Raw genomic sequence first — 55,228 nt, 5'->3', positions numbered from 1 at the left:
TCGGCGTCGGCCTGCTCGCACTGTGCTTCTCGATGGTCATGGAGTACGGCTTCGACGAGGACCGGTACACCGCGCTCGTCGGGCCGGTCCACGGCTTCCTCTACATCGTGTACCTGGTGGCCACGGTGGACCTCGCGATCAAGGCCAGGTGGTCGATGAAGGGCACCGTGCTGGTGATGCTCTCCGGCGTGGTCCCGTTCGTCTCGTTCGTCGCCGAGCGGTCGGTCTCGCGCAAGGTCCGCGAGGGCGTCCGGCTGTAGGGCACGTCCGCACAGCCCTCGGTCGCGGTCTTCGCGCCCAGCTCGCCGTTTCCGCCGCGGCGTCATCGGCCGAGCCCGGTCAGCGACCGGACCTCCATCTCGGCCTGCTTCACCGGGTCGGCCGGCTCCCCGCTCAGCACCGTTCCCAGGTACCCGGCGAGGAACGAGACCGGGATCGAGACCAGCCCGGGGTTGGTCAGCGGGAAGAGCTGGAAGTCCAGCCCCGGGAACAGCGACGTGGGAGCTCCGGACACCACCGGCGACACCAACACCAACAGCAGGCAGGACCCGAGCCCGCCGTACATGGCCCACAGCGTGCCCACCGTGTTGAACCGCGGCCAGAACAACGAGTAGAGAAGTGTCGACAGGTTCGCCGAGGCCGCGAACGCGAACGCGAGTGCCACCAGGAACGCCACGTTCTGCCCGTTGGCGAGGATGCCCCCGATGATCGCCAGCACCCCGACCACCACGGCCGTCAGCCGCGCGACCCGGACCTCGGCCTCGGGCTCCACGTCACCCCGGCGGAAGATGGTGGCGTAGACGTCGTGGGCGAACGACGCCGAGGCGGTGAGCGTCAGCCCGGCGACCACGGCGAGGATCGTCGCGAACGCCACCGCCGAGACGATCCCGAGGAGCACGGTGCCGCCGATCTCGAACGCGAGCAGCGGCGCGGCCGAGTTCTCCCGGCCGGTGGAGCCGAGGATCCGCTCCGAGCCCACCAGTGCCGAGGCGCCGTACCCGATCACCAGCGTGGCCAGGTAGAACACCGCCATCGTGCAGACCGCCCAGACCACCGACCGGCGCGCCTGGCGGGCGTCGGGCACCGTGTAGAACCGCATGAGCACGTGCGGCAGGCCGGCGGCGCCGAGGACCAGGGCCAGCGACAGCGAGATGAAGTTCAGCTGGCTCGTCGTCGTCCCGTACTGCGTGCCGGGCTCCAGCACCCGCTCGCCCTGGCTGTTGTTCGCCGCCGCCTCCTCGAGCAGCGCGGACATACTGAAGCCGAACTTGCCGAGCAGGAACACGGTCATCAGCACCACGCACAGCACGAGCATCGTGGCCTTGATGATCTGCACCCAGGTCGTGCCCTTCATGCCGCCGACCAGGACGTAGCAGATCATCACCAGCCCGACGACGCAGATCACCAGCGCCTGCCCGCCCCTGCCCGGCACGTCCAGCAGCAGCGCCACGAGTCCGCCGGCGCCGGCCATCTGCGCCAGCATGTAGAAGAACGAGATGACCAGTGTCGAGGTGGCCGCGGCGGCGCGGACCGGGCGCTGGCGCATCCGGTAGGCCAACACGTCGCCCATCGTGAACCGGCCGGTGTTGCGCACGAGCTCGGCCACCAGCAGCAGGGCCACCAGCCAGGCGACGAGGAAACCGATCGAGTAGAGGAACCCGTCGTAGCCGTGCACCGCGATCGCGCCAGCGATCCCGAGGAACGACGCGGCGGACAGGTAGTCGCCGGTGATCGCGATCCCGTTCTGCGCACCGGAGAAGGCGCTGCCCGCGGCGTAGTAGTCCGATGTGGACTTGTTGTGGTGGCTCACCCGGTACACCACGTACAGGGTGATCGCGACGAAACCGGCGAACACGAGCATGTTGAGGACCGGGCTCCCGGTCGACCCGGCGCCCTCGTTCACCGCCCGGCCTCCACGCCGTCGCGGATCGCCTCGGCCTGGGGGTCGAGCCGCCGTCGTGCGTAGAGCACGTAGCAGGCGGTGATCGCGATCGTGGAGGCGAACTGCAGCAGCCCCAGCACGAGGCCCACGGTGACCGAGCCGACCAGCCGGTGGCTCATCAGCCCGTGGGCGAAGGCGGCGAGCAGGACATAGGTCAGATACCACAGGAAGAACAAAGCGGCCAGTGGAAAAACGCACCACCGGAATGAGCGCCTGAGGGCGACGAACTCGGGGCTTTCCCGGATGGCCACGTAGTCCGGCTCCCTTTGTGCCGCCGGTATCCCGGTCGAGATCCGGTCGGTCTCCCCGATGATTCCACCGAAGTCGCCGCCGGGTGCGCGTGACCGGGACGTGATCCGGTGGTGAACCACCTGAGTCATATGTTCCTCCGGAGAACACAGGGTTTAGCCGCCGAGTTTGGGCCCCTGGTGGAAACCTTCACGGACTATACGTCGAGAAGGGGAACAGCCGTCAAACCTGGGCGGTGACGACATCCTACGGCGAAGCCGTCTCGTCGCGGTCGGAATCACACGATGGGGCGATGAAGGAGTGACGGCCCGTCGCGGCACCCGGGTTGGGCGGCCTTCGTTCCGCAACTCGCCGTCGGCCGGTTCGGCTCCGCCGGTCGTCGTGCACCCCGCCCAGGTGGCTTCGGGCGCGCACGGGGGTCGCACCGGTTCGGCGGCATGGTTCCGCAGTGACCGGTTCATCCTGACGCGCCCCCCTTCGTCCACTCGGTCGAGTCATTCGAGGGAAAGACATCGACGCACAGTAGAACTCGGGTGATCAACTCACTCCCGTCCTTCCCGGACCGACTCTCCTTCGCTCGTTTCCGGTGTCGTTCCGCAGGTCAACGGCCATTTCTCGGACGACTTCCCAGGTCTGGTGATTGATGTACGATCGTTGCTCAGTTCTCGTCTTCGCGGTGCGTCGAGAACCGGGTTCGGCATTGCCGTGCCTTCGAGGAGGGAGCGAGTACTGCCATCGAATAAAGACGGCCCACGCAGTATGTCCCGAGTAGTGGTGCCGTAATTTCCGCTGCGTTCGATTCGGTTTCACTGTTCCTCATTCCAGAAATGGGGCTGGCGTCTTGACTGACAAGCTGACGCGAACCGGGGAGCCGGTGTCCCGGCTTGCGGCGCTGGGAAGGGTGCTGGCCGGCTGGCGCGACTGGGACATCCCGGTCAAGCTCGCCGCCGTCACCCTGGTTCCGGTGGTCTTCGCGATCGTGCTGGGCGCGATGCAGATCGCCGACCAGGTCGACCGCGCGAGCTCCTACCGCCGGGTCGACCGGCTGGTGGTGGTGAACGAGGAACTGCGCTCCCTGGTCGCTGCGGTGCAGCGGGAGCGCACGGCCACCGTCTCGCTGCTGGCCGCGGCCGTCCCCGATGCGGGCACGGCCCTGCGGGACGAGCGGGCCGCTGTCGACACCGCGCGGGACGCCTTCACCCGGGCGACCCGGCGGGTGACCCTCGACGGCGAGGTCGCCGCCGCCCGCTACGGGGAGGTCCTGGCCACGCTGCGCGAGCTGCGCGGCGTCCGTCAGCAGATCGACGACAGCCGCCTGGACACGCCGACCGCGGTCGTGCGTCTCACCGCCGTCACCGACGCGCTGCTCCGGTTCGACCGGGCGCTGTCGGCCGAGGCGATCGACCCCCGTCTCGTGGCCGCCTCGGCGAGTCTGCACGACCTCGGCGTGATCGCCGAGCAGCTGCGGTACCAGCACGCGTTGGTCGCCGCCGGGATCGAGCGCGGCGGGCTCGGCGGCACCGAGCTCGCGGAGCTGCGGGCCTCCCTGGCCCGGCTCGAGGACACGACCGCGGACTTCCACGCGATCGCCGCGGCACCCGTCGTCCAGGCCTTCGACCGGGTCGCCGGCGAGCAGGTCGCGGCCGGGCGGGCCAGCCTGGTGGCCACGGTCGTGGCCAGCCCGGCCCGGACGCCCGTCCCGGCCACGGTGGCGGAGTGGAACAGCGCCTCGGAGGCCACCGCCCGCGGTGTCGCCGGCGTAGCCGAGCTGCTGGGCCGCCAGCTGCGGGAGCGCTCGGCCGCGCTCCAGGACGAGGCGAGCGACGGGGCCGGGCTGGCCGCGGTGATCCTGCTGGTCGCGCTGGTCGTGGCGCTCGGGGTGATGGCGGTGGTCGGCCGGCACCTGCTGAGCTCGCTGAGCGCCCTGCACACGAGCGTGCTCGAGGTGGCGAAGCACCGGCTGCCGGCGGCCGTCGCCCGGATCCGGGAGGGTGGCGAGGACGCCGACTCGATCGCGCTCGAGCCGGTCCCGGTGACCTCGCGGGACGAGGTCGGTCAGGTGGCCCGCGCGTTCGAGGCCGTGCAGTGCCAGGCGCTGCGGCTGGCGTCCGAGCAGGCGGGCCTGCGGGCGCAGTACTCGAGCGTGTTCGTCAACCTGTCGCGCCGCAGCCAGGGACTCGTCCAGCGCCAGCTGCACCTGCTCGAGCGGCTCGAGCGGGACGAGGAGGACGCGGACCAGCTGGCGACGCTGTTCCAGCTGGACCACCTCGCGACCCGGATGCGGCGCAACAACGAGAACCTGATGGTGCTGTCCGGCAGCGACGTCGGCCGGCGCAACCAGCCCCCGACGACCCTGGCCGACCTGTTGCGGGCCGCGGTGTCGGAGATCGAGCAGTACCAGCGGGTGGTCATGCTCCCGCCGCCGTCGGTCCTCGTGGTCGGCTACGCGGTCGGCGACCTGGTGCGCCTGGTGGCCGAGCTGCTGGACAACGCGACGGCGTTCTCTCCGCCGGAGACCAGCGTGACGATCACCTGCCATTCGTACGAGGACGGTGCGGTGGACGTCGAGGTGCTCGACGAGGGCATCGGGATGACCCAGGACGAGCTGGACCAGGCGAACGCGAAGCTCGCCGACATCGGGTCGATCGACGTGACGACCAGCCGGCGGATGGGCCTGTTCGTGATCGGCCGGCTCGCGTCCCGGCACGACATCGAGGTCGAGCTCGACCACGCCCACGAGGCGCGGGGCGTGCGGGCCGTCGTCACCGTCCCGCCCGAGCTGATCGCTGACCCGGCGGTCGTCGTCGAGCCGTCGACCGGAGAGAGCCCGGCGAGCGGACTGGTCCCGTTCACCCCGCCGGCCAACGGACATCCCAGGACGCCCGCGGCACCCGGGCTGGTCGGCGCGACCGGCCTCACGCCGTCCCCGCTGCCGCGCCGCCTCTGGCTCGACGAACCGGACCTTCCACAGGAGCCCGCCGGCGACTCGCCGGCCGAGACCACCGCTGTCGACCTCTGGCGGTCGACGGGCCCCGAAGAGGTGACGGTGCCCGGGCTGGAGCCGGTGGGCGAGGCGGGGTCCGATGTGGCTGGCGACGGGGACGAGCCGAGGAGCTGGTCGGGCGTTCTGTTCGGAGGCACCGAAGGCCCGGCGCCGACGTGGGCGGACGGCGAGCCCGTGACCGCCGCCGAGGCGGCTCGCGGCTTCGCCCCCCAGCTGGGGGACGAGCGTGACCGCGGCTCGGCGGTGGGTTCGGCACAGACGGCCGGCGAGGTGGAGTCCGTTGCGGAGGGAACGGTCGAGGCCGGGCCCGACGATGACGCCTCCGCCGGCTCGGGTGACGATCGCCGGGAGACCCCGAGGTCTGGCGACGACCAGGTGGGAGCGGTCGCGGCTGGAGCTGAGGCCGAGAACGTGGCCGCCGCCACCCCACCCCCGGCGGTGGATCCGGCCGAGGGGGAGCGGGCGTCCTCGCAGCGGTCGGCGGCCGACGCCCCGCCGCCGGTGGACCGGCCCGGGGCGGTCACGGGCGGCCAGGCCAGCGAGGACCTCGCTCCCACCTGGCCCTTGCCAGGCGACGACCTCGCTGACCGCACATCCGGGACGGGGACCGGTGCAGGGGCCGGTCCCACGTCCCACCCCCCCGAGCAGCTCCACCCCCGCATGCCGCTGCCCCGGCGCGCGCCCAGCGGCAGGCCCGGCCGGATGCTGCCCGACATCGCCCACCCACGGCCTCCGCTCGCCCCGCCGGCCGGGCTGCCCGCCGCGCCGCCGCCCGGTCAGCCGCCCCGTTCGCATCCTGCAGGCCACCGGCACGGACCCGGCGGCTGGTGGACGCCGCGCGGCCCGGGCACCCCGGTCGACCCGGCGGCGCTGGCCGAGACCACGCCGATCTTCGACGAGATGGTCACCGCCTGGTTCCGGGCGGTCACCGACCAGTCGGAACCAGGCCGGTCGCCCGAGGGGGAGCCATGGCGGTTCACCGCCGACGCCGGTTTCCAGGCGGCGCGGACGGTGTCGCGGGCCGAGCCGGCCGAGTTCACCGACACCGGCCTCCCCCGGCGCAACCCGAGCCAGTACCTCGTCCCCGGCAGCGTCGCCAACGACACCCCGGCCGGCCCGCCGCGGCACGGCAAGGCGGCGGAGAGCGTCCGGGACCGGCTCAGCGACTACCGCCACGGGGTCCGCCGGGCCCGGGACCACCAGGGCGGCAACCGGCACTGCCAGCGGGACGCCCCGCTCGAGCACGCCGAGGACTGGCATTTCGCCGAGCCGGTGGCTGGGTCGCCGCCGCCGGACTTCACCTCGGGCGGGCTGCCTCGGCGCGTCCCGCTCGGCAACCTCGTTCCCGGCAGCATCACCGCGTCCGGAGAGGGGCCGCCGCCCCGCCGGGAGCAGGCGGCGGAGCTGCGCGGGCGGCTCGACAGCTTCCAAAGAGGACTGTCGCGGGGCAGACGCAGCCTGGCCGAGCGCGCCGCGACCAACGCCAACCCGCGATCCGTACCCACAGGAGAGTGAATGACGTCGCCACAGTCCCAACCGAGCCAGTTCGGGTGGTTGGTCAACGACTTCGCCGAACGCGTCCCCGGTGTCGCGCACGCCGTCGTGGTGTCCGCGGACGGGCTCCTGCTCACGTCCTCGGCCCGGCTCCCGGCCGACCGAGCCGACCAGCTCGCGGCCGTCGCCTCCGGTCTGGTCAGCCTCACCCAGGGCGCCGCGCGCTGCTTCGAGGCGGGCGGGGTCAAGGAGACGATCGTCGAGATGCAGGGCGGGATCATGCTGCTGATGGCCATCAGCGACGGGTCCTGCCTCGCCGTGCTCGCCTCGCCGACCTGCGACATCGGCCAGGTGGCGTACGAGATGACGATGCTGGTCGACCGCGTCGGCCAGCTCCTGACTCCCGAGCTTCGCGCTCAGCTCAAGGGCGCAAGCGGGAGGATGGTTGGGCTGCCGGTGTGAGTTCCGACGACCCGGACCCCGGCAGGTTCGCCGACGTGCTGAACGGCCTGACCTTCGGCCGCGGCCGGCGACGCGGCAGGCAGCAGCGGCCGTCCGCTTCGGACTCGCCGGCGAACGACCCCCCGTCCAGCCAGGAAATCATGAAACGCATCGACTGGCCTCCGCCGTCAGCGGCCGACTACGCCTTCGAGGGTGATGCGGCGATCGTCCGGCCGTACACCTGGACCAGGGGGCGGACCCGGTCCGCTGTGGACATGCGGATCGAGGCGATGGTGTCCACCAGCGAGCTGGGGGAGGACATCGAGGGCATGCCGCAGGTCGAGCACCGCTCGATCGCCCGGCTGTGCACCGAGCCGCGGTCGGTCGCCGAGGTGGCGACGACGCTCGGGGTGCCGCTCGGCGTGGCCAAGGTACTGCTCGGGGACATGGCCGGGCTGGGCCTGGTCGTCGTGCACAAGACCGCTACCGGTGGCGCCAACAAGGCGCACCTCGTGTTGATGGAAAGGGTGTTGAGTGGACTCCGTCGCCTTTGAGGCTTCCGGCGAGAGCTCCTCGATGACATCGGTCAAGATCGTTGTCGGAGGAGGGTTCGGTGCGGGGAAGACGACGTTCGTGGGGTCGGTCTCCGAGATCATGCCGCTGACCACCGAGGCGGTGATGACCGAGGCGAGTACGGGGATCGACGACCTGCACGCCACCCCGACCAAGACGACGACCACCGTGGCGATGGACTTCGGCCGCGTCTCGCTCGACGAGGACCTCGTGCTGTACCTGTTCGGCACGCCCGGCCAGGAGCGGTTCTGGTTCATGTGGGACGACCTCGTCCGCGGCGCGATCGGTGCCGTCGTGCTGACCGACACCAGACGGCTCGCCGACTCGTTCTCCCCGATCGACTTCTTCGAGGACCGCGGCCTGCCCTACGTCGTCGGGCTCAACTGCTTCGACGGCCGGCAGGACCACGCCGTCGACGAGGTGCGCGACGCGCTGGCCATCGGGGAGGAGGTGCCGATCGTGCGGTGCGACGCCCGGGACCGGGAGTCGGTCAAGCAGACGTTGATCACCCTGGTCGAGTACGCGATGGAGCGCTGGGTCGCCGCACACGGAGCGGGTGTCGGCTAAGCGCTCGCTTAGGTATCGTCGCCAGCATGGATCTGGCCCTCACCGAAGAGCAGGCAGCGCTGCGCGAGCTCGCGCGCGAGTTCGTCGACCGGGAGGTCGTGCCGCACGTGCGCGACTGGGACCTGGCCGAACAGGTCGACCGGTCGATCGTCGGGAAGCTGGGCGAGGTCGGCTTCCTCGGGCTCACCGTGCCCGAGGAGTACGGCGGCTCGGGCGGGGACCACCTGGCCTACTGCCTGATGATGGAGGAGATCGGCCGCGGCGACTCGGCCATCCGCGGGATCGTGTCGGTCTCGCTCGGCCTGGTCGGCAAGACGATCCTCTCCTTCGGCAGCGAGGACCAGAAGCGGGAGTGGCTGCCGAGGCTGTGCTCGGGCGAGTCGCTGTCCTGCTTCGGGCTGACCGAGCCGGACACCGGGTCGGACGCGGGCAACCTGTCGACCAAGGCCCTGCGCGACGGTGAGGACTGGGTGCTGTCGGGCACCAAGATGTTCATCACCAACGGCACCTGGGCCGACCTGGCGCTGGTGTTCGCCCGTACCGGCGAGCCCGGCCCGCGCGGGGTGACCGCGTTCCTGGTGCCCACCGCGAGTCCCGGCTTCGAGCACCGGGAGATCAAGGGCAAGCTGGGCCTGCGCGGGCAGTCCACCGGGGAGCTGATCCTCGACGGCGTGCGCGTGCCGGACAGCGCCCGGCTCGGGGACGAGGGCCAGGGCTTCAAGATCGCCATGGCGGCGCTGGACAAGGGCCGGATGTCGGTCGGCGCCGGCTGTGTTGGGCTCGCCAGGGCGGCGCTGGAGGCGTCGACCCGCTACGCCGGCGAGCGCCAGCAGTTCGGCCGCCCCATCGCCGGCTTCCAGCTCGTGCAGCAGATGCTGGCCGACATGGCGGTCGGCACCGACGCCGCGCGCCTGCTCGTGTGGCGGGTCGCCGACCTCGTCGACCGGGGCCTGCCGTTCCGCACCGAGGCCTCGATGGCGAAGCTGTACGCGAGCGAGAACGCCGTGCAGGCCGCCAACCTGGCGATCCAGGTCTACGGCGGCTACGGCTACCTCGACGAGTACCCGGTCGCCAAGATCCTCCGCGACGCCCGGGTGATGACCCTGTACGAGGGCACGAGTCAGGTGCAGAAGCTGCTCATCGGCCGCTCGCTGACCGGGCTCAACGCGTTCGTGTGACCGGCCGGTAGGTGCCGAACGACCAGAGGTTGCCCTCGGGGTCGCGGGCCGAGTACTCGTGGGACCCGTAGTCGGTGTGCTCGGGCTCACGCACGACCCGCGCCCCCGCCGCCCTGGCGCGCTCGCAGTGCGCCGCGGGGTCGTCCACGACGGCGTAGAGGCTGATCGGCGAGGCCAGCGGCTCGGCACCGGTGCTGCCGAGCCAGCCGGGCTCGCGCGGGCCGGCGATCAGCACCAGGCTCTCCCCGAGCCGCAGCTCGCCGTGCTGGAAGCCGCCGTCCTCGGCCCGGCTGACCGAGTGCTCGTCGAACCCGAACGCCGCGCACAGAAAGCGCACGGCCTCGTCCGGGTCCTGGTAGTTCAGTGCCGCGTAGATCGTCATGCCGGGGAGGCTAGGTCGCAGGCACCCAGGTGTATTGGACGGATGTGACCTCGGCCGCCGGTGCGGGCAGCCGGGCGAGGAACGCGCCCGGCGTGGTGGCGGCGAACTCACGGAAGTCCCGGTCCATGTGGGACTGGTCGTAGTACCCGCACTCGACGGCGGTCCGCGCCGGCTCGCCGCCCGCGGCCAGCCGCCGCAGCAGCGCCTCGAAGCGGATGATCCGCGCGGCGGTCTTCGGCGGCAGGCCGACCTGCTGGTGGAACCGCGCCGTCAGGTGCCGCCGGCTCCAGCCGACCTCCTCGGCCAGCTCCCCGACGCGCACGGTGCCGCCGCCCGCCACGAGCCGCCGCCAGGCCAGTGCCACCTCGGGCGCCGGGTGGGGCCCACGGGACAGGCGGGCCAGCAGGAACTCGTCGAGCAGCGCGAACCGGGCCGGCCAGGTCGGGGCCTCGGCGAGCCGGTCAGTGAGCTCGCCGGCCACCCGGCCGAGTACCGCGGTGAGGTCCACGGTCTGCCCGGTCAGCTCCGTCATCGGCACCCCGAGCAGCCGGTAGGCCCCCAGCGGGGTCAGCTTGAGGTCCACGCACTCGATCTCGCCGTGCTGCTCGACCAGGTCCGGCCGGTCGGCCAGCCCGGCGACGAACGCCCTGGGCAGCCCGCCGAAGGGAGCGCCGGTGTTGATGATCACCGTGACCACCGGGACCGGCGTCGCGAGCCAGCTCGTGCCGCTGCTCGCCGGCTGCGTGAAGCCCAGGTAGCTCCTGGTGAGCAGGGTGGAGACCGGGTCGGCCGGCCGGCCCTCGACGAAGGTCGTCACGCGCGCGATGTTAGGCCGTTCGCCGCGCGTTCGTTGTTGCAAGACTCTGGTGGTTGCGCCCGGCTGGTAACTAGGGTGGGAGGGTGTCCGCCTCAGTAGCAATGCACATGAGCGACGGGTTGATCAACGCACCCGTCTCGGCGGTGTTCGGCGCCGTGGCCGTGGCCGGCATGGCCGCCGCGATGGCCGGGGCGCGTCGGGACCTGGACGACCGGACCGCGCCGATGGCCGGTCTGGTCGCCGCGTTCGTGTTCGCCACCCAGATGTTGAACTTCCCGATCCTGCCCGGGGTCAGCGGTCACCTGCTCGGTGGGGCGCTGGCCGCGATCCTGGTCGGCCCGTGGGTCGGCGCCCTGTGTGTGGGCATCGTGCTCGTGGTGCAGGCGCTGGTGTTCGCCGACGGCGGGCTGACCGCCCTCGGCGCCAACATCACCAACATGGCCCTGATCGGTGTCTGCGCCGGCTACGGCGTCGCCGTGCTGCTGCGTCGGCTGGCGCGGCGGAACAGGCCAGGCCTGCTGGCGGTGTGCTTCGTCGCGGCGTTCGTCAACACGGTCGTCGCCTCCGGCGGGTTCATCCTGCAGTTCGCGCTCGGCGGCGACCCCGCGTTCTCCCTCGGTGCCGTCGCCGGCTCGGTGCTCGGGCTGCACTGCCTGATCGGGATCGGGGAGGGCCTCATCACGGCGCTGACCGTCGGGGCCGTGGCGAGCGTGCGGCCCGACCTCGTCCACCTGCTGCGCGGGACCGCGCGGCCCCTGGAGCTGCGCACCGTGCCGGCCGCACCCAAGGAGGCCTGACATGAGCACCGAGGTCCGCCGCAACCGGCGGCTTGGGCTGTTCTTCACCGGGTTCGCGCTGGTCGCCCTGGTGATCGCGGGAGCGCTGTCGTACTTCGCCGACTCCGATCCCGACGGCCTGGACACCGCGACCCTCGAGGGGTGTGAGGTGGTCGAGACCGACGGCGGCGAGGAGCTGGTCGGCGACTGCATCGCCAGGAACGCCGGCGAGCACGACCTGGCCGACAGCCCGCTCGCCGACTACTCCGTCGGCGGCGACGACCGGTTCACCGGGGTGGCCGGGGTGATCGGGGTGCTGGCCACGCTGCTGGTGGCCGGCGGGCTGTTCTGGCTGCTGCGCAGACGAGGTGACCAGCCCGGTGACTAGCCTCCCCGCGCTGGGCCGAAACCTCCGGAGACCACCGGGCCCGCGTCCCGCGCCGGCCGGCGGGACGCTCGTGCTGTACCGGCCGGGGAGCTCCGCGGTGCACCGGCTGCCCGCGCAGGTCAAGATCGTGTGCGCGCTGCTCGCGGTGGTCTGCGTCGTGGCGACCCCTCGCACCCAGTTCTGGGCGTTCGGGGCGTACCTGGTGCTGCTCGCCGCGGTCTGGGCCGCCGCGGCCGTCCCGGTCGGCCACGTCGCCCGGCGCGCCGTAATCGAGGTCCCTTTCGTGGTGGTCGCGCTGGTGATGCCGTTCCTCGGCGGCGGGGAGCGGTTCCGGTTCCTCGGCATGAGCCTGTCCGAGCAGGGGGCGCTGGCCGGATGGAACATCCTGGCCAAGGGCACGCTCGGGGTGCTGGTCTCGCTGACCCTGGCCGCGACGACCACGCCCCGCGAGCTGGTGGTCGGCCTGCAGCGGCTGCACGCCCCGGCCGTGCTGACCACCATCGCCACGCTCATGCTCCGCTACCTCGAGGTGATCGCCGCCGAGGCCCGCCGGATGCGCACGGCGCGGATCTCCCGCGGTCACGACCCCCGGTTCCTCTGGCAGGTCGGAGCGACGGCCCGCGGGATCGGGGCGTTGTTCGTGCGCAGCTACGAGCGCGGTGAGCGGGTGCACCTCGCGATGGTGTCCCGCGGCTGGACCGGTCGGATGCCCGACGGCGGCACCACCGCCGGAGCCGGTGCCTGGCTCGCGGGTCTGACGCCGGTCGTCCTCGCCGCGACGGTGCTGGCGGCCGCGGTACTGCTTCGGTGACCGGGCCGCCGGCGCTGCTCGTCGAGCGGCTGGCCTACGCCTATCCCGACGGGCACCAGGCGTTGTACGGGGTGGACCTGCGGGTCGAGCCGGGGGAGCGGGTGGCCGTGCTCGGCCCGAACGGCGCGGGCAAGACCACGCTGGTGCTGCACCTGAACGGCGTGCTCTCCGGCGGGAGCGGTCGTATCGAGGTCGCCGGACTCCCGGTGTCGAGGTCCACCCTGCGGGAGATCCGCCGCCGCGTCGGCATCGTCTTCCAGGACCCGGACGACCAGCTGTTCATGCCGACCGTCGGCGAGGACGTGGCGTTCGGGCCGGCGAACTTCGGGCTGACCGGCGAGGCGCTGCGGGTACGTGTACGGCAGGCGCTGGACGCGGTGGGGATGACCGAGCACGTCGACCGCTCGCCCCTGCACCTGTCCGGCGGCCAGCGCCGGCGGGTCGCGCTGGCGACGGTGCTCGCCTGCGACCCGGAGATCCTCGTCCTGGACGAGCCGTCGTCGAACCTGGAGCCGGTGGCGAGGCGTGAGCTGGCCGAGGTCCTGCTGTCGCTGGGCCGCACCACGCTCATGGTCACCCACGACCTGCCGTACGCTCTGCAGCTCTGCCCACGCAGCGTCCTGATCGACGGCGGTGTGGTCGTGGCGGACGGGCCCACCCGCGACCTGCTCGCCGACACCGACCTGCTCGCCGCCCACCGGCTGGAACTTCCGTACGGTTTTTCTCTGGACTGAGCAACCCCGCTTCGTGTCAGTTCCGTAGAGGTGATGGGGACCACCACGGGGAGGCTGGGGTGAAGCGGTCGGACGAAGCGGCGTTCCGCGAGTACGTGAGCGCGCGCATGGAGTCGATGCGGCGACTCGCGTATCTGCTCTGCCAGGACTGGCATACCGCCGACGACCTCGTGTCGATCAGCATCACCAAGCTCTACCGGCACTTTCCGCGGCTTCGGGACGACCCCCGGATCGACGGGTACGTCCGGCGGATCCTGTTACGGGTCTGGCTGGACGAGCGCCGGCGGCCGTGGCGACGCGAGGAGCCGACCGAGGTGCTGCCGGAGGTGGTGTCATCGGTCGAGCACGGAGTGGTCGAGCGGTCCGGGCTGCTGGACCTGCTGGAGGGCATGCCGCCGAGGCGCCGGGCCGCGGTCGTGCTGCGCATCTACTGCGACCTCTCGGTCGAGGAGACCGCGGAGATCCTCGGGTGCAGCACCGGGACGGTGAAGAGCCAGACCGCGCGTGGCCTCGACGGCCTGCGCGCACGAGCCCTCGCGGCGACGGACTAGGAGGGGAGCGATGATGGACAGCGGCATGTTCGACGAAGCGATCGGTGAGGTCCCCCCGTCGACCGTGGACGTGGACGCGGCGATGGCCCGGGGCCGGCGGGCGGCGCGCGTGCGCGCCGTGGTGAACCCCGTCGTGGGGGTGGGCGTGGCCGTGGTGCTGCTGGTCGCCGGGGCCGGCGCCTTCCCCCAGCGTGAGCGGGGAGGCTCGGAGCTCCAGGTGGCGGCCTCGCCCACCGCGTCGGCACCGGCCGACCGGCCGCGCCGCTGCGACTCCTTCGAGATGTCCCTGGGTGGCAGCGAGCCGCACCAGGACGTGAGGGCCCGGTTGACCATGCTGGTGAGGCCCCTGGTGCAGCAGCAGCTTCCCGACGGCGCCACCCTCGTCCCCTCGGCTGCCTCGGTGGACCGGTACGGGGCCCGCTACGAGCCGCTGGAGTTCTTCGGGAACTACGATCCCGCCAGGGAGGCACCGACCTTCAACTGGTGCGAGGTCTCCTACTTCTACTACGCCGCGCACGCCGACATCTTGCGAGACGGCAGGTTCGGCAGCGTCTCGATCTCCGTCTCTGTCGAACCGGCGTCTCGTATGGAGTGCGGAGGGGTACCCGACGACCGGACGCAGACGTTCTGCCGGGTGTTTGAGGTGCCGGGAGGCGAGGAGGTTTTCGCCCACAGCGAGGAGTACATCGACGGCGTCCGCCAACACTCGGTGGTGGTCGCCAAAGCCGAGGGGACCACCATCCACCTGACCGCGTTCAACCGCGCCTCTGACGGCAACCGGCCGCGTTTCCCGGAGCCGCCGCTGAACGTCGACGAGCTCCGCGGTATCGCGCTGGACGCCCGGATGATTTTGTTCCGCTGACCCTCACCGCGCCAGGAAGTGCCACCCCACCCACACCCACAGCGCGACCACGACCAGCCGCCCGGTTCGCGTCGCGACGAGGATGTCGACCAGCTCGCCGACCGTGGGGCGGGGTGGCACAGCCCGCCGCGCGACCAGCTCGATCGCCAGCCCGACCAGCGCCAGCACGACGAACCCCACGCCCATCACCACCGAGATCACTGCTGCCTCCGCACCAACAGCCACAGCCCGGCCAGCCACAGCACCCACCCGCCGACCCGCAGCGGGTAGACCTCCAGCACCGGGTCCAGCAGCAGGCTGAACGACAGCTCCCCGAGCACCAGCGACGCCACCTCCCACACCGTGAACGCGAGCGCCCACACCAACCACGCCCGGTGCCGCCGCCCGAACCGCACCCGACCCCCACCCGCCGTTCGCACCGCCGAGTTGTCCACAGATTTCCCCGAACCCCCCGCCAACCCCCGAACGTCGATACGCTGGCAAGGCGGGACGCCCCCGGGAACGGGTGGGGGTTGTTCACTGGGGGCAGAGTCTTCGACGGCCAGTCGTTCGATGGTGCGTGGGCGGCGGTTGAGGGCTACCGCGGCGAGAGCCGCCACGCCGGGTACCAAGACGGCCACCAGCGCGGGGACGCCGTGGCTGGGGAAGGTCGCGCCGAGGGCCGCGTAGCCGACCCCGGCGGCCAACGCCCACGGCGGCGGCCCGAGCCGGGCGATACCCCCGTTGTTCCCGGTGGGCGCCGGGCCAGGCAGGATCGGGGACATGAGCACACTCTCCCCCCTGCACGACGTGCACACCGCGCTCGGGGCCTCGTTCACCGACTTCGCCGGGTGGTCGATGCCGCTGCGCTACGGCAGCGAGCTGGCCGAGCACCGGGCGGTGCGGGAGGCAGCCGGGCTGTTCGACCTGTCGCACATGGGTGAGATCGAGCTGACCGGGCCGGAGGCGGGCCGGGCGCTGGACTACGCGCTGGTGGGGAACCTGTCCGGGCTCAAGGTGGGCCGCGCGCGGTACACGATGATCTGTGACGCGGACGGGGGAGTGCTCGACGACCTGGTCGTGTACCGGCTCGGCGAGGACCACTTCATGGTGGTGGCCAACGCCTCCAACGCCGCGCTCGTGGCGGGGGAGCTGACCACCCGGGCCGAGGGCTTCACCGTCGAGGTCGTCGACCGCTCCCGCGACTGCGCCCTGGTGGCCTGCCAGGGCCCGCGCTCGGCGGCCATCATCGGCCGCGTCTGTGACGCCGACCTGTCCGGCCTCTCCTACTACGGCAGCGTCCCCACCAGGGTGGGCGGGCACGACGTGCTGCTCGCGCGGACCGGCTACACCGGCGAGGACGGCTTCGAGGTCTTCGCCGAGGCGGCGCACGCGGCCGACGTCTGGCAGACCCTGACCGAGGCCGGCGCCGACGACGGCCTGCTGCCGGCAGGGCTCGCCAGCCGGGACACCCTGCGGCTGGAGGCGGGGATGCCGCTGTACGGCAACGAGCTGTCGGTGGAGATGAGCCCGTTCGACGCCGGGCTCGGGCGGATCGTCAAGTTCGACAAGCCGGCGGACTTCGTCGGCCGCGCCGCTCTGGAGGAGCGCCGCAAGGCGCCGGCGGCGCACGTCCGGGTCGGGCTGGTGGGCGAGGGCCGCCGCGCGCCCCGCCACGGCTACCCCGTCCTGGACGGAGGCGCGCCGATCGGCACGGTCACCAGCGGCGCCCTGTCCCCGACACTGGGCCACCCGATCGCCATGGCCTACGTCCCGCCCGCGCTGTCCGAGCCGGGAACGCCGCTCGCGGTCGACCTGCGCGGCCGGACCTTCCCCGTCCAGGTCGTGGCGCTCCCGTTCTACAAGCGCGCCTAGCCGCCGGGGGCCATCCGGGCGCGGACCGCGCGGCCGGAGATCCACCAGACGCGCCCTGTGGCACGTCGGCACAGCCCTCGGTCGCGGTCTTCGCGCCCAGTTCGCCGCTGGCGGCGTTGTCGGGACAGGCCGAGTACGACCCGGTACGAGGCCTGCCCTCCGCCTTGCCGGCGACGACCTGGATCACCAAGCCCATCGACCGGGACTGTGCGGACGTGCCCTAGCGTCCCCCCGGAACGGCTGGCGCGATCGGCACCGACAGGACGATCGGCTCGCTGGGCCGTTCGGGCTCCGGCGCCGCGGCCGGCTCGCAGGGACGGCGCCAGCACTGGACCAACCTGAGGTTGGCGTTCGCCCGGAGTGCCGTCTCGAGGGTGGCCGTCACCTTGCGGTGCCCGCCTTCGTCGAGGAGGGTCGCGAACCACCGGGCGTCCCGGTTGGCCTCGGCGACGCGGAGGAAGGCGGTGGCGGTCCGGATGCCGAGGGCGTGCAGCCGCTCGCGCTTCTCGTGCCGCTCCCCGCTGGCCCCGTCGCGCGCGGTCGGACCGAGGTGGGTGTAGAGGATGGCCTGGTCGGTCCAGTCGATGATCCGGTTCGGCGCCAGTCGGGTGTTCAGCAGCAGGTCGACGAGGTCGGCGGTGGCCATGTTCGGGATGTTCTCGATGTCCTCCTCCTCCAGGCGTGCCTGGTGCCAGACGGTGAGCCCGTCCAGCTGGTCCAGCGACAGCGGCGTGCGCATGCCCGGCACGGTGAGGTAGGTCTGGCGCTTGAGGTGCTGGGTGATGAGCTGCCACAGCACCAGCGGGAACACCCCGAGCGTGAACGACACCGTCGCGAGCACGGCCGGGTCGAGCAGCTTGGTCTCCTGGTTCACCACCGTCAGCACCCAGGTGCCGATGATCGCCAGGATGACCCGGATCGACACCGCGATGTAGGCGCTGCCGCGCAGGTCCTTGAGCGCGTAGCGGCGGAACAGCATCTGGAGCGAGAAGAAGTACGCCCCGACGAACGCGAGCGTGACCGGCTGCAGCTCGGGCGTGAGCGCGTGGAACCACGCCACCACCGCGACCGCCGACTCCGGACCGTCGGAGGGCGGCGCGCCCACGTGGATCGGGGGCAGGGTGAGCAGCCAGCCGATCGAGATCAGGACCGTGGAGGTCAGGACCGGGATCGCGGCGGTGGTCGTCCCCGTCGAGGAGTCGAAGTCCGACCGCGTGTACCGGGCGAACCGGTTGCCCTGCACCGTCTCGTGGACCTTCTCCGGCAGGTCGCCGTAGGCCGCGCCGAACCGCTGGAGGTAGCCCGAGATGCGGCGCCTCTTCGGCACCTCGCTCTCGCCGGTCTGCCTGTCCATCAGCCCGAGGCGGTCGAGGTTGGCGAGGAACTCGTTGAGCAGGCTGGCCCGGCGCGTCGTGATGAACAGGTACCACAGGACCGCCGGCAGCAGGCACACCACGAGCAGCAGCGCCGCGCGGAGCGCGACGAGCTGGAGGTTGTCCGGGAGGACCGCCACCCCGCCGACGAGGATGATCGCCGCGGGCACCGCGGCGAACATGCCGAGCGAGGGGCGCCGGTGCGCCCAGCGGCCGGACGGGTTCCTGCTGAATGGGTTGTCCGCCATCGTCACCTTCCCTACGCGCCGGAGGTCACACGCAGGGTTGGAGCGTGTGCGGCGCGCCGAACGTGACTGAGTGCCCGAGGAACACCCCCTGGACGGGTGCGGGTAACCCGATCGTGGTGGCGGTGGTGGATCGCTCAGGCGGCCCCGGCCTTGCGGCGGGCGTCGGCGACCGCCGTGGCCAGCTCGTCCCGGCTCATCTTGGAGCGGCCCTTGATGTCGAGCTCGCGGGCGAGCTTGTCCAGGTCGGCCTTGCTGAGGTCGTCGAGGTCCTCCGCCCCGGCGGCCTTGCTCGCCCGGGCCGGCGCGGCCTCCTCACCCCCGTCGCGGCGCTGCTTGCGGCTCTCGACGCTGCGCGAGAGCGCCTCGAACAGGTCGACCACCTTCGTCGGCTCGCTCGGTTCGGTCTCCGCGACGATCTCGCGGCCCTCGCGCTTGTCCTCGATGAGCTTCTCGACCTGCTGGGTGTAGGTGTCGTGGTAGTCCTCGGGGCGCCACTCGTCGGTCATCGACTCGATCAGGTTGACCGCCATGTCGAGCTCCTTGCCCCGGGCCGTGGTGACCTCCGGGACGGACTTGAGCTCCTTGGCCGGGTCGCGGATGTCCTCGGGGAAGAGCAGGGTGTTGAGCACCAGCAGCCCGTCGCCGGCACGCACCGCGGTCAGGTACTCCTTACCGCGCATCACGAACGAGGCGATCCCGGCCCGGTTGGTCTTCTCCATCGCCTGCAGCAGCAGCGAGTAGGACCGGCCGTACTCCTCCTTGGCCGGCGCCAGCCAGTAGGTCTTCTGGAAATGGATCGGATCGATGTCGTCCAGCTCGACGAACGAGTTGATGTCGATGGTCCGCGACCGGCCCGGGGCGATCGCCTCCAGCTCCTCCGGCTCGATGATCACGTACTCGCCGCCGCCGAGGTCGGCGCCCTTGACGATGTCGGAGAACGCGACCTCCTTGCCGGTCCGCTCGTTGATCCGCTTGTACCGGATCCGGTCCGACGTGCCCCGCTCGAACTGACGGAAGCTGATCGTGTGGTCCTCGGTCGCGCTGTACAGCTCCACCGGGATGGTGACCAGACCGAAGTTGATCGCCCCGCTCCAGATCGGTCGTGCCACTGTCATCGCCTCCCGGTCACCGCTCGTACCGGATCATCATGACGCGTTACAGGAACCGAGCACCAGTCGTGTTTGCCATCCCATACACCTGGGTACCACCCGTGCGCACGGCCAAGCGCGATGACAGAGGAGCACCCATGGTTGACGTGTCGAGGTTGCCGGGTCCCATCTCGGAGACCTGGGACTGGCAGCGGCTCGGAGCCTGCCGAGGCCAGAACAGCGATATGTTCTTCCACCCGCGGGCCGAGCGCGGCCAGGCTCGCGAGGAGCGCATCGAGCGCGCCAAGGAAATCTGCCGCACCTGCCCCGTCATCGTCGAATGCCGTCACCACGCGCTGACCGTGCACGAGCCCTACGGCATCTGGGGCGGGCTCGACGAGAGCGAGCGGCGTGCCGCGTACCAGCACCGCAAGCGGCGCGGTCAGCACGTCGCCTGACGTGCGAGCCGGGCCGCGGCGTCGACCAGTCGGGGGCCGTCGAGGAGCTCGGGGTCGTTGTGACCCACACCGGGCATCTCGATGGTGGTGACCGGCCCAGCCGCAGCCTCCGCCACGGCCCGGCTCTGCCACGGGGGGACGACCTCGTCCTCCGTTCCGATGACCACCGTGACCGGCGCGGCCGTGCGCCGGACGTGGTCGACGACCCGGAACCGGTCCTTGAGCAGCAACCGCACCGGCAGGAACGGGTAATGCTCCCGCGCGGTGTCGGCGAGTTCGCTGAACGGTGAGCGCAGCAGCATCCCGGCGCAGGGAGGGTGCTCGGTCGCGAGCTCCGCGACGACCGCCGAGCCCAGGCTCTCCCCGAAGTACATGATCTTCTCCGCGCCGAGCGCCCGGAGCCGGTCGAGACCGGCCCGCGCGTCCAGCGCCAGGCCCTCCTCCGACGGGCTGCCCGGGTTGCCCCCGTACCCGCGGTAGTCGATCAGCAGCACCGACATGCCCCGGTCGGCCAGCGCGGCGGCCAGCGGCGCCCGCATCGTCCGGTTGCCGCCGTTGCCGGAGGCCACCAGGACCGAGACGCCGGTGTCGGTGCCCCTGGCGGGGACGTACCAGGCGGCGAGGGTGAGCCCGTCGCGCGTGTGCAGCTCAACGTCCCGCGCCCCGGCGAGCACCTGGGCGGCCGGCGGAACCGGACCACCCGTGGGCAGGTAGATGAGCCGGCGTTGGAAGACGTAGGCCAACGTCAGTACGACGACGACGAGCAGCACGATCCCGACGAGCACCTGGACCAGCACTCGTCGAGTGTGCCTTGGGCGGCGGGGTCGGTCGGTCGTCGTGGCCGCGCTCCCGGGGCTGGGGCGTGCGGTCACGACGACCATCGTATGGCTCCCGGGCGCCCGTCGGCTCGCCCGACGACCGCGGAGATTAGGGTTGTCAGGTGCTGACCATGCAGGACGCGTTGCTGGCGTTGACCCGATACTGGACCGACCGCGGTTGCATGATCGTGCAGCCGTTCAACACCGAGGTCGGCGCCGGAACGCTCAACCCCGCCACGATCCTGCGTGTGCTCGGGCCGGAGCCCTGGCGGGTGGCCTACGTCGAACCCAGCGTGCGCCCGGACGACAGCCGCTACGGCGAGAACCCGAACCGGCTGCAGACCCACACCCAGTTCCAGGTGATCCTCAAGCCCGACCCGGGCGACCCCCAGGAGCAGTACCTGGCGAGCCTGGAGGCGCTGGGCATCGACATCCACGCGCACGACATCCGGTTCGTCGAGGACAACTGGGCCAACCCGGCCACCGGCTCGTGGGGCCTGGGCTGGGAGGTGTGGCTGGACGGGCTGGAGATCACCCAGTTCACCTACTTCCAGCAGGCCGGCGGGATGAGCCTGGACCCGGTGTCGGTGGAGATCACCTACGGCGTCGAGCGCATCATCATGGCCCTGCAGGGCGTGAGCCACTTCAAGGACATCCAGTACGCGCCCGGCATCTCCTACGGTGAGGCGTTCGGCCAGGCCGAGTACGAGATGAGCCGCTTCTACCTCGACGACGCCGACGTGGACACCCAGCGTCGGCTGTTCGAGGACTACGCGGCCGAGGCGCGGCGCCTGCTCGACGCCCGGCTGCCGGTCCCGGCGCACGTGCACGTGCTCAAGTGCTCGCACACGTTCAACGTCCTCGACGCCCGCGGTGCCGTCTCGACCACCGAGCGCGCCCGCGCCTTCGCGCGGATGCGCGCGCTGGCCCGCGAGGTCTCCGCGCTCTGGGCGCAGCGGCGCGAGGAGCTCGGCCATCCGCTCGGGCTCACCCCGGCGCTGTCCGCCGCCGCACCTGCGGAGTCGCTGCCCGAGGTGTCCGCGGCCGCGCCGCTGCTGTTCGAGATCGGCACCGAGGAGCTGCCGCCGGGGGAGGTGACCCGGTCGGCCCGCGCGGTCCGGGAGGCGCTGACCGCGAAGCTCGCCGGCACCCGGCTCGAGCACGGCGCGGTGGAGGTGCACGCGACGCCGCGGCGGATCGTCGTCGTGGTCGAGGAGGTGGCGCCGCGCGAGCCGGACGCCGAGCGGTTCGTGCGCGGGCCGCGCGTGTCGGCGGCCTTCGACGCGGACGGCAACCCGACGAAGGCCGCGGCCGGTTTCGCCCGGGGCCAGGGCGTCGAGGTGTCGGCGCTGGAGCGGGTCGAGGTGGACGGTGTCGAGCACGTCGGCGTGACGCGGACCGACGCCGGGCGCGGTGCGGTCGAGGTGCTCGCGGAGGTGCTCGGCTCGCTGGTGGCCGAGCTGCGCGCGGACAAGAACATGCGGTGGAACGACCCGAAACTGTCGTTCACCCGTCCGGTGCGGTGGCTGGTCGCGCTGCTCGGCTCCGAGGTGGTGCCGGTGGTGGCGTCGTCGCTGGCGGCGGGCCGGACGACGCGGGTGCACCGCACCGCGGAGTCCCCGGTCGTGGAGGTGCCCTCCGCGTCCGGCTACCTGGACTTCCTGGCCTCGCACGGGATCGTCGCCTCGCCGTCCGCGCGCCGCGCGACGATCGTCAGCGCCGCCACGGCGCTGGCGGAGTCCGTCGGCGGCAGGATCGACGTCGAAGGGGAGGCCGCGCTGCTCGACGAGATCACCAACCTGGTCGAGGAGCCGAACGCGATCCTCGGCGGCTTCGCGCCGTCGTATCTGGACCTGCCGCAGGAGATCCTGACCACGGTGATGCGCAAGCACCAGCGGTACGTCCCGGTGCGCGACGCCGAGGGCAACCTGCTGCCGCACTTCGTCGCCGTGGCCAACGGCTCGTGCGCGGCGGACGCCGTGCGCGCCGGGAACGAGGCGGTGCTGCGCGCGCGGTACGAGGACGCGAGCTTCTTCTGGCGGGCGGACCTGCAGGTCGCGCCGGAGGCGATGAAGTCGGGTCTCGCGCGGCTCGCGTTCGAGGAGCGGCTGGGTTCGATGGCCGACCGGGCCGCCCGGATCGCCGCGGTTGCCGGGAACCTGGGCAGCGCCCTGAGCAGCGCGGACCGCGCGACGCTGGACCGCGCCGCGGTGCTGGCGAAGTTCGACCTCGGCTCGCAGATGGTGATCGAGCTGACCAGCCTGGCCGGGGTGATGGCCAGGGAGTACGCCGTCCGCGCGGGGGAGACCCCCGAGGTGGCCCAGGCCCTGTTCGACATGGAACGCCCCCGTTCCGCCGGCGACGCCGCGCCCGCGACCGTGCCCGGCGCGGTGCTCGCCCTGGCCGACCGCTTCGACATGCTGGTCGGCCTGTTCGCGGTGGGTGCGGCGCCGACCGGCAGCTCGGATCCGTTCGGCCTGCGCCGCGCGGCGTCCGGGGTGATCACGATCCTGCGGGCACATCCGTCGCTGCGCGAGATCACGTTCGAGCGCGGCCTCGCGGCGGCCGCCCAGCACGTGCGGGCGCAGGGGATCGAGGTGGCGGAGGCGACGCTGGCGGAGGCGGCCGAGTTCATCACGCGGCGTCAGGAGCAGCAGCTGCTGGACGCCGGCCACGACCACCGCCATGTGGCCGCGGTCCTGGCCCTGCCCCCCGCGACCGCCGCGGAGACCCTGGCCGAGATCGAGTCGCGGCAGGGGAACGAGGAGTTCGCCGCGCTGGCGGCGGCCCTGCAGCGGGTGCGCCGCATCGTGCCGGCCGACACCGCGCCCAGCTACGACACGGCGCGACTCACCGAACCGGCCGAGGTGGCCCTGCACCAGGCCCTGGTGAAGGTGGCTGACTCGCTGGGTGCCGGCCCGCACTCGCTGGCCCACTTCGCGGACGTGGCCTCGGCCCTGACCGAGCCGATCAACACGTTCTTCGACGAGATCCTGGTGATGGCGGAGGACCCGGAGGTGCGGGCCGCACGCCTGGGCCTCCTCGCGACGATCCGCGACCTGGCCGCGCCGACGCTGGACTGGCAGGCCCTGGGCACCCAGTAGCGCCGCTGCGGCTGAATGCGCTGGTTGACTGGTGGTCCCGCGCCGGCTCGGGGGGCTGGTCGGCTGTGCGGCGCGCCGTGATGGTTTCCGGTCCCACCAGCGTCTTGTGTGGACGTTCGGCGGGCGGTTCGGCATGGGTGGTCGCGCGGTGCTGTACGGAACTGCGTGCGTTATGTGGCGGTGATGTTCGGCCCGCCTTACCGGTGGTTCGGATGGTCGCTGTACGTGCCGGGAGCTGACACGGGGGAGCGGTCTCCCGGAGTCCTCAGAGGATGACCACTTCGCGGGTCGACTCCTCGCCCTTGACCATCAGTTGCTCGTTGTTCTCCCGGACGGCCCGGTAGACGAAGTCGCCGTAGCCGATCAGGCGGCGGAGCGCTTCGGTGAGCGTGACGCCCTCGCGCTCGATGACGTTCTCCAGGGCGCGCACGGTGTCGGGGGATACCGCGACGTTGATTCGCTTGGGCTCCGCGCGTTGAGTACCTGTGGCGGAGTCGGTGCGTGCGCCCTTGGCCGTCATGGTCACATCCCGTAAGTGAGGTTGGGGCAATCGGGTTAAGTGTAGGTGGGCTGTCGGTGCGTTTGCAACACACACTCTACACATAATCGACACTTACGTAGTGTTGTCACTCTGTCTGCAGCGCGTTATCCTCGCAGATAACCCGACTAAGGGGCGACGTACGATGCCGGACACCAGTGAAGCCGCGTACCGCGGGCACGTGGAACGGTGGCACCTGGAAGGTGACCTGTACGAAGAACCTGTGCACAGCAGCGTCGAACCGCTCGACGGTACGTGGTTCGACTGGGCGGACTCCGTGCAGGACACCCCGCTGATCCTGCTGGTACCTCGAGATCACTCCTGATCCCGGCGGCGCCTGCGCTGCCGGGAGCTCTCGAACCCGCTGCCGGGGTTCAGGCCCGAGCCGACCCCGAAGAAGGCACCGACGATCGTCGCCGCCGCGCCGAGCAGGATCGGCAGGGTCGTTCGCGCCAGTTCGGTCGCGAAGGAGCTGCTGATCGCGTCCACCCACAGGCCGAGCACCAGGACGAAGATCGTCAGGACGATCAATGAACCCACGCCCAGCAGGATCCAGGTCTGCATCCGGAGGAAGTGTCGGCGCGCGGCCGAGCGCGCTTCGATCTCCGCCTGCTGCGCGTGCAGGTCAAGGTCCTCGCCGCAGACTGCCACCCGCTGACCCTCGGCGGCGGAGCCCTCGCGAGTGGTGTCCAGCCCGCCCACGGGTCCGCGCCGCCTCAGCCGGCGGAGCATGCGGGGGTGTGGGGCTCTCATCGGCGCTCCGAAGACGCGTGGCGATCGTTCTCCCGCCCAGCTTAACGCGGATGTTCCACGCGAGCAATGTTGATTTCGTGGTATGTACGTGTTGAATCTATGTATAAAGCGTGTCAAACTGAGGCGAGCGAGGAAGAGGATGTGGTCATGTCGGGTCATCACCCGGATGCCGCCGCTCAGCAGAGCCCGGCCTGCACCGAACCGAAGCGGATCAACGTCGCCATATCGCCCGACACCGTCCGGGCGCTGGACAACGTGATCAAGCGCGAGGGGGTCACCCTCACCGAGGCGCTGCGCCGACTCGTCGGCTACGGCGACTTCGTCTACCGGGCCGCCCGCCAGAATGGCGAGCAGCTCACGGTGGCGGGTCCGGGCGGCATCCGCGAGATCGTCATTCTGTAGGGCGGCGCCGCACCGGCGCGCGTCCGGCCGGCTGCCGGACCGGTTCCGGCTCGGCCAGGGGCGGGATCTTCATCCGCAGGGGGTCCTCCGCGATGGTGATCTCCTCGCCGTGATGGGTCACCGTCAGCGGGTCGCCGGACAGCAGGCTGTAGGTCGCCTCGGTCCGGGAGACGTCGACGGCGAACCTGCTGCCCCGGTAGACCATCCGGAAGGCGAGCCGGGACAGGGCCGGGGGCAGCCGCGGCGCGAAGCCCAGCGACCGGTCGTGGTCACGCATCCCGCCGAACCCGGCGACGGCCACGATCCAGGCGCCGGCGAGCGAGGCGATGTGCAGCCCGTTGCGCACGTTGTGGTGCAGGTCGTGCAGGTCGGTCAGAGCGGCCTCGGCGAAGTAGTCGTAGGCGAGGTCGAGGTGCCCGACCTCGGCCGCCATGACTGCCTGCGGACACGCCGAGAGTGACGAGTCCCGAACCGTCCGCTCCTCGTAGTAGGCGACGTTGCGTGCCTTCTGCTCGGGAGTGAAGGCGTCACCACGCAGGTACATCGCGAACACCAGGTCCGCCTGCTTGACCACCTGCTTGCGGTACAGGTCGAAGTAGGGGTAGTGCAGCAGCAGCGGATAGTGCTCCGCGGGCGTCCCCTCGAAGTCCCACTCCGCGTGCTCGGTGAACCGCTCCGACTGCGGGTGCACCTCGAGCACCGGGTCGTAGGGCACCACCATCTTCTCGGCCGCCGCGAGCCAGGAGTCCACCTCCTCGTCGCTCACCCCGAGCTCGGCGGCGACCTCGCGCTGTCGACGGCACACCGTGGCCGCCTCGCGCAGGTTCCGCTGCGCCATGAGGTTGGTGTAGACGTTGTTGTCCACCACGGCCGAGTACTCGTCCGGACCGGTCACGCCGTCGATCCGGAACCCGCCGTGCAGGTCGTGGTGCCCGAGCGACATCCACAACCGCGCCGTCTCCACCAGCAGCTCGGTGGCGCTCTCCCGTTCGAAGTCCTCGTCTCCGGTGGCTCCGAGGTAGCGCCCCACCGCGTCCGCGACGTCGGCGGCGACGTGGAACGCCGCGGTACCGGCCGGCCAGTACGCCGAGCACTCCGCGCCGTTGATCGAGCGCCACGGGAAGGCCGCGCCGCCCAACCCCAGCGCCGCGGCGCGTTCCTTGGCCTTGTCCACTGTGCTGTGTCGCCAGCGCAACGCGTCCCGTGCGGACTCGGGCATCGTGTAGGTGAGCACCGGCAGCACGAACGTCTCGGTGTCCCAGAAGGAGTGTCCGTCGTAGCCCGGTCCGGTCAGCCCCTTGGCCGGGATCGCCCTGCTCTCGCCGCGGGCCCCGGCCTGGACCACGTGGAACAGTGCGAAGCGGACTGCCTGCTGGAGCTCGGCGTCGCCCTCGACCACGATGTCGGCGCTGTCCCAGAAGTCGTCGAGGAACCGGCGCTGCTCGGCGAGCAGACCGTCCCACCCGGTCTGGATGGCACCGGCCAGCGCGGCGTCCACCTGGGCCCGCAGTGCCGGCGCGGACCGGCGGGCCGACCAGCCGTAGCCGAGGTACTTGACTACTCGTAACCGCGAGCCCAGCGGCACGTCGACGGCGGCGGTGAGCCGGGCGAGGTCCTCCTCCGCGTGGATCTCGGTGCGCAGACCGTCGTCTGTGGTCAGCTCGTGGTCCATCGCCGCGGCCACCCGCAGCTTGGAGTGCCTGGTCCCGTGCACCAGCACCGCGCGCATGCCCTCGGCGAAGGCGTCCTCGCTGACCAGTGGGTCCTTCAGCGTCGCCGCGACCCGCGGGTCCTTGCTCGCCGACTCGATCGGCTCGTTGGCCAGCAGGTCGGACTGCACGACCAGCTGCACGTTGCCGTCCAGCGGCTCGACCTCGTACCGGATCGCCACGACCGAGCGCTGGGTGAACGAGACCAGCCGCTCACTGCGCACCCGGACCCGGCGCCCCGTCGGCGACTCCCAGACCGTGTCGCGGCGCAGGGTGCCGGACCGGAAGTCGAGCGTGCGGTGGTGCTCGAGCGCCCGTCCGTAGCGCATGTCCAGCGGTTCGTCCTGCACCAGCAGCCGGATGATCTTGCCGTCGGTGACGTTGACCACCGTCTGCCCGTCCTCGGGGTAGCCGTAGCCGCCCTCGGCGTAGGGGAGCTGGTGCTGCTCGTAGAAGCCGTTGAGATAGGTGCCGGGCAGGACGGTCGGCTCACCCTCCTCGAGGCTGCCGCGGATCCCGATGTGCCCGTTGGACAGCGCGAAGATCGACTCGGTCTGCTCGAGCGCGGGCAGGTCGAGGCTGTTCCAGCGCAGGTCCCACGGTGCGACCTGGAAGCCGTGCTCGTTCATGCCTGCTCCTCGAGCAGCTGGGCCAGGTCGGTGACCACGACGTCCGCGCCCTGCTGCCGTAGCGCGTCCGCCTGCCCGGCCCGGTCCACCCCGACCACGTAGCCGAACCGCCCGGCCCGTCCCGCCTGGACCCCCGACAGCGCGTCCTCGAACACCGCCGCCTGGCTCGGCTCCACCCCGAGAGCCTCCGCGCCGGCGAGGAAGCTGTCCGGCGCCGGCTTGCCGGACAGGCCCCGCTCCGCGATCACGACACCGTCGATCCGTGCCTCGACGAACTTCGTCAGGTCCGCGGCGTCGAGCACCGACGCTCCGTTCGCCGAGGAGGTCACCACCGCGATCCGCAGCCCTGCCTTCCGCGCCGCCTCCAGGTAGCGCACCGAGCCGGGATAGGGGGAGACACCGCGCTCGGCGATGATCTCCTGCACCCGCTGGTTCTTCTGGTTACCCACCCCCTGGACGGTGTCGTTGGACGGCGGCGCGTCCGGGCTCCCCTCGGGCAGCGTGATGCCGCGGGAGGCGAGGAAGGCCCGGACCCCGTCGAAACGGGGGCGGCCGTCGACGAAGCTGTTGTAGTCCGCCTCGGTGAACTCCCGGAAGGCCGCGCCGTCGCGCTGCCTCAGGAAGGCGTCGAACGCCTCCTTCCATGCCGCGCGATGCAGCGCGGCGGTGCCGGTGAGCACCCCGTCGAGGTCGAACAAGCATGCTGTCACGTGGTCTGGCAACCCGATCACACCCGCACGCTACCCAAGACGGGCGCGCGGCACGTGATGAGCGCGCCCGGCCTCAGGGCTGTAAGAGGCCGATGAGGTTGCCGTCGCCGTCCCTGACGCTGGCCACCAGCCGCCCGTTGCCGACGTCGCGCACGTCCTCGGCCGGCTCGGCACCGGCGGCGAGCAGCTCCTCCCTGACCGCGGCGATGTCGTCCACGTGCCAGTAGGTGGTCGGGCCGGTCATGCCCTTGGCCCGGCCCTTCGGGTCGAGCCCGACCTCCTGTCCACCGAGGTCGAAATGGACGTAGTACGGCTCGTCCACGGCGGGCCGGGCCCCGAGCAGCGTGGTGAACAGCGCCTTGGCGGCCTGAATGTCGGTGACGGGGTAGATGGTGGTGCGGATGCCGTTGGTCATGACTTCCTCCTGATGTGTCACATCGGCGGTGTCGCCGACCGTCAGTGCTTCGACGGTTCCCGAAGGAAGGATGTGACTGGGGCGATGGAGGGGCTGGCCGAACGGTTCGAAGCGGACCGGCAACACCTGCGTGCGGTGGCCTATCGGATGCTCGGGTCGGTGCCCGAGGCCGATGACGCCGTCCAGGAGGCCTGGCTGCGGGTCAGCCGGACCGACATGAGCGGGGTGGCGAACCTGAGCGCCTGGCTGACCACGGTCGTCGGCCGGGTGGCGCTGGACATGCTGCGCACCCGGCGGGCGCGCCGGGAGGAGCCGCACGGGGTCCACCCGCCGCCCAACGCACCGGGTGGGACGGATCCGGAGGCGGAGGTGCTGCTCGCGGACGCGGTCGGGCCGGCGCTGCTGGTCGTGCTGGACACGCTCGCGCCGGCCGAGCGGGTGGCGTTCGTCCTGCACGACACGTTCGGGGTCCCGTTCGACGACATCGCCGCGGTCGTCGGGCGGTCCACCGCGGCCGTCCGGCAGCTGGCGAGCCGGGCCAGGCGCCGGGTGCGCGGAGCGCCGGAGCCGGCTGCCGACCACGCACGCCAGCGTTCGATCGTCGCGGCGTTCCTCGCCGCCTCCCGGGGCGGTGACCTGGTCGGGTTGGTCGCGCTGCTCGACCCGTCGGTCGTGCTCAGGGCCGACGCGGTGACCGTCGCCGCCGGCGCCGAGCCGGAGGTGCGCGGCGCGGCCGCCGTGGCGAGAACCTTCGCCGGCCGTGCCAGAGGTGGCCGAGCTGCGTTACTCGGCGGCGTGCCGGGTGTGGTGTGGGGGCCGGGCGGCACGCCGAAAGTGGTCTTCGTCTTCACGTTCGTCGAGGACAGGATCACCGGCATCGAGCTGGTCGCCGCACCCGACCGTATGGCCGAGATGGAGGTGGAGTTCATCTGAGCCGATCGGCGCGTTCGTTGAGGTAGTGCTGCTCGGGCAGGCTCGTGGTCAGCCGCGCGGCCGTGCGGTAGCAGACCTCGGCCCGCTCGTGGTCCCCGGCGAGCTCGAGCAGGTGGCCGCGGACCGCGTGCAGCCGGTGGTGGCGGGCCAGCCGCTCGTCGAGGGGCGCGAGCAGCGCCAGCCCCGCCTCGGGCCCGTCGGCCATCGCCACCGCCACCGCCTGGTTGAGCGTGACGACCGGGTTCGGGTCGAGCTCGGCGAGCAGCTGGTACAGCGCGACGATTTGAGGCCAGTCCGTGTCCTCGGGGTGCACGGCCTCGGCGTGCACGGCGGCGATCGCGGCCTGGAGCAGGTAGGGCCCCACCCGGGCGGTGGCCAGGGTCCGGCGGACCAGCGCGATGCCCTCGTCGAGCTGTTCGCGCCGCCACAGCGAGCGGTCCTGCTCGGCCAGCGGGACGAGTGAACCGTCGGCGCGGGTCCGGGCCGGTCGGCGGGCCTCGGTGAGCAGCATGAGGGCGAGCAGGCCGGTGACCTCGCCGTCCTCGGGCAGCAGCCGGTGCAGCATGCGGGTGAGTCGGAGGGCGTCCCGGGTCATGGAGCCGCGGTGCAGGGCCGCGCCCGAGGTCGCGGTGTAGCCCTCGTTGAAGACGAGGTAGAGCACGTGCAGCACCGCGGGGAGGCGCGCCGGGTCCGGCGGGGTGTCGAACCGGGCGCCGCTGTCCCGGAGGCGTTGTTTGGCACGGCTGATCCGCTGGGCCATCGTGGCCTCCGGCACCAGGAAGGCGCGGGCGATCTCGGCCGTGGTCAGGCCGCCGACCGCGCGCAGTGTGAGAGCGACCTGCGAGGAAGGGGTGAGCGCGGGATGACAGCAGAGCAGTAGCAGGCGGAGCGTGTCGTCGTGCTGGGGCGGGTCGTCGGCCGGCGGGTCCAGCGGCTCGGTGGGCGGCAGTGCGGCCGCCTCCCGGCGCCGCGCGGCTCGCTCGCTGCGCAGCTGGTCCACCAGCCGGCGGGCGGCGACGGTGATCAGCCACGCGTCCGGGCGGTCCGGCAGGCCCTGCTCCGGCCACCGGTCCGCGGCGGCGAGCAGGGCCTCCTGGACGGCGTCCTCGGCGGTCTCGACGTTGTCGTACCGGCGGACGAGCGCGGCGAGGACCCGCGGCGCGAGTCGGCGCAGCAGGTCCTCGACCTCCCCGCGGGTGGTCACATCTCCTGGCCGAGGTCGTCCATGACCGGGCGCACCTCCACGGCGGAGAACCGGGCGTCGGGGAAGCGGGAGGCGATCTCGGCGGCTCGTTCCGGGGTCTCGCAGTCGACCATGACGAACCCGGCCAGCTGCTCCTTCGCCTCGACGTAGGGGCCGTCGGTGCTGACCGGCGCGCCGTCACGCGTCCGGACCGACCTGGCCGCCGCGGGTGCGGCGAGCGCGGCGTCGGCGACGAGCTCGCCGGAGGACATGATCTCCTTGTGGAGGGCCTCTGTCTGCCGGACCAGCTCGTCGCGCTCGGCCTGGGGAAGGGCCAGGAACCGCGGGTCGCGCAGGAAGATCGGGTGCTCCCAGTTCTCCGCGTTCGTGTAGATGAGCAGCAGGTACCTCATGCCGTCCGCACCTCCCGGTGGCTCACGCCCGCCAGCATCGCGGCCAGCGTCGTGGTCATGTTCCGGCGCAGCTGGACCAGCCGCTGCGCCCACTCGGCAGGGGCGTCGGCCGCCCGCAGCCGTCCCCAGGTCTCCCCGGGGCCGTGCTCGAAACCGTGCCACAGCCGGGTCTGGTCCGGTCGGTCGGCCGGCGTGAGCTCGAACCGCCACAGGGACGCGGGTCGACCGTGGCCGTCCAGTACCGCGTAGCCGAAGCTCCGCGGCGCGGTCGCGTGGGTCACCACGCACACCACGCTGGACTCGACCAGGTCCCCGGGCGGGCCGAGCCGGTTGTGGCCGACGAACCGGTCCCCGAGCCGGGGTGGACGGCCGCCCGCGTCCGCGAGCCACTCGGTGCCCACGCACTCCGGGCTCCACTCGCCGTACCGGCCCACGTCGGTCACCAGCTCCCACAGCCGGTCGGCCGGCAGGTCCACCAGCAGCGCCACCGACACCTGGGTACCGGTCACGGTGTCCGCCAGTTCGGTCATGTCTCCTCCTCCGTCGACGGGAACGCGTCACCCGGAGGACGGAGCCGGCGGCCGGCGCTCTACACGCGGGGGACGGCGACGCCGAGGCGGTCGCGCAGCACCGTCTGGAAGGTCCGGTCGAACTGCTCGTAGCGGGCACGCAGCCGCCCACCCGGCCAGTCCGGCGGCAGCAGCGGCTCGGGCAGCAGCGGGTCGGCGACCAGGTGACGCAGCACGGCCGCCGACACCATGAAGCCGGCCGCGAGGTCCTCCGCGCGGTCGAGGGCGGCGTGCAGCCGGCGGGCGCCGTCGGCCCAGGCCGGCAGGTTCCACAGGGACGCGGCCAGCTCGGCCGGGTCGGTGGTGGGCCTGCCCAGCAGGACCAGGCAGGGGAGCTCCAACGGTCGGTCCAGGTTCGCCGGCCGCAGCCACGTGCCCTCCCGCGCCTCGGCCAGCCGCAGCGCGGCCATGGTCTGGCGGAAGGCCGCGCGGTCGGTGGGCGTGCGCCGGTCGGCGGTCACGACCGCGATCTCCCAGTCCCCGGACCAGGGCCGCACTGCGGGGGAGCGGCTCTGGTCCTGCCGGGTCTGGCGGCGCACGAGGCGGTCGCTGAGCTCGTAGTCCCCGTCCACGTGCCGCAGGTCCCCGGCGGCGACCATGCGCGACAGCGCGACCCGGACCGTCCCCTCGGCGATCTCGAACAGCTCGCCCGCCCGCACCAGGCTCCGCGCGGGCAGCCGCGGTGGGTGCGCGCCGAGCAGCGTGCTCAGCACCACCGAGCGGGCGGTCAGCGGCCGCAGGCCGGGCAGCTCGGGCAGGGGCACGACCATCTTCCTTACATCTCTAGTGTCGCGTGTTTGGAAAACGTAACATGGCTGGCATGCCGGCTACGCACGCTGTGACCAACCAGGTTCCGCCGCTGCTCGACCACGACGTCGCCGAGGACGCGGCCCTGCTCGAGGGCCTGCGTCGGGAGGGGGCGGGCTGGGCCGAGGAGTCGGTGCACGAGGTGGGCCGGCTGGCCGGCACCGCGCGTGCCCAGGAGTGGGCGCGGCTGGCCAACGAGAACGAACCGGTCCTGCGCACCCACGACCGGTTCGGCAACCGGATCGACGAGGTCGAGTACCACCCCGCCTACCACGAGCTGATGACCGTCGCCGTCGGGTACGGCATGCACGGCGCGCCCTGGCGGGACGCGCGGGCCGGGGCGCATGTGGCGCGGGCCGCCAAGTTCTACGCCTGGGGCCAGGTCGAGGCCGGCCACGGCTGCCCGATCTCGATGACCTACGCGGTTGTCCCCGCCCTGCGGCACGCCCCGGCCCTGGCCGAGCGGTTCGAGCCGCTGCTGGCGGCGCCGGTCTACGACCCGGGCTCGCGCGTCCCCGACAGCAAGCGTGGGCTCACCGCCGGCATGTCGATGACCGAGAAGCAGGGCGGGTCCGACGTCCGGGCGAACACCACCCGCGCGGTGCCCCAGTCCGACGGCAGCTACTCGCTCACCGGGCACAAGTGGTTCACCTCGGCGCCGATGGGCGACCTGTTCCTCGTGCTCGCGCAGGCGCCGGGCGGGCTGACCTGCTTCCTGCTCCCGAGGGTGCTGCCCGACGGCACCCGCAACCGGATGCACCTCCAGCGGCTCAAGGACAAGCTGGGCAACCGCTCGAACGCCTCCTCGGAGGTCGAGTACGACGAGGCGCTCGCCTGGCCGGTCGGCGAGGAGGGCCGGGGGGTGCGCACGATCATCCAGATGGTCAACACGACCAGGCTGGACTGCGTGATCGCCGGGGCCGCCGGAATGCGGGCCGCGCTCGTGCAGGCGGTGCACCACGCGGTCCACCGCACCGCCTTCGGCGACCACCTGATCGACACCCCGCTGATGGGCAACGTCCTGGCCGACCTGGCCGTGGAGTCGGAGGCGGCCACGACGCTGGCCATGCGCCTGGCCGGCGCCACCGACCGCGCCGTCGCCGGCGACGAGCGGGAGGCGGCCTTCCGTCGGCTGGGGCTCGCCGTCGGCAAGTACTGGGTGTGCAAGCGGACCTCGGCCCACGCGGCGGAGGCGCTGGAGTGCCTCGGCGGCAACGGCTACGTGGAGGAGTCCGGCATGCCCCGCCTCTACCGGGAGGCCCCGCTCATCTCGATCTGGGAGGGCTCGGGCAACGTCGCGGCGCTGGACGTGCTGCGCGCGATGGGCTCGGTCGGCACCGAGGCGTTCTTCGACGAGGTCAGTGAGGCGACGGGGGCCGACCGCCGGCTCGACGACGCGGTCGCCCGCCTGCGGAAGGATCTCAGTGGACTGTCCGATCCCGCCGCCGCCCAGGCCGAAGCGCGGCGGCTGGTCGAACGGTTGGCGTTGGTACTCCAGGGATCGCTGCTCGTCCGGCACGGGGACCAGGCCGTCGCCGACGCCTTCTGCGCTTCCCGGCTCGACGGCGACTGGGGTGTCGCGTTCGGCACCCTGCCGTCCGGTGTGGACGCGGCGGCGATCATCCGGCGGACCGGAGTGGCCTGACCGGCGGCGCATGCCCCGGCCTGGACGGTCCTAAAGAGCAACGGTGAAGCTTGCCACGATCAAGGAAGGAAATTCTCCAACAATTCATTGACTTATCGCGTTGTGCACTGTCACGATCTCCGCGGCGACGGGAACCTCCCCTGCACCGTCGCACAATTGGAGGCGTTATGCGCAGACGTCTTGTTTCCCTTCTGTCGGCGGTGTTACTCGCGATCACCGGCTCGGTCACGGTGGGTGTGCTGGCCCCCGCGACCGCGGCCGCCGACGGATGCTTCACCTGGAACCGCACCCTCCAGCAGGGCGCCAGCGGTGCCGACGTCACCCAGCTCCAGATTCGCGTGGCCGGCTGGGTGGCCTCCGGAGAGTCCCTCAGCCTCGACGGGCAGTACGGTCCGGCCACGGCGAACGCCGTCCGCCGGTTCCAGGCCGGCTACGGCCTGGGCGCCGACGGCATCGCCGGTCCGCAGACGTTCAACAAGATCTACGAGCTGCAGGACGACGACTGCACGCCGATCCACTTCGCCTACGGCGAGTTCGACGACAACTGCGGTGCGAACAACTTCAACGGCGGCAGGGTGTCGGCTGCGACGGCGCGGGAGAACATCCGGCGCATCATGTGGCAGCTGGAGGCCATGCGGCACAAGCTCGGCGACCGGGCGCTGGTGATCACCTCGGGCTTCCGCAGCGTGTCGTGCAACTCCTCGGTCGGCGGCTCGTCGACCAGCCTGCACATGTCCGGCCAGGGGGTCGACCTGGGCCTGTCCAGCGCCCCCTCGCAGTGCCAGATGTGGAACGCGGGCAAGTCCGCGGGGTTCGAGGAGCTCCTCGGCCCCGGCTACCCGGGCCACAACGACCACGTCCACGTCGGCAACAAGTCCAGCCAGAGCTGGAGCGCGCCGAACTGCTGACCCGGTCGGAGCAGTGACCAGCGGGCCCGCACCGAGACGGTGCGGGCCCGCTGTGTTCCGCCTCCCCCCGGTGCGTTGCTCGGCGGGACGTGCTGTGCTGTGCACGCACACACGATCTGCTGGGAGTCGATATGCCGGGTACCGAGGTGGATGTCGTCGTCATCGGGATGGGGCCGGGTGGTGAGGACGTGGGCGCCCGACTGGCCCGGGCCGGCCTGTCCGTGGTGGGTGTGGACGCGCGCCTGGTCGGTGGCGAGTGCCCGTACTACGCCTGCATCCCCACCAAGATCATGATCCGGGCCACTGACGCGCTCGGCGAGGCACGCCGGGTGGACGCGCTCGCCGGCTCGGCCCAGGTCGCCCCGGACTGGCGGCCGGTGGCGCGGCGGATCCGCGACGAGGCGACCGACAACTGGGACGACACGGTCGCGGTGAACAGGTTCACCGACGCCGGCGGGCGGTTCGTCCGCGGCCGCGGGCGGATCACCGCACCCCGTGAGGTCACCGTGTCTACTTCGGAAGGCGAGCAGGTCTTCACCGCGCGGCGCGGCATCGTGCTGAACACCGGCACCGATCCGGCGGTGCCGGCGATCGACGGCCTGGTCGAGACGCCGTACTGGACCAACCGGGACGCGGTGGCCGTGGAAGAGGTGCCGGCCTCGCTGGTCGTGCTGGGCGGCGGGCCGGTCGGCTGCGAGCTAGCGCAGGTGTTCTCCCGGTTCGGCAGCGCGGTGACCGTCGTCCAGCACGCGGACCGCCTGCTGCCGGCAGACGAGCCGGAGGCCGGCGAGCTGCTGGCGGCGCGGTTCGAGGCGGAGGGGATCGCCGTGCGAACCGGGCTGTCGGCCGCGATGGTGCGGTACGAGTCCGGGCAGTTCGCCATCAAGCTGGACAACGGCGAGGCGCTGGCCGCCGACCGGCTGCTGGTGGCGGCCGGCCGGAGCACCGACATGGCGGCCCTGGGCGTGGGCGCGGTCGGGCTGCCCGAGAACGCGCGCGGTGTGCACACCGACGAGCGGATGCGTGCCGCGGACGGCCTGTGGGCGATCGGCGACATCACCGGCCAGGGGGCGTTCACGCACATGTCGATGTACCAGGCGAGGATCGCGGCGGCGGACATCCTCGAGGAGCCCGACGCCGAGACCGCCGACTACCGGGCGGTGCCCCGGGTGACCTTCACCGACCCGGAGATCGGCTCGGTCGGGCTCAGCGAGGCGGCGGCCCGGGAGCGCGGGCTGTCGGTCCGGGTCGGCGTCTCCCAGCTCTCGGCCTCCTCGCGCGGGTTCGTGCACAAGTTCGGCAACGAGGGGTTCATCAAGCTGGTCGAGGACGCCGAGCGCGGCGTGCTGGTCGGCGCGACCTCGGCCGGCCCCAACGGCGGCGAGGTGCTCGGCGCCCTGGTGGTCGCGGTGCACGCCGAGGTGCCGACCAGGCGGCTCGCCCAGATGATCTACGCCTACCCCACCTTCCACCGGGCGATCGAGGACGCGCTCAGCCGCCTCGCCTGACCACCCGATGGACGTTCGCCAGCTGCGGTACTTCCTCGCGGTTGTCGACCACGGCAGCGTGCACGGCGCGGCCAGGGAGCTGTTCGTGGCCCAGCCGTCGGTCTCCCAGGCCCTGCGCGGGCTCGAGCGCGACCTCGGAACCGAGCTCTTCCACCGGACCGGGCGGCGGCTGGTGCTCACCTCGGCGGGGGAGTCGCTGGTCGGGCCGGCCCGGGACGTGCTGCGGGGGCTGCGGCTGGCCAGGTCGACGGTCGCCGCCGTGGGCGGGCTGCGCGGCGGGCGGCTGCTCCTGTCCTCGATGCCCTCCCAGGCGGTGCGTCCGCTGACCGGGATGATCAGCCGGTTCGCCACGGAGTACCCCCTGGTCGAGATCGTCGTGCGGGCGGCGGCGACGCCGGCCGAGGTGCTCGAGGCGGTGCGGGTGGGCACGGCGGAGCTCGGCGTGCTCGGTGCGGCGGAGCGGCCCGCGGTGGCCGGCATCGCCGCGTGGCCGCTGGGCACCCAGCGGTTCGTCCTCGTCGCCGGGCGCGAGGACGACCTGCCGGCGGTGGACCCGGTACCGCCGGAGAGCCTCGCCGGGTGCCGGCTGATCGTCGGCCAGCCGGGAACCGGCATGCGCCGCGCCGCCGACGCCGTGCTCGCCGCGGCGGAGGGGGCGCGGGTCGCGGTGGAGGTCGAGCACCGGGAGGCCGTGCTGCCGCTCGTGCTCGCGGGGGTGGGGGTGGCGGTGCTCAGCGAGTCCTGGCGCGGGCTCGCCGCCGACGCCGGCGCCGTCGTGCGCGACCTGGCCTCCGACGAGGTGCTGCACGTGTGCCTCGTCCACCGGAACGGCGCGCTCAGCCCGGCGGCGGCCCGGTTCCTGGCCACGGCCGGCGTGGGCGAGCCGGGCTGAGCACGCTCAGTCCACCGAGGCGACCAGGCCGACCCGGTGCGCGAGGACGACCACCTGGACGCGGTCACGGAGGTCGAGCTTGGTGAGGATGCGGGACACGTAGGTCTTCACGGTCTCGGTGGTGACGAACAGTGCGGCGGCGATCTCGGCGTTGGAAAGACCCGCGGCGACGTGCTCGAACACCTCGAGCTCGCGAGCGGTCAGCGAACGCACGACGTTCGCGCGAGCCGGGCTGGCATCCTCGGCGGGGCGCAGCCGCTCGGCGAAGTGGCCGATGAGCGTCCTGGTGACCGCCGGTGCCAGCAGGGCCTCTCCGCGGGCGATCGTCCGGATGCCGTTGACCAGCTCGGCCGGTGGCGCGTCCTTGAGCAGGAACCCGCTGGCACCGGCACGCAGCGCCTCGTAGACGTACTCGTCGACGTTGAAGGTGGTCACCACCAGCACCTTGCGCGGCGACTCGACCCCGGGGCCGGCCAGCTGCCGGGTCGCCTCGATGCCGTCCAGGAGCGGCATGCGGATGTCCATCACGACCACGTCCGGCTCCAGCCGCCGTGCCGCCTCCACCGCCGCCCGCCCGTCCGCGGCCTCACCGACCACGGCCAGGTCCGGCTGGGCGGAGAGGATGGTGACGTAGCCGGTGCGGACCAGCTCCTGGTCCTCGCAGATCAGGACCCGGGTCGGCGCGGTCATGGGGCACTCCTGGACGGGATCAGGGCACGGACGCCGTAGCCGCCCTCGGCTCGGGTGCCGGCCACCAGTTCACCACCGAGCATCCGGACCCGCTCCCGCAACCCGGCGAGCCCTCGTCCACCCGACGGGGTGGTCGCGTCGACGGTGGACCCCTCGGTGACCACCTCGACCTCGACCTGCTCCTCGGCGTGGCGGAGCCGGACGGTGGTCGGCTGCCCGGCCGCGTACTTGAGCGCGTTGGTGAGCGCCTCCTGCACCACCCGGTACACGGCCAGCTCGACATCGACGGGCCACGCCCGCCGCTCACCCTCCTCGGTCCAGTCGACCGGTTGACCGGAGAGCCGGGCGCGCTCGACCAGGTCGGCGACCCTGCCCAGGGTGGGTTCGCGGTCGGCGGGGGCGGAGTAGCCCGTCGCCTCCAGGATGCCCAGCAGCGACCGCAGCTCGGTCAGCGCCCGGCGACCGGTGTCGCTGATCGCGCCGAGCCCTTCCCCGGCCCGCCCCGGCGCGCTCTCGAGCAGGAACTGGGCGGCGTCGGCCTGGACGACCATCGCCGTGACGTGGTGGGTGACCACGTCGTGCAGGTCGCGGGCGATCCGCGCCCGCTCGGCGGCCGCCGCCACCTCCGCGGCCAACCGCCGCCGCTCGGCCTCCTCCATGCGCCACCTCCGCACACCGGCCCCAGCCAGCCATATCCCCACCAGCACCAGGTAGAAGGCCACGAAGTCGGGCGGCCCCTGCGGGGAGCCGAGGTCGTGCAGGACAAGCACGAGCACGACGTAGGCCGCCGTGGCCAGCGCGGCGACCACCCGGCGGTGCCGGTCGAGGTGAGCGCCCGCGGCGTAGAGCGCGAGGAGGAGCCCGATCTTGCCGACGGTGTCCGGGTAGCCCAGCACCTGGTCGGCGGCGAACGCGACGCCGACGACCGCGAGGCAGAGATCCGGCCACCGGGTGCGCACCGCCAGCGGCAGGCACAGCGCCATGGTCAGCGCCACGCCCGTTGCGGCGCCCCCGGTGCCGGTGTGGCCCGGGGGCAGGTCGCCGATCTCCGGTCCGAGGTGGGACAGCGTGGGCACGAACGCGAGTCCGGTCACGGCCAAGGCCAGCGCGGTGTCCTTCGTGGACGGAGACCGGTCCCGCCACCGGCCGAGGACCGACCGAAGGCGGGAGGCCGTCCGGGCGAACACCGACCGAGCCTAGGGCACGTCCGCAGGGCGGCGGCGGGGCACCAGCCGGCCGCGCCGGTGCGCGGTGACCAGCATCGGGACGGCCAGCAGCAGGGCCACGACGACCGGCACGACCGAGGCCTCGATCCCGAAGTCGCCGCCGGTGACGAGGGTCGGGCCGGTCGGGGTGGCGGTCAGCAGGCCGGAGGAGGGGTGGCCGGAGACCGGCAGGCCGAGCAGCGCCACGGTCGCGTTCCAGGCGAGGTGCAGGCCGACGACGAACCAGAGACTGCGCGTCACGAGGAACGCCGCGCCGAGCAGCACGCCGGCCTCGACGGCGATCGCGAGCGAGCTCCAGACGGTGGCGCCCGGGTTGGCCAGGTGCAGGGCGCCGAACAGCAGCGCCGTGGTCGCCAGGGCGACCCAGCTACCGAACAGCCGTTCCAGCGCCTGCAGGGCCAGCCCGCGGAACAGCAGCTCCTCGGTCACCGCCGCGCCGAGCGACACCGCCAGGATCGACGCGACGACCGGCACCGCGTCACCGGTGCCCGGGGCGAACGAGAACTCCGAGAGGACGGCGATCATCGACACTGCGATGAACCCGAAGCCGACGACACCACCGAGCAACGCCCTGCGCCCCGCCCTGTCCCGGCCGATCTCCGGGGTCGGCCGGTGCGCCACGAACCGCACGACCGCCCAGTACACGGCGACAGCGGCGACAGCGCCCACGGCGGCCAGCACCGGCGGGCCGCCCGAGGTCACCGCGGACACCGCGGCGACCCCGAGCACCCCGACCAGCAGCCAGCCGAGCGGGGAGCGGCCGAAGCGGCCGACCGCCGAGTGCGTCAGTCCTGGTCGCGCGTTGTCCGTCGTGCTCATCGAGGTCCTCTCTCCGTCCTGGCCGCCTGGTCCGGACGGCCGAGGGAAACGCTAGGAGCCCGCGGGCGCGGAGAAATCCCCGTCGGGTGGACGACCGGGGTAGCTCTCGCGGGGGATGCGCACCGCCGATAGGCCTGCCCTATCGGCGGGCGAGGAAGCCGGTCTTGGACGGCGCCGCCGGGGACCCGCTGCACTGGCCGGTATGACCGAACACCGCATCGCGCTCATCCCCGGCGACGGCATCGGTGCCGAGGTGCTGCCGCCGGCGACAGCGGTCCTCGACCGGGTCGGCCGCCGCCACGGGATCCGCTTCCGGTACGACGAGTTCGACTGGTCCTGCGAGCGATACCTGCGCGAGGGCGCCATGATGCCGGCCGACGGGCTCGACCGGATCCGCCACCACGACGCCATCCTGCTCGGCGCGGTCGGCTGGCCGGGCGTGCCCGACCACGTCTCGCTGTGGGGCCTGCTCATTCCGATCCGCCGGCAGTTCGACCAGTACGTCAACCTCCGCCCGATCGCCGTACTGCCGGGCGTGCCCAGCCCGGTGCGCGCGGCCGAGCCGGGACTGGAGTTCGTCGTCGTCCGGGAGAACGTCGAGGGGGAGTACTCGGAGGTGGGTGGGCGCTTCCGCCGCGGCTTCCCCGACGAGCTGGCCGTGCAGGAGGCCGTGTTCACCCGGCCGGGCGTCACGCGCATCCTCGACTACGCCTTCTCGCTCGCGGCCACCCGCCGCGGCGTTCTCACCTCGGCCACGAAATCCAATGGAATCGTGCACACGATGCCGTTCTGGGACGAGCTGGTCGAGGAGGCCGGCGAACGACACCCGGAGGTGAGCTGGCACCAGGAGCACATCGACGCGCTGGTCGCGAAGATCGTGCTGGACCCGGCGCGGTTCGACGTGATCGTCGGCTCCAACCTGTTCGGGGACATCCTCTCCGACCTCGCCGCCGCGGTCGCCGGCAGCATCGGCGTCGCCCCGGCCGCCAACCTCAACCCCGAGCGGGAGTTCCCCTCGATGTTCGAGCCAGTGCACGGCTCCGCGCCCGACATCGCCGGCCGAGGCGTCGCCAACCCGCTCGGCGCGATCTGGTCGGCGGCGATGATGGTGGACCACCTCGGTCACCCCGAGGCCAGCGCCGAGGTCCGCTCGGCCATGGCGGACGTGCTCGGCAACACGGCCGTGCGCACGCCGGACCTCGGCGGCACGGCGACCACCGAGTCGTTCACCCGGGAGCTGCTGGACCGGTTGTGAGGCAAGCCCTTGCCTGCGCCGGTTCCGCCCGACAGGGTGGGGGCGGACCGGAGGACGCAGCGAGGGAGTCGGGCGTGAAGGTGTCGTTACGCGGGTTGTTCGTCGTGCTGGTAGGGATGTCCGCCGCACTGTTGCCGGCCGTGCCGGCCCTGGCCGCCCCCGCGGCACCGCCGGTCTGTGCGGACCCGGGCGTCGCGCTGACCGTCGAGGAGCAGCGACTGAGCCAACCCCAACCGGGGGAGATCCTGGCCCGCAGCGGTTTCGACCGCTTCGCGGCGGCGTTCACGCCCGCCCTGTGCGCCCTGCCGAACCGGGCCGTGGCGGAGGTCGCGGTCGCCGCGCAGGGCCGGGTGCTGTGGGAGGCGGCGGTGGCCCGCGCCCGCGGCGCGCTCCCACCGGGAACGCTGCCGGTCACCGACGACCGGCCGCTGTACTGGGCGCGGCTCCAGCTGACCAGGGCCCTGCGCCAGTGGACCCCCTCGTTTGGGCTGAGCGCGGTCGAGCGGACGCGGCTGCTCGCCGTGCTGGAGCGGTCCTCCCGCGGACAGGACTCGATCCGCTACCCCTCCGGGGTGCGCCGTGTCCTGGTCAGCGGCTTCGACCCGTTCCAGCTCGACGCCGACATCCGCCGCAGCAACCCGTCCGGCGCGTCGGCGCTCGCTCTGGACGGCGCGCTGGTCCAGACCGCGGCCGGGCCGGCGCGGATCGAGACCGCGATGTTCCCCGTCCTGTGGGACCCGTTCGCGCAGGGCGTCGTCGAGCGCACGTTTTTGCCCTGGCTGGACCGGGTGGACGCGTTCACCACGGTCAGCCAGGGGCGGGTCGGCCGGTTCGATGTCGAACGCCACAACGGCCGCTGGCGCGGCGGATTCCCGGACAACGAGCTCGTCTCGAGCACCGGCGTCATCCCGATCCCGCCGAGCGTGCCCACCGTGACCCCGCCGCCCGAGTTCGTGCCGACCACGCTGCCCTACCAGGAGATCGTGGCCACCCCGACGGGTCCGTTCCCGGTGTTCGACAACACCTCGGTCGTGGAGATCCCGGCCGGCCAGACCGAACCGGTGACCCGTCCCGCCGGTCCCACGCCGGGGTCCACCGCCCGGGCCGGCGGCGGCGGGAACTACCTGTCCAACGAGATCGCCTACCGTACGACGCTGCTGCGCGACGCGCTGGGCCTGGACATCCCGGGCGGTCACCTGCACACTCCGGTGCTGCAGTTCGCCGAGGGAAACACAACCGAGCTGACCGATCCGGTGTTCGAGGCCAACCAGCGCGCGATCGTCGACCAGGTCCGTTCGGTGCTCGTCGTGGTGGCCGGCACGACGACCTGAGGGTGCCCGCCTAACCTGTCCGGGTGGAACGAGTCGGACCTCCGTTGACGGCGGGGGAGCGGGAGACGCTGCGGGCGTTCCTCGACTTCCACCGCGCCACGCTGGCCATGAAGTGCGCCGGGCTCTCCGACGAGGACCTGCGCCGGCGGTCGATGCCGCCGTCGACGCTGAGCCTGCTCGGGCTGGTCCGGCACCTGGCCGAGGTGGAGCGCACCTGGTTCCGCCGGGTCATCGCCGGCGAGGACCTCCCGCTGGTGTGGTCGGCGGACGGGGACTACCAGGTGGCCTACGAGGCCGCGGACGCGAGCCGCGCGGAGGCGTTCGCCGCCTGGGAGGCGGAGGTCGAGCACGCGCGCCGGATCGAGCGCGAGGCCGAGTCGCTCGACGTGACCGGCCACCACGCCAGGTCCGGCGAGGAGGTGTCGCTGCGGCTGGTGATGCTGCACCTCATCCACGAGTACGCCCGGCACAACGGCCACGCCGACCTCCTCCGCGAGGGGATCGACGGAGTGGTCGGCGTCTAGGGTGGGCCGAGGTGCGTCGGCCGGCCGGCCAGGAGGGTCGCGGTGACCGGGACCTCCCGGAGCTCGTCCGGGGGCAGGTCGCGCAGGTCCCGGCCGACCAGCACGAGGTCGGCCGGGTCGCCGACCTCGACCGTGGTGGTGCCGCCGGTGCTCGCGGCCAGGGCGTCGGCCAGCGACAGGGCCTGTTCGGGGTGCCACGGCGGGCGGTCGTCGTCGGTTCGGGTGACGGCGGAGGCGACGGCGTCCCACGGGTCCAAAGGGGACACCGGTGCGTCGGAGCCGAACTCGAGGCGGGCGCCGGCGGCCAGCAGCGCGGCATAGGCGAACGCGTGGGGGGTGCGGCCGGCCCAGTGACGGTCGGCGACGTCGCGGTCGTCGGGGGCGTGTGCGGGTTGGACTCCGGCGACCACCCCGAGCCGGGCGAAGCGGGGGATGTCGGCCGGGTCCAGCAGCTGCGCGTGCTCGATCCGCCCGCCGGTCCCGAGCGCGGCGAACGCGTCGAGCGCGACGGTGTTGGCGCGGTCGCCGATCGCGTGCAGGGCGAGGCCGATGCCGTTCTCGCTGGCCCGGTGGACCAGCGGCAGCAGGTCTTCCAGTGGCAGCAGCAGCTCGCCGTGGTAGCCGTCGGCGCCGGGGTAGTGGTCGCGGCAGTAGGCCGTGCGCGTGTTGAGTGAGCCGTCCACGAACAGCTTCAGCGGGCCGACGGTCAGCAGCCCGTCCGAGCCGGCGACGACCTGCCCGGTGCGCCGACCGAGCGCGATCGTCTCCTCCAGCATGAACTTCGCGACCACGCACCGGATCCGCGTCGCCGGCGGCCGGACCGAGAAGCGCCTCGTCCAGTCCGCGACCGTGTCCGAGTACTCGTAGTCGGCGATCGTGGTGACGCCGCGGGCGGCCGCGGCCTCGGCCGCCTCGAGCACCCACCGGTCGGACACCTCGAGCGCTGGAGCGGGCAGCGCCGCGGCCAGCGCCATGCACTCGTCCTCGATGAACACGCCGGTCGGGTGGTCCAGCCCGACCAGGCGCAGCGCGGCCGAACTGAGCCACAGCGAGTGCAGGTCGTTGCTGAACAACGCGACCGGCCGGCCGGGCAGGGCGCGGTCCAGCAAAGTCTTGTGTGGACGGTCAGGCCAGAGGCCGGCGTGCAGGTTTCCGCCTTGGACCAGGTCGTCGCCGGGCGGCGCGGCGGCCGCCACCATCGCCGCCGCGTCCGCCGCGGACCCGGCGCCGGCCAACGAGATCCGTCGCCGCGTGGCGGCCCACTGGAGCATGTGGACGTGCGCGTCGACGAGACCGGGCAGCAGCGTCCCACCCCGGCCGTCGATGTCGCCGGTCCTGCCGACCGGCTCGATGGCCGCGACGCGGCCGTCCTCGACCCGGACGGTGGCGCGTCGGCCGGTCAGACCGAGCGTGACGTCGTGCAGCACGAGAGCCATGTGCCCATCATGCCGCCGTTCAGCCGGGAAGCTTGACCACCGTGACGAAGAAGTCGTCGATCTGGCGAATGACCTCGATGAACCGCTCGAAGTCCACCGGCTTGCTGACGTAGGCGTTGGCGTGCAGCGAGTAGCTGCGCACGATGTCCTCCTCCGCCTCGGAGGTGGTCAGCACCACGACCGGGATCAGCCGCAGCTCCGCGTCGTCCTTCAGCTCGGCGAGCACCTCCCGGCCGTCCCGGCGGGGCAGGTTGAGGTCGAGCAGGATCAGGCCCGGGCGCGGTGCGTCGGCGTACTCGCCCTCGCGCCGCAGGAACTGCAGAGCCTGCTCACCGTCGTTCACCACGTGCAAGTGGTTGCGGATCTTGTGGTGCTCGAAGGCCTCTTTCGTCATCAGCACGTCGCCGTCGTCGTCCTCGACGAGCAGCACGTCGATCACGTCGAGCGGTGTGGGCTCAGCCATCGGTGGTGTCCTCTTCCTTGGGCGGCTTGGTGTTCTCGGCGGCCCTGGCGCCCTCGCCAGCGCTCACCTCCTCGTCGGCCGACTCGTCAGGCGACTCGTCGGGCACCGGCTCGGGATCGGGCAGTGCCGGAAGGGTGAAGCAGAACCGCGAGCCCTTCCGCACGCTGGTGTCGAGCCAGATCGTGCCCCCGTGATACTCGACAATCTTGCGGCACATCGCCAGTCCGATGCCCGTACCGGGGTAGTCGGCCTTGTTGTGCAGGCGCTGGAAGATGACGAAGATGCGCTCGGCGTACTCGGCGTCGATGCCGATCCCGTTGTCCGCGACGGCGAACTCCCAGAACTCGCCCTCGCGGTTGGCGCTCACCGTGACGTGCGGCGGGTCCTCGCCGCGGAACTTGAGCGCGTTGCTGATCAGGTTCTGGAAGACCGTCGTGAGCAGCGGCACCTCGGCCCTGACCTCGGGCAGCTCGCCGGCCTCGATGGTGGCCTCGCTCTGCTCGATGGCCGTGGCCACGTTGGCGATGGCCTGGTCGACGACCGCGTTGCACGACACGACCACCGGTTCCCGCACCATTCGGCCGACCCGGCTGAACGCGAGCAGGTCGTTGATCAGGATCTGCATCCGCTTGGCGCCGTCCACGGCGAAGCCGATGTACTGGTCGGCCCGCTCGTCGAGCTTGCCGGCGTAGCGCCGTTCGAGCAGCTGGCAGAAGCTCGCCACCTTGCGCAGCGGCTCCTGCAGGTCGTGGGAGGCCACGTAGGCGAACTGCTCGAGCTCCTGGTTCGACCGCTCCAGGTCCTGGGTACGGGCGTCCAGCACGGCGTGCGCGTCCTGCAACGCCGCCAGCTCCTGGACGATCCGCTCGCGCATCCGGTTGACGTCCGCGCCCAGCTCGCGGACCTCCTTGGGGCCGCTCTGCTCGACCACGTGGTGAATGTCGCCGCCGGCGACCACGCGGACCTCCTCGGCCAGCCGGGACACCGGGCGAAGCGCCGCGTACCGCAGCGTGATGCCGAGCGTGACGACGATCAGCACGAAGCCGACCGCGATCAGGATGCAGACGACGTTCAGGGTCGCGGCGGAGGACTCCAGGGCGTCGGCGGCCACCTCCCGTTCCCGGATGAGGCTGTCCTGCAGCCGGTTGAGCGCGGCCCGCACGGTGTCGAAGATGACCTGGCCCTGGTTGGTGTCCGAGGCCACCGGTCGCCCGGTGGTGTCGACCTCCTCGACGGTGGGGTCGGCGTACTCCGAGCGCCACCGGGCGGCCCGCTCGGTGACCTGGCCGAGTGCCGTCTCGGCCGCTGGCAGGTCGGTGACCAGGCCCTCGAGCTGCCCCACGGCGTCCCGCTGCGACTGCTGTCCGCCGATGAACGGCCGCAGCAGGCTCTCGTGGGCGCCCAGGGCGTACCCGCGCACCCCGGTCTCCTGGTCGACCAGCGCCGCCTCGAGCCGCAGCGACTGCAGCAGTGCCGGGTCGATCCGCCGCACCACCCGCTCCCGGGACTCGGCGAGCGTGGTCAGCGCGATCCCGCCGACCAGGATCGCGGCCACGGAGAACAGCGCGACGGCGGCCACGCTGACGGTGATGATCCGGCGCAGCGGCCAGCGGGCGGCAGTCCTCACGCCGACTCCCCGGCGGGCCAGCGCAGCGCCACGACCGCCATGTCGTCGTCCAGGTCGCCGCCGTTGAGCTCGCGGACCCGGCTGACCACGTCGTCCAGCAGCGGTTCGCCCACCTGGCCCCGGCCGTGCGCCGTCTCGACCAGCCCGGCCAGCCCCTCGACGTCCAGGCGGCGGCGCTCGGCGCCCATCCGCCCGTCGATCAGCCCGTCGGTGTACATCAGCAGCGACCACCGGTCGCCGAGCTCGATCTCGACGCTCGGCCACCGGTCCCGGTCGCCGACCCCGACCGGACTGCGCACCGGGGCGCTGAGCTCCCGCACACCCTCCGGCGTGAGCAGCAGCGGCGGCGGGTGCCCGACGAGGAACAGCCGCCCGGCGGTGCGGGACGGGTCGATGGAGATCATGCAGAGGGTGGTGAACAGGTGCCGCTTGAACCGCTCGTGCCGGAAGACCTGGTCGACGACGGTCAGCACCTCGGTCGCCGGCCGGTCGGCGAGCACCATCGTGCGCCAGGCGACCCGCATCGACACGCCGAGCGCGGCCTCGTCCGGGCCGTGCCCGCACACGTCGCCGACCACCGCGTGCACCCATCCGTCCGCGGTCTCGACCACGTCGTAGAAGTCACCGCCGAGCAGCAGCCGCTGCCCGCCGGGGGAGTAGCGGGCCGCCACGTCCAGCCCGCCGTCGGAGACCAGCGGCGAGGGCAGCAGTCCACGCTCCAGTCGGCCGTTCTCCTCGGCGTAGATCTGCGCCTCGCGCAGCTGGCGCTGGAGCTCCTCGGACCGCTCGCGTTCGACCGCGTAGCGGATCACCCTGGCCAGGCCCTGCCCGTCCACCTGTCCCTTGACCAGGTAGTCCTGGGCGCCGACGCGGACCGCCTCCTCGCCGAGGTGCTCGTCGGCGAGGCCGGTGAGCACGACAACGGCGATCCGGGGGACGTTCCGCTGCAACCAGCGCAGCCCGTTGAGCTCGTGGGTGTCCGGCAGGCCGAGGTCGAGCAGTACGCAGGCGGCGCCGGCCAGCTCCTCCTTGGCCTCGGCCATCGAGCGGGCCCGCCGCAGCTCGACGGCCGCGCCACCGTCCAGCAGCAGCTCCTCGACCAGGAGCGCGTCCCCGTCGTCGTCCTCGATCAGCAACACCCGGGTCTGACCGGTTCTCTCCGCGGCCTGCGTCCCGTCCCACGCGACGTCCCCGGTCACCATCGGCACCTGCCGTTCCCTCATCTCCCGGGTGCCGACCTCCATCTGGTCGATACGGGTTCGCTCATCCTAGTCACTGCGCCATGGCCGTGTCGGGCGGTGGCGCTAGCCCATTTGAGCTGCGAAAACACCCCTTCGGGTGGACGAGTCGGCCCGGTCAGTAGTAGCCCGTGCCGCCGTCGAGGAGCTCGCGGACGGCGTCCGCGTGGCCGGCGTGCCGGGCGGTCTCCTCGATCATGTGCAGGACCATCCAGCGCAGCGACGCGCTGCCCGCGCCGTAGTCGGGGTTCTGCCCGCGCTCGTCGAGCGAGTGCTCGGCGAGGATCTGGTTCGAGCGGTCGCACTGGCGCTGGTAGTCCTCGAGCAGGGTGGCCAGGGCGACGTCCCCGACCGCCCAGTCGGCGTCCTCGGTTTCGGAGAACTGCGGGTTGGTCTCGGCGCCGGTGTTGCCGAACAGGACCTCGAACCAGCAGTGCTCGGTCCAGCGCAGGTGCGAGACCAGGCCGGCGAGGGTCATCAGCGGCGACTTCGGCAGCACCGCGCGGTGCGCGTCGGCCTCGCTGACGCCCTCGCACTTCCAGTGGATGATCGCGCGTTGCAGGTCGAACCAGCCCACCAGCTGGCTGCGCTCGTCGGCGGTGAAGTCCGGACGTACTCGGGGAGGTGTCATGGCCGGGGGACGCTACGGGGCCGCCGGGTCCGGCCGCACCCCATTTCGCCCGACGCTCAGACGACGTCGAGTACGGCCTTGCCGGCGACCCGACGACCGCGCAACGCCCGTGCGGCCTCTCCGAACCGCTCCAGCGCGCCGCGCCAGCCGATCTCCACGGGCAGGGCACCGGAGCCGACCATGCGCACGAGGTCGCGCAGGTCCCCGGCGACGGGGCCGGAGTTGATGAACGAGACCAGCGACCGGTGCGGCCCGACCGTCGAGTAGGGGGGCAGGACCGCCGCCTCCCCGGAGGCGCAGCCGATGCTCACCAGGGTGCCGCCGGGTGCGAGCGCCTGCCACCCGGCCACCAGCCACGGCCCGCCGACGTTGTCCAGGACCAGGTCCACCCGCTCCTCGGGTCCGTCCGGCCCGACCAGGACCTCGTCCGCCCCGACCATGTCCAGTCCCTCGGCGCGGGCCGGGGAGCCGACCGAGGCGACCACGTACGCACCACCGACCGAGGCGAGCCGGACAGCGAAGCGGCCGACTCCGCCGGACGCGCCGGTGACCAGGACCCGGCGGCCGAGCAGCGAGCCACCCAGCCGTAGCGCCCGCAACGCCGCGACGCCCGCCACGGGGAGGGCAGCGGCCTGGGCCAGGTCGACCGACGGCGGCACCTCGGCCACCATGTTCGCGCCGACGGCGACCCGCTCGGCGAACGCGCCGGCGGCCAGCGCGACAACCCGCGTGCCGGGCTCCAGCCCGGACTCTCCCGGCGTCACGACCACGCCCGCGACGTCGGAGCCCAGCACCGCTCCCGGCGGTACGCGGCCGGACCGCGCGTCGTTGAGATCCCCGTGGTTGAGCGACGCGTGCCGCACCGCGACGACCAGCTCCCCCGGCGCGGCCACGGGTTCGTCCACCTCCGCGAGGCGGACGGCCTCCTCCGCGCGCGGGTCCACGACCAGCGCGAACATAAAACCCCCTTGAACAGACCGGAAACGATCCTCTCACGGTGTGCGCCAGGGGGTGACGAAGGCGGTCGGTGGGGTGGTTCTGTGGGGTGCACCCGTTCTCGCGCAAGGGGGTTCTCGATGGCAGACCAGCAGTGGTACCCGGCGGGAACGCGGCCGCGGATCCTCGTCAACTGGAGCTCGTTCGTCGCGGAGGGGATCCCGAACGACTGGCAGGGCCCGTTCACCGAGGCGGTGGTGAACGCCTACACGCGCTGGCAGCACCTGGCCGGGGTGGACCTGCGGTTCCAGTTCTTCGGCTACACCACCAACACCGAGTCCGCCGACGGCGAGCTGGTGATCTCGATGAACCGCCTGCACCATCCCAACGAGTCGCGACTGGCGTCCACCTTCGGCCAGTACAACCGGCTCATCATCGTGTTCCACCGCCGCAACGGCGACGGCACGCCGTGGAACTTCGTGCCCCGCAACGCGGTCAGCGGCGAGATCGAGATGCAGGGCGTGCTCACCCACGAGCTCGGTCACTGCCTCGGGCTCGACCACGGCAGCGACCCCGACGCGACGATGTTTCCCGCCTACGGCTACCACAGCTGCCGGTTCGGCCCGTTCGCCGACGACGTCAACCGGGTGCGCGCGGTGTATCCCGCGTTCACCCGCAACCGACTGCGGCAGCTGCGGTCCGGGGACGGCGGCAGCTCCTGGGGCGAGGTGCCCAACGAGCTGACCGCGCACGGCCACGTGCACACGCGGACCAACGTCGGCCCCGGCGTGGTCGCGCTGCCCCGATCCGGCCTGTACGCGGTGGGCTGGAGCCACACCGACGGCGTGCCGACCTGGATCCGCACCGACGGCGACCGGTTCGTCTTCCGCGGCTGGGTCTACTACGGCGGCGAGCGGTCGGTCCACGGCCCGGCGTACGCGGCCGACGACGACCGGACCACACTGTGGGCCTGGGTGTCCGGCGACGACGAGGGGACGCTGCGGCTGGTCGCCTCGCGCAGCCAGGCACGCGGCTGGTACTGGGTGGGCACCCCGCCCGGTGCGCGCACCGCGGGTACTCCCGCGCTGTGCTGGACCCGTGTCGACGGCCGGTCGGTGTGGGTGTTGGTGTGGGCCAACTTCGACCGCGCTAACCAGGACGCGACCGGTCTGGTGCTCACCAGCGTCTCCACCGACGACGGGTGGACCTGGAGCGCCCCGACGGTGCTGGATTCCAGGTTCCGCGCGCTGTCCGGGGTCGCGGTCGCCGCGACGCCGGACAACCGGATCGAGATCGCGCTCGCCTGGGCGCCGGACCACGACGCGAACCACGCCGACATCAACACGATCCGGACGTTCGCCTGCGCCGTGGAGGGCACCGAGGTCCGGGTGCGCGACGTGCTGCGGCTCGGCGAACGCACCCGCGTCCAGCCGGCACTGGCCTACGAGTCCTCGACCGACCGGTTCGTCATGGCCTGGCGTGAACAGAACTTCGCCACCTCGCTGAACATCGCGCACCGGCCGGCGGCGGGCGGCGACTGGTCCCCGCTGGTCCGGCCGGGGCAGAGCACGCACACGGCACCGGCCCTGGCCGCCTCCCCGGAGTACGGTGAGGTCGCGCTGTGGTACGGCCAGGAGTAGGAGGCCGGGATGACCACGTACTACAAGGAAGTGCCGACCCTGGAGATGCGGGTCGCGGCCGCGCCGCTGGTGGTGACCGGAACGGTCGGCCGCCCGGTCGCGACGACCGTCGAGCACTACGACGGCGAGGCCTTCGTGCGTACCACCTACGAGGTAATGGTGACCGACGTGCTCAAGGGGTCGGGGGTGCCCGGGACGATCCTGGTCGAGGTGACCGGGGGAGAGGCGGGCCGGTACGCCACCCCGCAGGCGGCACCGCTGCGGGAGGGCGTCTCGCTCGCGCTGGTGCTCGGCGCGCGGTCGGGCCAGGAGGCCTACGTGCCCTACTTCGGCAGCGCCTACCCCCTGGAGGACGACGGCACGATCCTGCTCGGCCCCGAGGCTCCGGCGACACTCGCCAGCGAACGCCTGCGCATCGAGGGCCAGCGCATCCGCCTGGACGACCTGCGTGGCCTGGTCGGCAGGGTGACGGCGGCCCGCGCCGCGGCGGCCGAGGCGGCGGCGAGCGCGGGCTCGGGGGAGGCCGACCGCCGGCCGCCGCCGGTCACCGAGATGCCGCTCGGCGTCGAGGGCGGCGGGCAGCCCGGAGCCCCGGAGACGCTCGACCGCGAGCGCTGAGGCCACAGCGTGGTCATCCCGCCGGTACCGGGATGCGGTCGGCTCTCGACTTCTGGAGCCGTTCACACACCGCTTTCGCGTAACCGGCGTCTCCGGCCGCGGCCACGATCGGGTGGCATCTTCGCGCGGGGGTTAGCTGGATGGTGAACGGGTAGTCGGGGACTTGCACCTGGTACCGCAGCGCGAGCGAGGCAGGAGGAGGTGCGGCCGCAGGGCCGGTGGCCGGCTTGCCGGAGCTTCGGTCCGGACGTGGCACAGCCGGCGGCACCGGGCACGGTGCGCCGCCTCAGCGGCGTGGACGACTCGGCGAGGTCGCGGCGGTGGTGCCGGTCGTCGGAGCACGGGAGCCGGTACCCGGGGCCGGGCTCCTGACGAGCCGGCGGAAGGGCACCTGGGGACCAGGGTTGCGGCCGATGCGATGGACCTGACGGCGCTGGGGGGTGGCCGTCGCCGACCGCGGCGGGCGGCGCCGACGGCGGCTCGTCGCACTCACCGGCGCGATCGTCGGGATCACGGTGCTGCACCTGGTGACCGCCGTGTGGGCCACCCGAGCGAAATACCTCGAATCCGTGCCAGCGGCGCGGACGTACGCAAAGGAGAATCATGGACCTGACAGCAACGACGACGATTCGCAGACCCGCGCCGGAGGTGTACGCGTTCTGGCGCGTCCTGGAGAACCTTCCGACGTTCATGGCGCACCTCGAGCAGGTCCGCGCCACCGGCGAGAAAACGAGCCACTGGTCGGCCAGCGCCCCGTTCGGCACGGACGTCGAGTGGGACGCGGAGATCATCCACGAGACGCCCGGCGAGCGGATCGAGTGGCGGTCGACCGGGGAGGCGGCCGTGCCGAACGCCGGTGCGGTCCGGTTCGTGCCGGCCCCGGACGGTGTGAGCACCGAGGTGCACGTCGTCCTGGTGTACGACATCCCGGGCGGTGCGGTCGGCAAGGCCGTCGCCAAGTACTTCGGCGAGGAACCGCACCAGCAGCTCGACGACGATCTGCGCCGGCTCAAGCAGGTGCTGGAGACCGGCGAGGTGGTCCGGTCCGACGGTGCCCCGTGGGGCAAGCGGGCGCGCAAGGAGTTCCCGCAGCGCCCCGCGCAGCCGCTGTCGGACGTCGAGCTCGAGAAGGGAGCGGACGCATGAGGGCGAACACCTGGGCGGGCCGCAACAAGGTCGAGGTCCGCGACGTCCCGGATCCGAAGATCCTGAACGGGCGCGACGTCATCGTCCGGATCACCTCCACCGCGATCTGCGGCTCGGACCTGCACCTGGTCGACGGTTACGTGCCCACCATGCAGGACGGCGACGTCCTGGGCCACGAGTTCATGGGCGAGGTGGTCGAGGTCGGCCCGGACGTCGCCCCGGACTGGCTGCACGTCGGGGACCGCGTCGTCGTGCCGTTCCCGATCAGCTGCGGCGCGTGCGCCGCCTGTTCCGCCGAGCTGTACTCCTGCTGTGAGAACTCCAACCCCAACGCCGGGATCGCGGAGAAGATGTTCGGCCACCCGCTCGCCGGGATCTTCGGCTACTCCCACCTGACCGGCGGCTTCGCGGGCGGTCAGGCGCAGTACGCGCGGGTGCCGTTCGCCGACGTCGGCCCGTTGAAGATCGAGTCCGACCTGACCGACGAGCAGGTGCTGTTCCTGTCCGACATCCTGCCCACCGGCTACATGGGTGCCGAGATGTGCGACATCCAGCCCAGCGACGTGGTGGCCGTCTGGGGAGCCGGCCCGGTCGGCCAGTTCGCCATGGACAGCGCCCGGGTGCTCGGCGCCGCGCGGGTCATCGCGATCGACAAGGAGCCCTACCGGCTGCAGATGGCCGAACAGGCCGGCCACATCCCGGTGAACTTCGACGAGGTCGACGTGCGGTCGCGGCTGCTGGAACTCACCGGCGGACGCGGACCGGACAAGTGCATCGACGCGGTCGGCCTGGAAGCCACCCACGGCAGCGCGCACGTCGCCGCGTACGACCGGATCAAGCAGGCCGTGCGGTCGGAGACCGAACGCCCGCACGCCCTGCGCCAGGCGATCATGTCGTGCCGCAGCGGCGGCGTGGTCTCGGTGGTCGGCGTGTACGGCGGTCTGCTGGACAAGTTCCCCGCCGGCGCCTGGATGAACCGGTCCCTGACCCTGCGGACCGGGCAGTGCCACGTCCAGCGCTACATGAAACCGCTGCTGGAGCGCATCGAGCGCGGAGAGATCGATCCGACCCGGATCATCACCCACACCCTGCCGCTCGACGAGGCGCCACACGGCTACGAGATCTTCAAGAACAAGCAGGAGAACTGCGAGAAAGTCGTCCTCAAACCCTGACGGGCAGCCGACCGGCGGACGCCGACGAGCGAGGTGAACCACATGAACGCACCACGCGAGATGGCCGTCGGGTTGGTGGCCGACGAAGGGCTGCCGGAGCAGGTGATCAAGACGATCGCCGCCGAGCTACCCGGCACGTTCACCTCCCAGGTGAGCGGGCAGACGCAGTGGCGGGTGGAGCACGAGGTGAACCAGCTGCCGCTGGACGAGGACGGCGACATCCCGATGCGCATGCTGTCGCAGCAACACCGGCAGGACCGGGGCTGGGACCTGCTGGTCCTGGTCACCGACCTGCCCAGGCGCGCGGGAACGAACCCCGTCGCCACCAGCGTCGACGTCGACAACGGTGTCGCGATGATCTCGCTGCCCGCGCTCGGTGCCGTCCTGGTACGGCGCCGAACGCGGGCGTTGCTGGTGCGCGTGATGCGGCAACTGGTGTCGCGCCGGCTCGGGATCGACGGTGATCACGACGGAGAGGGGGCGGCGGCATGGTTGCGTGAGGCGCTGGCCCCCACACAGCGGCTGCCCGACGACCGCGACTCGGCCGCGACGCACGTCGCCCTGGTCGGGCTGCGCGGCCGCCTGCGGCTGCTGGCCGGAATGGTGCGGGACAACCGTCCGTGGCGGCTCGTCCCCCACCTCGCGGGCGCCACGGCGGCCGCGGCCGGAACCGCCGCCTACGGCATCATCACCAGTTCGTTCTGGAACCTCGCGGACGCGCTGCCCCCGCTGCGGCTGGCCGCGATCACG

The 55,228-nt window shown here is 72.3% G+C and carries 56 protein-coding genes (2 of these 56 only partly in view); 29 read left to right on the top strand and 27 right to left on the bottom strand.

What is annotated here, in order from left to right; genetic code table 11:
* On the top strand, positions 1 to 260 hold the 3' portion of the coding sequence (locus BU204_RS19200; RefSeq protein WP_083661432.1) for a DUF3817 domain-containing protein. It extends 112 nt beyond the left edge of the window; the window shows 260 of its 372 coding nt (coding positions 113–372); its start codon lies beyond the left edge, outside the window; it ends in the stop codon at positions 258 to 260.
* Positions 261 to 322: 62 nt separating this feature from the next.
* Here the strand turns inward: BU204_RS19200 and BU204_RS19195 are convergent, their stop codons facing one another.
* Positions 323 to 1,861, bottom strand: coding sequence for a solute symporter family protein (locus tag BU204_RS19195; RefSeq protein WP_075127105.1), 1,539 nt, complete (start codon positions 1,859 to 1,861; stop codon positions 323 to 325).
* Positions 1,862 to 1,899: 38 nt separating this feature from the next.
* A complete protein-coding gene (locus BU204_RS19190; RefSeq protein WP_075127071.1) occupies positions 1,900 to 2,322 on the bottom strand; it encodes a DUF485 domain-containing protein in 423 nt (140 codons plus the stop codon).
* Positions 2,323 to 3,032: 710 nt separating this feature from the next.
* Between BU204_RS19190 and BU204_RS19185 the strand changes: the two genes are divergently transcribed.
* Genes BU204_RS19185 through BU204_RS19165 form a run of 5 tightly spaced genes read left to right on the top strand, consistent with a single transcriptional unit; the run spans position 3,033 to position 9,448 of the window.
* Entirely contained in the window at positions 3,033 to 6,710 is a 3,678-nt protein-coding gene (locus BU204_RS19185; protein ID WP_143229591.1) for a sensor histidine kinase, read from the top strand.
* Positions 6,711 to 7,151: a roadblock/LC7 domain-containing protein gene (locus tag BU204_RS19180; protein WP_075127069.1), complete on the top strand. Its 441-nt coding sequence runs from the start codon at positions 6,711 to 6,713 to the stop codon at positions 7,149 to 7,151.
* Positions 7,148 to 7,684, top strand: coding sequence for a DUF742 domain-containing protein (locus BU204_RS19175; protein WP_083661431.1), 537 nt, complete (start codon positions 7,148 to 7,150; stop codon positions 7,682 to 7,684). The genes BU204_RS19180 and BU204_RS19175 overlap by 4 nt, the downstream gene beginning before the upstream one ends.
* Positions 7,665 to 8,270, top strand: a complete 606-nt coding sequence (locus BU204_RS19170; protein WP_075127068.1) for a GTP-binding protein — start codon at positions 7,665 to 7,667, stop codon at positions 8,268 to 8,270. Before BU204_RS19175 ends, BU204_RS19170 begins: the two co-directional genes overlap by 20 nt.
* 26 nt (positions 8,271 to 8,296) lie before the next feature.
* Positions 8,297 to 9,448 (top strand): acyl-CoA dehydrogenase family protein, encoded by a 1,152-nt coding sequence (locus tag BU204_RS19165; protein ID WP_075127067.1) that lies wholly within the window; start codon positions 8,297 to 8,299, stop codon positions 9,446 to 9,448.
* On the opposite strand, the gene BU204_RS19160 is transcribed toward BU204_RS19165, so the two are convergent.
* Both BU204_RS19160 and BU204_RS19155 read right to left on the bottom strand, forming a co-directional pair.
* Complete coding sequence (locus BU204_RS19160) at positions 9,432 to 9,830, bottom strand: VOC family protein (protein WP_075127066.1); 399 nt, start codon at positions 9,828 to 9,830, stop codon at positions 9,432 to 9,434. The two genes, BU204_RS19165 and BU204_RS19160, sit on opposite strands and share 17 nt — an antisense overlap.
* A gap of 10 nt (positions 9,831 to 9,840) precedes the next feature.
* Positions 9,841 to 10,647, bottom strand: coding sequence for a helix-turn-helix domain-containing protein (locus BU204_RS19155; RefSeq protein ID WP_075127065.1), 807 nt, complete (start codon positions 10,645 to 10,647; stop codon positions 9,841 to 9,843).
* Between the two features lie 107 nt (positions 10,648 to 10,754).
* On the opposite strand from BU204_RS19155, the gene BU204_RS19150 reads away from it, so the two are divergent.
* From BU204_RS19150 to BU204_RS19125, 6 genes are read left to right on the top strand one after another with little or no spacing between them, the layout of a single operon-like run.
* Positions 10,755 to 11,444 carry an energy-coupling factor ABC transporter permease gene (locus BU204_RS19150; protein WP_233160408.1) on the top strand — a complete coding sequence of 230 codons (690 nt, stop codon included), beginning with the start codon at positions 10,755 to 10,757 and terminating at the stop codon, positions 11,442 to 11,444.
* A gap of 1 nt (position 11,445) precedes the next feature.
* On the top strand, positions 11,446 to 11,811 hold the full coding sequence (locus BU204_RS19145; RefSeq protein ID WP_075127063.1) for a PDGLE domain-containing protein: 366 nt from the start codon (positions 11,446 to 11,448) through the stop codon (positions 11,809 to 11,811).
* Positions 11,804 to 12,622, top strand: a complete 819-nt coding sequence (gene cbiQ / locus BU204_RS19140) for a cobalt ECF transporter T component CbiQ (protein WP_408608020.1) — start codon at positions 11,804 to 11,806, stop codon at positions 12,620 to 12,622. The genes BU204_RS19145 and cbiQ overlap by 8 nt, the downstream gene beginning before the upstream one ends.
* The gene (locus tag BU204_RS19135; protein ID WP_075127061.1) at positions 12,619 to 13,356 is read left to right on the top strand and encodes an energy-coupling factor ABC transporter ATP-binding protein; all 738 of its coding nucleotides are present in this window, start codon (positions 12,619 to 12,621) and stop codon (positions 13,354 to 13,356) included. Before cbiQ ends, BU204_RS19135 begins: the two co-directional genes overlap by 4 nt.
* A 59-nt stretch (positions 13,357 to 13,415) precedes the next feature.
* Complete coding sequence (locus tag BU204_RS19130; protein WP_075127060.1) at positions 13,416 to 13,907, top strand: SigE family RNA polymerase sigma factor; 492 nt, start codon at positions 13,416 to 13,418, stop codon at positions 13,905 to 13,907.
* 10 nt (positions 13,908 to 13,917) lie between these two features.
* Positions 13,918 to 14,769, top strand: a complete 852-nt coding sequence (locus BU204_RS19125; RefSeq protein ID WP_075127059.1) for a hypothetical protein — start codon at positions 13,918 to 13,920, stop codon at positions 14,767 to 14,769.
* Positions 14,770 to 14,772: 3 nt separating this feature from the next.
* Here the strand turns inward: BU204_RS19125 and BU204_RS19120 are convergent, their stop codons facing one another.
* Complete coding sequence (locus BU204_RS19120) at positions 14,773 to 14,970, bottom strand: DUF6186 family protein (protein ID WP_198942920.1); 198 nt, start codon at positions 14,968 to 14,970, stop codon at positions 14,773 to 14,775.
* Entirely contained in the window at positions 14,967 to 15,533 is a 567-nt protein-coding gene (locus BU204_RS39200; protein WP_143229590.1) for a hypothetical protein, read from the bottom strand. Before BU204_RS39200 ends, BU204_RS19120 begins: the two co-directional genes overlap by 4 nt.
* Between BU204_RS39200 and gcvT the strand changes: the two genes are divergently transcribed.
* A complete protein-coding gene (gene gcvT, locus BU204_RS19110; RefSeq protein ID WP_075127057.1) occupies positions 15,532 to 16,623 on the top strand; it encodes a glycine cleavage system aminomethyltransferase GcvT in 1,092 nt (363 codons plus the stop codon). The genes BU204_RS39200 and gcvT overlap by 2 nt on opposite strands.
* Positions 16,624 to 16,843: 220 nt before the next feature.
* Here the strand turns inward: gcvT and BU204_RS19105 are convergent, their stop codons facing one another.
* Together BU204_RS19105 and ku are read right to left on the bottom strand one after the other, a co-directional pair.
* Complete coding sequence (locus BU204_RS19105; protein ID WP_075127056.1) at positions 16,844 to 18,244, bottom strand: hypothetical protein; 1,401 nt, start codon at positions 18,242 to 18,244, stop codon at positions 16,844 to 16,846.
* Between the two features lie 134 nt (positions 18,245 to 18,378).
* Positions 18,379 to 19,353, bottom strand: coding sequence for a non-homologous end joining protein Ku (gene ku, locus BU204_RS19100; RefSeq protein ID WP_075127102.1), 975 nt, complete (start codon positions 19,351 to 19,353; stop codon positions 18,379 to 18,381).
* A gap of 137 nt (positions 19,354 to 19,490) precedes the next feature.
* Here ku and BU204_RS19095 point away from each other — a divergent pair, with 137 nt between their 5' ends.
* Positions 19,491 to 19,790, top strand: a complete 300-nt coding sequence (locus BU204_RS19095) for a WhiB family transcriptional regulator (protein ID WP_075127055.1) — start codon at positions 19,491 to 19,493, stop codon at positions 19,788 to 19,790.
* Here the strand turns inward: BU204_RS19095 and BU204_RS19090 are convergent.
* On the bottom strand, positions 19,775 to 20,587 hold the full coding sequence (locus BU204_RS19090; protein WP_332888581.1) for an alpha/beta hydrolase: 813 nt from the start codon (positions 20,585 to 20,587) through the stop codon (positions 19,775 to 19,777). The genes BU204_RS19095 and BU204_RS19090 overlap by 16 nt on opposite strands.
* 152 nt (positions 20,588 to 20,739) lie before the next feature.
* On the opposite strand from BU204_RS19090, the gene BU204_RS19085 reads away from it, so the two are divergent.
* On the top strand, positions 20,740 to 23,712 hold the full coding sequence (locus tag BU204_RS19085) for a glycine--tRNA ligase (protein WP_075127100.1): 2,973 nt from the start codon (positions 20,740 to 20,742) through the stop codon (positions 23,710 to 23,712).
* A gap of 265 nt (positions 23,713 to 23,977) precedes the next feature.
* Here BU204_RS19085 and BU204_RS19080 read toward each other — a convergent pair whose 3' ends face one another.
* Positions 23,978 to 24,232: a ribbon-helix-helix domain-containing protein gene (locus BU204_RS19080; RefSeq protein ID WP_075127054.1), complete on the bottom strand. Its 255-nt coding sequence runs from the start codon at positions 24,230 to 24,232 to the stop codon at positions 23,978 to 23,980.
* 333 nt (positions 24,233 to 24,565) lie between these two features.
* Complete coding sequence (locus tag BU204_RS19070) at positions 24,566 to 25,003, bottom strand: hypothetical protein (RefSeq protein WP_143229589.1); 438 nt, start codon at positions 25,001 to 25,003, stop codon at positions 24,566 to 24,568.
* A 147-nt stretch (positions 25,004 to 25,150) separates the two neighbouring features.
* Here BU204_RS19070 and BU204_RS19065 point away from each other — a divergent pair, with 147 nt between their 5' ends.
* A complete protein-coding gene (locus BU204_RS19065; protein WP_075127051.1) occupies positions 25,151 to 25,405 on the top strand; it encodes a ribbon-helix-helix domain-containing protein in 255 nt (84 codons plus the stop codon).
* Here BU204_RS19065 and BU204_RS19060 read toward each other — a convergent pair.
* From BU204_RS19060 to BU204_RS19050, 3 genes are read right to left on the bottom strand one after another with little or no spacing between them, the layout of a single operon-like run.
* Complete coding sequence (locus BU204_RS19060; RefSeq protein ID WP_075127050.1) at positions 25,395 to 27,743, bottom strand: glycoside hydrolase family 65 protein; 2,349 nt, start codon at positions 27,741 to 27,743, stop codon at positions 25,395 to 25,397. The two genes, BU204_RS19065 and BU204_RS19060, sit on opposite strands and share 11 nt — an antisense overlap.
* Positions 27,740 to 28,474, bottom strand: coding sequence for an HAD family hydrolase (locus tag BU204_RS19055; RefSeq protein ID WP_075127049.1), 735 nt, complete (start codon positions 28,472 to 28,474; stop codon positions 27,740 to 27,742). Before BU204_RS19055 ends, BU204_RS19060 begins: the two co-directional genes overlap by 4 nt.
* Before the next feature lie 52 nt (positions 28,475 to 28,526).
* The gene (locus tag BU204_RS19050) at positions 28,527 to 28,868 is read right to left on the bottom strand and encodes a VOC family protein (RefSeq protein WP_075127048.1); all 342 of its coding nucleotides are present in this window, start codon (positions 28,866 to 28,868) and stop codon (positions 28,527 to 28,529) included.
* 84 nt (positions 28,869 to 28,952) lie between these two features.
* Between BU204_RS19050 and BU204_RS19045 the strand changes: the two genes are divergently transcribed.
* Positions 28,953 to 29,801: a sigma-70 family RNA polymerase sigma factor gene (locus BU204_RS19045; RefSeq protein ID WP_075127047.1), complete on the top strand. Its 849-nt coding sequence runs from the start codon at positions 28,953 to 28,955 to the stop codon at positions 29,799 to 29,801.
* On the opposite strand, the gene BU204_RS19040 is transcribed toward BU204_RS19045, so the two are convergent.
* The 4 genes from BU204_RS19040 to BU204_RS19025 are packed head-to-tail and all read right to left on the bottom strand — an operon-like array spanning position 29,794 to position 32,730.
* Positions 29,794 to 31,005: an RNA polymerase sigma factor gene (locus BU204_RS19040; protein ID WP_075127046.1), complete on the bottom strand. Its 1,212-nt coding sequence runs from the start codon at positions 31,003 to 31,005 to the stop codon at positions 29,794 to 29,796. The two genes, BU204_RS19045 and BU204_RS19040, sit on opposite strands and share 8 nt — an antisense overlap.
* Positions 31,002 to 31,397, bottom strand: coding sequence for a YciI family protein (locus tag BU204_RS19035; protein ID WP_075127045.1), 396 nt, complete (start codon positions 31,395 to 31,397; stop codon positions 31,002 to 31,004). Before BU204_RS19035 ends, BU204_RS19040 begins: the two co-directional genes overlap by 4 nt.
* Positions 31,394 to 31,927 carry an SRPBCC family protein gene (locus BU204_RS19030; RefSeq protein ID WP_075127044.1) on the bottom strand — a complete coding sequence of 178 codons (534 nt, stop codon included), beginning with the start codon at positions 31,925 to 31,927 and terminating at the stop codon, positions 31,394 to 31,396. Before BU204_RS19030 ends, BU204_RS19035 begins: the two co-directional genes overlap by 4 nt.
* 59 nt (positions 31,928 to 31,986) lie before the next feature.
* Positions 31,987 to 32,730, bottom strand: a complete 744-nt coding sequence (locus BU204_RS19025) for a PaaX family transcriptional regulator C-terminal domain-containing protein (protein ID WP_198942918.1) — start codon at positions 32,728 to 32,730, stop codon at positions 31,987 to 31,989.
* 56 nt (positions 32,731 to 32,786) lie between these two features.
* On the opposite strand from BU204_RS19025, the gene BU204_RS19020 reads away from it, so the two are divergent.
* The 4 genes from BU204_RS19020 (at position 32,787) to BU204_RS19005 (ending at position 37,726) form a co-directional block, all read left to right on the top strand.
* A complete protein-coding gene (locus BU204_RS19020) occupies positions 32,787 to 34,418 on the top strand; it encodes an acyl-CoA dehydrogenase family protein (RefSeq protein WP_075127042.1) in 1,632 nt (543 codons plus the stop codon).
* A gap of 167 nt (positions 34,419 to 34,585) precedes the next feature.
* Positions 34,586 to 35,326: a M15 family metallopeptidase gene (locus BU204_RS19015; RefSeq protein ID WP_075127041.1), complete on the top strand. Its 741-nt coding sequence runs from the start codon at positions 34,586 to 34,588 to the stop codon at positions 35,324 to 35,326.
* A gap of 131 nt (positions 35,327 to 35,457) precedes the next feature.
* A complete protein-coding gene (locus tag BU204_RS19010; protein WP_075127040.1) occupies positions 35,458 to 36,834 on the top strand; it encodes a dihydrolipoyl dehydrogenase family protein in 1,377 nt (458 codons plus the stop codon).
* A 7-nt stretch (positions 36,835 to 36,841) separates the two neighbouring features.
* Complete coding sequence (locus BU204_RS19005; protein ID WP_075127039.1) at positions 36,842 to 37,726, top strand: LysR family transcriptional regulator; 885 nt, start codon at positions 36,842 to 36,844, stop codon at positions 37,724 to 37,726.
* A 6-nt stretch (positions 37,727 to 37,732) separates the two neighbouring features.
* Here the strand turns inward: BU204_RS19005 and BU204_RS19000 are convergent, their stop codons facing one another.
* Genes BU204_RS19000 through BU204_RS18990 form a run of 3 tightly spaced genes read right to left on the bottom strand, consistent with a single transcriptional unit; the run spans position 37,733 to position 40,461 of the window.
* Positions 37,733 to 38,416: a response regulator gene (locus BU204_RS19000; RefSeq protein WP_075127038.1), complete on the bottom strand. Its 684-nt coding sequence runs from the start codon at positions 38,414 to 38,416 to the stop codon at positions 37,733 to 37,735.
* Positions 38,413 to 39,603, bottom strand: a complete 1,191-nt coding sequence (locus BU204_RS18995) for a sensor histidine kinase (RefSeq protein ID WP_075127037.1) — start codon at positions 39,601 to 39,603, stop codon at positions 38,413 to 38,415. The genes BU204_RS19000 and BU204_RS18995 overlap by 4 nt, the downstream gene beginning before the upstream one ends.
* Before the next feature lie 9 nt (positions 39,604 to 39,612).
* Positions 39,613 to 40,461, bottom strand: a complete 849-nt coding sequence (locus BU204_RS18990; RefSeq protein ID WP_075127036.1) for a CPBP family intramembrane glutamic endopeptidase — start codon at positions 40,459 to 40,461, stop codon at positions 39,613 to 39,615.
* 202 nt (positions 40,462 to 40,663) lie between these two features.
* On the opposite strand from BU204_RS18990, the gene BU204_RS18985 reads away from it, so the two are divergent.
* From BU204_RS18985 to BU204_RS18975, 3 genes are all read left to right on the top strand, one after another.
* Entirely contained in the window at positions 40,664 to 41,716 is a 1,053-nt protein-coding gene (locus BU204_RS18985) for a tartrate dehydrogenase (RefSeq protein ID WP_075127035.1), read from the top strand.
* Positions 41,717 to 41,790: 74 nt separating this feature from the next.
* A complete protein-coding gene (locus tag BU204_RS18980; protein WP_198942917.1) occupies positions 41,791 to 43,047 on the top strand; it encodes a pyroglutamyl peptidase in 1,257 nt (418 codons plus the stop codon).
* 23 nt (positions 43,048 to 43,070) lie between these two features.
* Entirely contained in the window at positions 43,071 to 43,571 is a 501-nt protein-coding gene (locus BU204_RS18975; RefSeq protein ID WP_075127034.1) for a DinB family protein, read from the top strand.
* Here BU204_RS18975 and BU204_RS18970 read toward each other — a convergent pair.
* The 6 genes from BU204_RS18970 to BU204_RS18945 all read right to left on the bottom strand — a co-directional run bounded on the left by BU204_RS18970 (position 43,568) and on the right by BU204_RS18945 (position 49,925).
* Positions 43,568 to 45,007, bottom strand: coding sequence for an amidohydrolase (locus tag BU204_RS18970; RefSeq protein WP_075127033.1), 1,440 nt, complete (start codon positions 45,005 to 45,007; stop codon positions 43,568 to 43,570). The genes BU204_RS18975 and BU204_RS18970 overlap by 4 nt on opposite strands.
* 19 nt (positions 45,008 to 45,026) lie before the next feature.
* Positions 45,027 to 45,470, bottom strand: coding sequence for a response regulator (locus BU204_RS18965; RefSeq protein WP_075127032.1), 444 nt, complete (start codon positions 45,468 to 45,470; stop codon positions 45,027 to 45,029).
* A complete protein-coding gene (locus BU204_RS18960; RefSeq protein ID WP_075127031.1) occupies positions 45,463 to 47,097 on the bottom strand; it encodes a sensor histidine kinase in 1,635 nt (544 codons plus the stop codon). The genes BU204_RS18965 and BU204_RS18960 overlap by 8 nt, the downstream gene beginning before the upstream one ends.
* The gene (locus tag BU204_RS18955) at positions 47,094 to 48,341 is read right to left on the bottom strand and encodes a PP2C family protein-serine/threonine phosphatase (protein WP_233160407.1); all 1,248 of its coding nucleotides are present in this window, start codon (positions 48,339 to 48,341) and stop codon (positions 47,094 to 47,096) included. The genes BU204_RS18960 and BU204_RS18955 overlap by 4 nt, the downstream gene beginning before the upstream one ends.
* Before the next feature lie 112 nt (positions 48,342 to 48,453).
* Positions 48,454 to 48,966 (bottom strand): DinB family protein, encoded by a 513-nt coding sequence (locus BU204_RS18950; RefSeq protein WP_075127030.1) that lies wholly within the window; start codon positions 48,964 to 48,966, stop codon positions 48,454 to 48,456.
* A 56-nt stretch (positions 48,967 to 49,022) separates the two neighbouring features.
* The gene (locus BU204_RS18945; protein ID WP_083661429.1) at positions 49,023 to 49,925 is read right to left on the bottom strand and encodes a zinc-binding dehydrogenase; all 903 of its coding nucleotides are present in this window, start codon (positions 49,923 to 49,925) and stop codon (positions 49,023 to 49,025) included.
* Positions 49,926 to 50,042: 117 nt separating this feature from the next.
* On the opposite strand from BU204_RS18945, the gene BU204_RS18940 reads away from it, so the two are divergent.
* From BU204_RS18940 to BU204_RS18920, 5 genes are all read left to right on the top strand, one after another.
* Positions 50,043 to 51,542, top strand: coding sequence for a matrixin family metalloprotease (locus tag BU204_RS18940; protein ID WP_075127029.1), 1,500 nt, complete (start codon positions 50,043 to 50,045; stop codon positions 51,540 to 51,542).
* Positions 51,543 to 51,551: 9 nt separating this feature from the next.
* Entirely contained in the window at positions 51,552 to 52,160 is a 609-nt protein-coding gene (locus BU204_RS18935; protein WP_075127028.1) for a hypothetical protein, read from the top strand.
* A 603-nt stretch (positions 52,161 to 52,763) separates the two neighbouring features.
* On the top strand, positions 52,764 to 53,306 hold the full coding sequence (locus BU204_RS18930) for an SRPBCC family protein (RefSeq protein ID WP_075127027.1): 543 nt from the start codon (positions 52,764 to 52,766) through the stop codon (positions 53,304 to 53,306).
* Positions 53,303 to 54,478: a zinc-dependent alcohol dehydrogenase gene (locus BU204_RS18925; protein WP_075127026.1), complete on the top strand. Its 1,176-nt coding sequence runs from the start codon at positions 53,303 to 53,305 to the stop codon at positions 54,476 to 54,478. The genes BU204_RS18930 and BU204_RS18925 overlap by 4 nt, the downstream gene beginning before the upstream one ends.
* A gap of 42 nt (positions 54,479 to 54,520) precedes the next feature.
* Positions 54,521 to 55,228 carry the 5' portion of a hypothetical protein gene (locus BU204_RS18920; RefSeq protein WP_075127096.1) on the top strand. The gene runs 426 nt beyond the window's last position, so the window shows 708 of its 1,134 coding nt (coding positions 1–708); the start codon lies at positions 54,521 to 54,523; its stop codon lies off the right edge, out of view.

Source organism: Actinophytocola xanthii, assembly GCF_001921205.1.
GTDB classification, from domain to species: Bacteria; Actinomycetota; Actinomycetes; order Mycobacteriales; family Pseudonocardiaceae; genus Actinophytocola; species Actinophytocola xanthii.
The sequence above is the reverse complement of the archived record's forward strand: the minus strand, read 5'-3'. Positions and strand labels throughout refer to the sequence as shown.

Coding starts and splice junctions, on each gene's coding strand:
- BU204_RS19195 (WP_075127105.1), bottom strand. CDS start 1,861: ATGCTCGTGTTCGCCGGTTTCGTCGCGATCACCCTGTACGTGGTGTAC.
- BU204_RS19190 (WP_075127071.1), bottom strand. CDS start 2,322: ATGACTCAGGTGGTTCACCACCGGATCACGTCCCGGTCACGCGCACCC.
- BU204_RS19180 (WP_075127069.1), top strand. CDS start 6,711: ATGACGTCGCCACAGTCCCAACCGAGCCAGTTCGGGTGGTTGGTCAAC.
- BU204_RS19165 (WP_075127067.1), top strand. CDS start 8,297: ATGGATCTGGCCCTCACCGAAGAGCAGGCAGCGCTGCGCGAGCTCGCG.
- BU204_RS19160 (WP_075127066.1), bottom strand. CDS start 9,830: ATGACGATCTACGCGGCACTGAACTACCAGGACCCGGACGAGGCCGTG.
- BU204_RS19150 (WP_233160408.1), top strand. CDS start 10,755: ATGAGCGACGGGTTGATCAACGCACCCGTCTCGGCGGTGTTCGGCGCC.
- BU204_RS19145 (WP_075127063.1), top strand. CDS start 11,446: ATGAGCACCGAGGTCCGCCGCAACCGGCGGCTTGGGCTGTTCTTCACC.
- BU204_RS19125 (WP_075127059.1), top strand. CDS start 13,918: ATGATGGACAGCGGCATGTTCGACGAAGCGATCGGTGAGGTCCCCCCG.
- gcvT (WP_075127057.1), top strand. CDS start 15,532: ATGAGCACACTCTCCCCCCTGCACGACGTGCACACCGCGCTCGGGGCC.
- BU204_RS39200 (WP_143229590.1), bottom strand. CDS start 15,533: ATGTCCCCGATCCTGCCTGGCCCGGCGCCCACCGGGAACAACGGGGGT.
- BU204_RS19105 (WP_075127056.1), bottom strand. CDS start 18,244: ATGGCGGACAACCCATTCAGCAGGAACCCGTCCGGCCGCTGGGCGCAC.
- BU204_RS19095 (WP_075127055.1), top strand. CDS start 19,491: ATGGTTGACGTGTCGAGGTTGCCGGGTCCCATCTCGGAGACCTGGGAC.
- BU204_RS19085 (WP_075127100.1), top strand. CDS start 20,740: ATGCAGGACGCGTTGCTGGCGTTGACCCGATACTGGACCGACCGCGGT.
- BU204_RS19080 (WP_075127054.1), bottom strand. CDS start 24,232: ATGACGGCCAAGGGCGCACGCACCGACTCCGCCACAGGTACTCAACGC.
- BU204_RS19070 (WP_143229589.1), bottom strand. CDS start 25,003: ATGAGAGCCCCACACCCCCGCATGCTCCGCCGGCTGAGGCGGCGCGGA.
- BU204_RS19065 (WP_075127051.1), top strand. CDS start 25,151: ATGTCGGGTCATCACCCGGATGCCGCCGCTCAGCAGAGCCCGGCCTGC.
- BU204_RS19060 (WP_075127050.1), bottom strand. CDS start 27,743: ATGAACGAGCACGGCTTCCAGGTCGCACCGTGGGACCTGCGCTGGAAC.
- BU204_RS19050 (WP_075127048.1), bottom strand. CDS start 28,868: ATGACCAACGGCATCCGCACCACCATCTACCCCGTCACCGACATTCAG.
- BU204_RS19045 (WP_075127047.1), top strand. CDS start 28,953: ATGGAGGGGCTGGCCGAACGGTTCGAAGCGGACCGGCAACACCTGCGT.
- BU204_RS19035 (WP_075127045.1), bottom strand. CDS start 31,397: ATGAGGTACCTGCTGCTCATCTACACGAACGCGGAGAACTGGGAGCAC.
- BU204_RS19030 (WP_075127044.1), bottom strand. CDS start 31,927: ATGACCGAACTGGCGGACACCGTGACCGGTACCCAGGTGTCGGTGGCG.
- BU204_RS19020 (WP_075127042.1), top strand. CDS start 32,787: ATGCCGGCTACGCACGCTGTGACCAACCAGGTTCCGCCGCTGCTCGAC.
- BU204_RS19015 (WP_075127041.1), top strand. CDS start 34,586: ATGCGCAGACGTCTTGTTTCCCTTCTGTCGGCGGTGTTACTCGCGATC.
- BU204_RS19010 (WP_075127040.1), top strand. CDS start 35,458: ATGCCGGGTACCGAGGTGGATGTCGTCGTCATCGGGATGGGGCCGGGT.
- BU204_RS19005 (WP_075127039.1), top strand. CDS start 36,842: ATGGACGTTCGCCAGCTGCGGTACTTCCTCGCGGTTGTCGACCACGGC.
- BU204_RS19000 (WP_075127038.1), bottom strand. CDS start 38,416: ATGACCGCGCCGACCCGGGTCCTGATCTGCGAGGACCAGGAGCTGGTC.
- BU204_RS18990 (WP_075127036.1), bottom strand. CDS start 40,461: ATGAGCACGACGGACAACGCGCGACCAGGACTGACGCACTCGGCGGTC.
- BU204_RS18985 (WP_075127035.1), top strand. CDS start 40,664: ATGACCGAACACCGCATCGCGCTCATCCCCGGCGACGGCATCGGTGCC.
- BU204_RS18970 (WP_075127033.1), bottom strand. CDS start 45,007: ATGGCTCTCGTGCTGCACGACGTCACGCTCGGTCTGACCGGCCGACGC.
- BU204_RS18965 (WP_075127032.1), bottom strand. CDS start 45,470: ATGGCTGAGCCCACACCGCTCGACGTGATCGACGTGCTGCTCGTCGAG.
- BU204_RS18955 (WP_233160407.1), bottom strand. CDS start 48,341: ATGGAGGTCGGCACCCGGGAGATGAGGGAACGGCAGGTGCCGATGGTG.
- BU204_RS18950 (WP_075127030.1), bottom strand. CDS start 48,966: ATGACACCTCCCCGAGTACGTCCGGACTTCACCGCCGACGAGCGCAGC.
- BU204_RS18945 (WP_083661429.1), bottom strand. CDS start 49,925: ATGTTCGCGCTGGTCGTGGACCCGCGCGCGGAGGAGGCCGTCCGCCTC.
- BU204_RS18940 (WP_075127029.1), top strand. CDS start 50,043: ATGGCAGACCAGCAGTGGTACCCGGCGGGAACGCGGCCGCGGATCCTC.
- BU204_RS18935 (WP_075127028.1), top strand. CDS start 51,552: ATGACCACGTACTACAAGGAAGTGCCGACCCTGGAGATGCGGGTCGCG.
- BU204_RS18930 (WP_075127027.1), top strand. CDS start 52,764: ATGGACCTGACAGCAACGACGACGATTCGCAGACCCGCGCCGGAGGTG.
- BU204_RS18925 (WP_075127026.1), top strand. CDS start 53,303: ATGAGGGCGAACACCTGGGCGGGCCGCAACAAGGTCGAGGTCCGCGAC.